Source organism: Archangium violaceum, from assembly GCF_016859125.1.
In the GTDB taxonomy this organism is placed as follows: Bacteria; Myxococcota; Myxococcia; order Myxococcales; family Myxococcaceae; genus Archangium; species Archangium violaceum_A.
Genome location: NZ_CP069338.1, coordinates 12,598,961 through 12,656,631, shown reverse-complemented (window position 1 = coordinate 12,656,631; position 57,671 = coordinate 12,598,961). Strand labels below are relative to the sequence as shown.

The following is a 57,671-nucleotide window of genomic DNA, read 5'->3' as shown; positions in this document are numbered from 1 at the left end:
GGACTTGAGGGCTTTGAAAAGCAGCTCCACTCGCCAACGCAAACGGTAGGCTTCGGCTACCTCGCGCGCCGTCAGCACGCGCCGCTCTACCGTCGTCAGGTACCAGCGCCGCTCGCCCTCCGGGCCTTCCACGGCCACCACGCGCGCTGGGGCCGTGCGCCCGTGCTTCTCCAACAGCACGTCTACGTCAATGAGGCCGCCGTCCTCCTTGAGGACGCCCTGCAGCAGCGCGTCCGTCAGGCGCATGCCGCGCGCCCGGACGCGCTCGCCCTTGCCCACGTGCACCCGCAGCACCTTCGGGTCGTGCTGGGCCTTGAGCCGCACCAGGAAGTGGGCGCCGGCCTCAATGGCGTCGAGGAAGCGGCCGGTGTCCGTGTAGCCCAGGTCCATGAGGGTGAGCGTGCCGGGCGCCAGCGCCTCCGCGGTGTTACCGCGCACGTCTGCTGATGGGCGAGCAAACCGGCTGGCTGATGGCCAGCCGTCAGGAGCAGGCGGGCCGTCAGTGGGCGTGAGGCCCATCGCGGCCGGCTCCGGGACGCCACCCTGGCCGATGATGGCGTCCCAAGGCCGAAATGGCTACGCGGCGAGCTGTGCGCGGTCGAGCACGGCGCGGACGAGTTCGCCGTCGACGAGCTTGCGCTTGAGGCGGGCGGCGTCGCGCAGGCACAGCCAGGCGAGGCGGTCGAGCTCACGATGGGCGCCGTCGCTGGCCTCGTGGAGCAGCGCGACCGCGTCACGGGGGAACAGTTCGCGCTCGCAGCCGGCCAGGCGCAGGCGGTGGCGCAGGTACTCGGCGGAGTCGTCGAGGCCGACGGGGGCAAGGTGTACGCGCGTGTGCAGGCGCGACAGCAGCGGTTTGTGGAGGCTCGTCGACAGGCGGGCCTCGAGCTCGGGGAGGCCGACGAGGACGACGGAGAGAAGGGGCCGGCTGTCCCAGTCGTAGTTGAGAAGGATATGCAGGTGGCCGAGCACGTCGGGGTGGAGCAGGTGCGCCTCGTCGAGGAGGAAGACGGGGTGGACACGGCTGGTGGCCAGCTCGTGCACGTGCGTGGTGACGGCGTGGAAGACGGCGGCCGCGGTGGCCTTCGCCTGCAGCCCGAGCGCCAGGCACAGCTGCCGATAGAAGTCGCGGCGGCCGAGCGTCGCGTTGTGGCAGTACGTCAGGCGCAAGCGCTCCTTGGGGAGGCGGTGGCGCAGGGCGCGCAGGACGCACGTCTTGCCGACGCCGGGCTCACCGGCGACGAGGACGGACTGGCGCGACTCGAGGGCGTCGATGACGTCGGTGACGACGGCCTCTTTCGAGGGAGGGAGCCAGAGTTCGGCGTCGGGAATCTCCTTGGTGAAGGGCAGGTGGGCGAGGCCGAAGGCGGAGAGCAGTTGCTGGGACATGGTGGCGTCACTCCAAGTCGGGGGCGGTGGGGTCGAAGGGGACGGACGGAGCGGGCGGGACGGGGCTGCGTGCGCGGTGGGCGCGGGCATTGGCCTGCACGTCGAGCGGCTGCAAGTCGTAGCAGCGGCCGTCGTGCTCGACGCGCACAGAGGCGGGCAGTCCCTCGACGAGGCAGCTGGCGACATTCACCAGCCGGCCGGCGAGAAAGCCGTGGCGCACCTCGAAGAGGCGGCCGCCAATGCTGACGACGCCGTCGCGGGAGACGCGACGGCGGGCCCGCACGGTGAGGGCCTCGGCCAGTTGCGTCTCGGAGACGAGGCGCGTCTGGCGGGAGCCCCAGACAATGCCGGGCGTGTCGCCCATGAGAGAGGCGTGCGGCTGCGAGTGGTAGTGGCGGGCGAGGAAGGTGTCGAGGCGACGCTGCACCTCGGCCAGGGACAGCGAGCGGTCCAGGTGGTCGAGGCAGCCCTCGCGCAGCGTGCGCCAGAAGCGCTCCATCTTCCCGCGCGCCTGAGGGTCATAGGGCTTGGCGTGGACGAGGGCGATGCCCAGGCGCGGGCACGCGGTGGCGAGCGCCTTGCCGGAGTACGTCGAGCCGTTGTCGAGGTAGAGCGTCTCGGGCACGCCGTGCTGGCGCGCGGCCCGCACCAGCAGGCCGAGCATGTCGTCCTCGCGCTCGGTGGAGCGCGCCTCGAGCGCGACGACGTAGCGGCTCCTGTCGTCAAGCAGTGCGTGGATGCGCAGCGGCTCCCACTTCGTGCCGCCGGTGAGCACCGGGCCATGGCAGACGTCGCCGTGCCACAGCGCGCCGGGGTAGGCGGCCTCCCAGCGCCGACGCTCGAGTCCTTCGTTGGTGCCGCGCAGCGAGACGCGGTCTATCCCGCGCTCGGCGAGCAGCCTGCGCACGGTGGCGGCGCTCACCGCGCCCTCTCGCACGCGGCCCTGGCGCACCAGCGTCGCGAGAATCAGCTCCGCGGACGCGCTCGGGTGCTCTCGCCGCACGTCGCAGACCAGCTGCTTCTCCTTCTCGTCGAGCGCCTTCGCGCGGCCCGCGTCCTTGCGCGGCTGGGGCCGCAGGGCGCCAAGGCCGTGCTTGCGGAAGCGGTAGTACCAACGCTCCAGCGTCGGCACGCTGAAGTGCCGCGTGCGCTCGGCGCCGGGCGGACGGAACTTCTGCCGCGCCAGCTCCTTCAGTGCGCCGCGCAGCTCTCCGCGCGTCAGCTGACGGTGCACCACCGGGCCGATGACCTGGCTGCGGAAGACGGCAATCTCTTCACCATGGTCCTTCGGGACGAGCTCGTCCATGGAGGTCTCCTTCCCGCCGCCGCGTCCATCGCGGGCCTGGCGGGAAGTGCACCCCTCGCATCCGCCTGGGCCGCTGTGAGCGTGCCCAACGCGGTGGGCGTGGCTTCCCCAGCCATTTCGCGGTGATGGCCATCAGCTCACATGGCGGGCTCCGGCGAAGGCTTGATGCTCGAGCGGCGCGCTGCGCCATGCCAGCGGCGCGTGAGCGCAGAGCACCTGCGCCGCGCGGGCCGCGAGCGCCCGGGGCCCATCCGCCACCGCACCAAGCGGGAGTGCGCCGAACAGCCCCCGCGCCCCCAACTGCCGCGCCCACCTGGCCAGCGACCGCCAGCCGCGGGCGGCGGCCCCACGACGCGTCCAGTCACTCGTGCGCCGCCGCACCTCGTCCGCGCCGAGGCCGCACAGGGCCCACAGCGCCAGGGCGAAGGCAATCGCCTCCCCGCTGAAGTGCTTGTGGCGAGACGGACGGCGGCACCACCCGCATCACCGCGCCACAGGGCTGGCAGCGGTAGCGGTGGTAGAGCACCCCGCGGCATTCCGGCGCCCCGTCCGGAGCCGGCGGGCCGCGCTGCTGGCGCTCGACGAGCCCGTGCCCATGGAGGCCCAGCCCACCGCCTTCGTAGGCCCCGCGCCCACACGCCACGCAGCGCTTCGGCCGCGCTTCGTCCACCGAGGGCGGCCAGTTCTTGACGTCGCCCTCGAAACGAACGACTCCTTGGGTGTCCCGGTTCTCTTTTCGCAGGGGTTTCCGGGGCCCGCGCATGAGGGTGTTGCTGCACCCTCTGCGCACCTTTCCCCGCCCTCCTGGCCACCTGCTACATCAGCGGGCGCGGCGCTCCAGTTTCTCGCTGACGATGGGCGAGCGGCGCGAACCCATCATGCAGCCGGCTCGAACTCGGGCCTCAAGCCCTCATCCAGGGTGCTCGTCAACAGCATGGACCGGTGGAGGCCCGAGGTGAAGTGTAGCGAGCGGGAAGAGCGGTTGCTGAAGCTGGCGGGCAAGAGTCGCAAGCTCCTGGTCTTCCTGCGAAGGCATCGCCACGAGCTGTTCGACGAGGCCTTCCAGGAGGAGTTGGAGGGCATGTACCGGCAGACGGGTCAGGGCGAGGCGCCCCAGCCCCCGGCGCTGCTGTGCATGGCCCTGCTGCTGCAAGGCTACCTGCAGGTGTCCGACGCGGAGGCCATCCGGTTGTCAGCGACGGACCGGTGCTGGCGGGTGGTGCTGGGCACGCTGGTGCCCGACGATGACGCGCCCGCCTTCTCTAAGGGCGGCTTGCAGCAGTTCCGCGAGCGGCTCATCCACCACGACCTGGACCGGCGCCTTCTGGAGCGCACGGTGGAGGTGGCCAAGAGGACGAAGGCCTTCGACTGGAAGAAGCTGCCGGCCACGCTGCGCCTGGCGGTGGACAGCCGCCCTTTAGAGGGAGCCGGGCGGGTTGAAGACACCTTCAACCTGCTCGGCCACGCGGGTAAGAAGCTGGCCGAGGGCGCCGCCCGCCTGCTGGGCACGGACGTGGCGGAAGTCTGCCGTCAGGCCAAGGCGCCGCTGCTGCTGGGCCAAAGCGTGAAGGCGGCGCTGGACATCGACTGGAGTGACGCGGAAGAGAAGCAGGACGCCCTCAATCGGCTGGTGCGGCAGGTGGACCGGCTGGCGGCGTGGGTGGCGCGTCACGTGGACGGGGCCGAAGAGGCCCCGCTGCGCCGCTACATTGAGGCGCTCGTGCAGGTGAAGGCGCAGGACTTGGAGCCGGTGGAGGCAGGCGGGGTGCGCCTGCGCCAGGGCGTCGCGCCTGACAGACGCGTCTCCATTGAGGACGAAGAGATGCGGCATGGGCGCAAGAGCAAGAGCAAGCGATTCAATGGCTACAAGCAGCACATCGGCACGCACCTGGATGCCGAACTGGTGCTGGCGTGTACGGTGACGCCCGCCAACCGCCCCGAAGAGGAGGCCACGCCGGAGTTGAAGGGAGACCTGCGGCGGCTGGGCCTGGAGGTGGACGCGCTGTTCATTGACCGGGCGTACGTCAACAGCGAGTTGACCGAGGAGGTGAAGGGGGCCGGTGGAGAGGTGGTGTGCAAGCCCTGGTCCGGGGTCCGGGGTCCGGGGTCCGGGCGCAACGCCAAGCCGGGCCTGTACGGCAAGCAGGACTTCGCCATTGACGTGAAGGCGGGCACCATTACGTGCCCGGCCGGCCAGGTGGAGTCCTTCGAGCCTGGGCAGGTAGTGCAGTTCGACCCGGAGGTGTGTGGCGCGTTGTGCACTGCGCGCCCACTGCACGCAGTCCGCGTCCGGACGCGGCAGGAGCGTCCGCTTGGGAGATGACGAAGGTTTGCAGAAGCGACTCCGGCGACTGCAAGCCACTCGGTCGGGACGTGCGAAGCTGCGCGAGCGGGTGCCCGTCGAGCACCAACTCGCCCACCTCGGCCAGCGTCAGGGACCGAGGGCCCGCTACCGCGGCACGCGGAAGAACACCTTCGACCTTCGCCGGCTCTGCGCGCTCCAGAACCTGGAAACCATCCACCGCCGCATCGACGAAGAGCAGCGCCTCGCGGCATGAGGTTCCACTAACCTGTTCGGCGCTCTAGGCGGCCGTAGGGCCTTGAACCACCTTGGAATTCCGGCGTCCATCATCCAGCTGGCTCAATCGCCCCTCAGCAAACGTGCGCGGCAACACTACTCGCGCAGCTTCTGCTGAGCGCCGTGCCTCCGGCAAGCCGCGGCGACGGCGCCGCAGCGGAGGCCGGCGATGAACCGCGCTGAGCTGCCCGAGACAGTCCTCCAGCGGCGCGCCATCGTCTACGTCCGTCAATCCACCGCCGCGCAGGTCCAGGACAACATGGAGAGCCAGCGCCGCCAGTATGCACTCGCGGACCTGGCTCGTGCCTACGGCTTCCGCGACGTCGTCACCATTGATGACGACCTTGGACGCTCGGCCAGCGGCCTTGCCGCCCGTCCGGGCTTCGAGGCGCTGGTGGCGCAACTGTGCCAGGGCAGCGTCGGAGCTGTCTTCTGCCTGGAGGCCTCCCGGCTGGCTCGCAACGGTCGCGAGTGGCATCACCTCCTTGAGTTGTGTGGCCTCGTGGATGCCCGCGTTGTCGACGGCGATGGCGCGTACGACCCGAGTGTGCCGAATGACCGACTGCTTCTCGGATTGAAAGGGACCATCAGCGAATTCGAGCTGACACTGATGCGCCGACGGCTCGTCGATGGAGCGCAGGCCAAGGCTCGGCGCGGGGAACTCCATATTCCCGTGCCGGTCGGCTACCTGTGGTCCCATGATACGGCTTTGGAGATGGACCCGGACCGTCGCGTGCAGGAAGCCATCCGTACGGTCTTCCGGCTCTTCGAGCGACTGGAGAGTGCGCGGCAGGTGCATCTGCACATGTGCCGCGAGCGCCACCTCTTCCCGCGGCCGAGCGACGGCAAGCGCTTGGGGACGCCACGGTGCTGGACACCACCGGCCTATCGCAACATCATCAGCGTGCTACAGAATCCCTTCTACGCGGGCGTGTATGCATATGGGAAGTCAGCCCAGCGCACTCAGCTCGTCGAGGGGCGCCTGGCGAAGAGCTACGGGCACCCCCGTCCCATGCAGCAGTGGACGGTGCTGCTGCGAGACCACCATGCAGGCTACATCAGCTGGGAAGAATTCGAGCGCAACCAAGAACGCCTGCGGCGAAACGCGCACCGCCGACGGGCTGGCAGCGCGAAGGCGGCAAGAGGCGGAAGGGCCCTGCTCTCGGGCCTGCTGCGCTGCCGCCGCTGTGGACGCATGCTCTTCGTGTCGTACACCGGCCGTCTGCCGCGTCGGGCGCGCTACCTCTGCCACCGAGGCCACCAAGCCCACGGCACTGCGCCCTGCATCTCCTTCGGTGCCTCCCGGCCAGATGACCTCATTGCGGCCGAGGTGCTGCGGGCCGTCTCTCCCGTCGCCGTGGAGGCTGCGATAGCCGCAATGGACCTCGCCCAGCAGCAACAAGCCGAGCGGCGTCGCGCGCTCGAACTCGAGAGGGAGCAGGCGCACTACGAGGTGCGCCTCGCGCAGCGTCGCTACGAGGCCGTCGATCCGGACAACCGACTCGTCGCTGCGGAGCTGGAAGCGCGGTGGAATGCGGCGCTCACACAACTGCGTGCATGCGAGCAGCGCCTCGGTGAGGGGGAGCCCAAACCTGCCGCCGTCCCCGACCGCGAAGTGCTGTTATGCTTGGCGCGCGAACTGCGCGTAGCGTGGGACGCCCCAGGGACGGATGCCGCCGTGAAGCAGCGCCTGGTGCGCACCCTGATTGAGGAAATTGTCATTGATGTCGACGATACCCGCCGTGAACTGGTGCTCGTCATCCACTGGCGGGGTGGGCAACATTCGGAGGTGCGGGCACGCAAGCCCTCCACGGGAGAGCACCGCAGGCGTGCCTCCGCCGACGCGGATGCGCTGATTCGTGCGATGGCTGGCGAGCAGTCTGACGCGGCCATTGCGGAACGCCTCAACCGGGAGGGTCACTCAACGGGCCACGGCCTTGCGTGGACCGAGTGTCGCGTCGCCTCGTACCGGCGGACGGCCCGGATTCCCGCCTACGCCCCCGCCCGTGATGACAGCGCCTGGCTCACGATGCGGGATGCTGCCGCAACCCTCGGCGTACCGGACCAGGTGATTCGCAAGCTCATCCAGTGTGGAGTGCTGCCCGCCAAGCAGGTGATGCCGGATGCACCGTGGCAGATTCGAGTGGAGGATCTGCGAACCCCGCCCGTGCGCGAGGCAGTCCAGAAGCGTCGTACGAGCCCACGTGGCGCGCGCAAGCCTCGCCGCCGCGCGAAGAGGCCGACAACAACTCGAAGAGGTGATGCACAATGAAGCCCCCATTGCAATCCTCCTGAGTTCTCTCTCGGAGCGGTTGTGTGATGCCTGGAGGTACCCATGGACCCGTAGGGTGAGAGTCCCGAAGCGGCAACAGGTCGAGGCCGCATAGCTTGGGTGGCGCTCGCGGGGGAGATGCCCGTGAGCGAAGCCCACCGACGAAGTCCCGCCCTGGGCGGGACGAGCGAGTGCGCGGGCCGTAACGACGCGATGAACGGCCGGTCGAGGCCCCGTAAGCAGAAAGGTTCCGAGCGCCGAGCCACCACAATCATGGCGAAGGCAGCAGGCCCGTTTCGAAGTCGACCAGGGGAAGGGCTGCTCGGCGGGGTAAAGGCCACGGCACGTGCACAAGGCCATGGGTTGAAACAGGGAAGGGCTCCTCGCCCCGCGGAGAAAGCCCGCGGAAGCAAGGTAGCCGGGCGAGCCGAAAGGTGAAGCACGGCGAAGGCGAGAGCCCGACGGATGGGTCCGTAGGAGGCTCGGAAAAATAAATGTTCCATTGTGCGTGAAATTCAAACCACGTTGGGTATGAATACGTAGTTCCATTCCCCATGGAACTTGTTCCTTTTTATTCGGAGCGACTCCATCTCATGGTTGGTTACCTTTATGCCAAGAGGGTTGTCGTCCGTATCGAGTGCTGCCTGAATGTGTAGGCCCTTTTCGGTAGTCGTGCTCCCGATGAGGTTGACGACGATCTCTCGACTCTCCAGGGGACGCCCTCTCCAGTTGTGGGTGATATGGCAGAACATCCGATGCTCTATCTTGTTCCACTTGCTCGTTCCGGGCGGTAGGTGGCTGACGCTGATTCGCAGCCCCATCTCGTCCGCCAGGTGCTGCAACTCCACTTTCCACAACCGAGCACGAGCGCTGTTGCTGCCACCGCTGTCTGCGATGATGAGCAACTCCTTCGCTCGCGCGTAGCGCTCTCGGCCCATCTCCAACCACCAGGTTCGGATGGTGGACGTGGCGAAGGCGGGCGTGTCGTGTGTCACCCCTACGCTCACCCATCCCTCATTGGCGCCCACGTCATAGACGCCGTACGGCAGGACTTTACCCAACTCCTTATCTACGAAGTCGTATACCCGAACCTCGGACGGCTTGGCTTTCGGGTGCCACTCCCTTCCTGCGTTCTTGAAGTCCCCCACCAACTCCTTTTTCTTGGCATCCACCGAGATGACAGGCTCTCCGCGCCGGTGGAAGGCCCGCACCAGCGCGTTGATGTGCTCGAATTGTGCGTTTCGGTCGGGATGCTTGCCGCCCTCACGCGTTTTGCGGTTACTCTGGAGGCTGTAGCCCGTCTGGCGCAGAAGTCTCCCCACGGTGCTGGGATCGATGGCATGGCCTCGATGACTCAACTCAGCGGCCAGTTTCACGGTGCTCTTGCAAGTCCAGCGCAAGGGCGACATCGGATCGCCGCGCGTGGCTGGCTCCACCAACACCTCGAGGTCCGACAGCAACGTTGTGTCTTTCTCTGTCGCTTTCTTCCGGCCTCCACCATGGCGGCGTGCGCGGTGGATGTCGAGAGTCACCCCCTGTTCAAGCTCTTTCAACCCCCGCCGTATTGCCGACCGGGACAGTCCTGTGGCCTTTGCCACCAAACTGATGCCTCCCCTTCCCAAGGACCTGGCCTCCGCAGCCGCCCAGCGCCGACGAACCGCCTCGTTCATTCCCGCACGCAGCGCCTCGAATTTGCGTTGAACAGCCTCTATCGATGGCGTTACGTTCATCTGTCACCCGTCTGCTGAATTCAGACACTCAACACGCCGTGTGGAACATTTATTTTTCCGAGCCTCCTAGGAGAGCTGTTCCAAAAGCTGAACCGAGAGCGGCACGAGCAACTTCGCCGTGAGGCCGCGGCAATGGAGCAGGCACGGCTTCGCACCGAAGCGCGGGTCCAGGAAAGCCGGGCGCCCGTCCAGGCTCCTGCGGTACCGGAGGCGGCAATGCCCAAGGCGCCTCAGAAGGCGGCATGGCTTCGCCGAAAATGGAAGGTACTCCTGCTCGGCGGCGTCAGCATGCTGGTCCTTGTCGTTGCAGGCGCGGGCGCTCTGGCTCGAAAGAGCTTCGAGATGCCTGTAGCGGCACCTCCACCGTCACAGGCGCCGGTCGTCACGGAGGTCCCCAGAGCCCCGGCTCCTCCAGCGAAGAAGACTGCGCCCACGAAACGAAAGGGGACGATGTCGGCGCGAAAGCGACCAGAGAAGACTGCCACTGCCAGCAGCGGCGCCGCGGACGCAGGCTTTGACTGGCCCCCGGCGGATACGGCGGCTCCACAGGCGCTCACGCCGATTGAGACATTCGAATGAGTGCTCTGCTCCCATTTTCGGGCCCATTATGTTCGTCGCTCACCCGCCAATGACACCCGTATTGAAGCAGCCTTGACGCGCACATCAGGCCGCCCATGGCCCAGTCTTAACTCCTTTCATTCAGACGTGAGCGCAATGAACCAGGGCTCCTTGTGGAACGGAGAGAAGTCCTTGTCGGACTTCAAGTGCTTCCGGACATCCGAAGGAGCAAGGTGGATGACTCGCTCAAGGTCCGCCCGCGCGCCCTGGAAATTCGCAAGTGTTGCGTGCGCGCATGCGCGGTTATAATAGCCCTCGAAGTCCTTGGGCGCGAGCGCGATGCACTGGTCAAACCAGGAAATGGCCTCTGAGGCCCGTCCCAGGTGCAAGAGGGCGCATCCCATGGTCTGCACCGCGGGGCGATAGTCCGGCTGCTGCACGAGCGCTCGTTCGAGCCAGGGCACAGCCTTCTTGGGCTGTCCCATTATTTCATACACATAGCCCATGCCCGTGAGTGCCTCGACGGACGTCGGCTCCAGCTCCACCGCACTTTGGAAGCGACCCAGGGCATCAGCGGGCCTTCCTGCACCTAGCAGCGCGCGGCCGTACTCCGTCAAGATGCTGGCGTTGCGGTCGTCAAGCGCAGTGGCTCGCTCAAAGTATTCAAGTGCTTCGTGGACGCGGCCGAGGCCCGCCAGGGCAAGGGCCATATTGCCGTGAGGAAATGCATCATCAGGACGGAGGCGCAATACGTGTGCGAAGCGCTCACGCGCCTCCTGGTATTCCTTGCGTTTCAAATGCAGGACCCCCAGGTTTCCCAAGGCAAAAGCGTAGTCCGGATCGACTTCGAGCGCTCGCCGGTAGGAATCCATGGCCTCGTCGATGCGTCCCAGGCCGTGGAGTGTCAAGCCCAGATGGTATGGCACGCGTGGGTCGCCATAGAGCGCGGGAGCTGCGCGTTGGAGCAATTCCAGAGCTTCCTCGAGCCGTCCCTGCCTTCGAAGTTCCAGTGCTTGATGGTAGGCCTTGTGGGCTTCGTCGTGTGTCATATGCCTGTCGGCCTAGCACACTCGCTCGCGATTCGTCATCCCTGGGAGGTGCGTTCTGCGGGTGCCCCACGTGACATGTCGAGAACGCTGATGAGGCGCTTCGTTGGCGGCTGGCATGTCCGTCATTTCAGACTCCTCGCTCTCTTGGGCTGGACGCGTGTCGCCGAGGCATTGCCGGGCTCTCGCGGGATTGGCGGGCGCCCACGGCCACGCCGGCGGTTTCCAACGCGGCGCCGAGAGGCAGCACGCCTTGCCCCTTCTTCCGCACCCACACCTTCGGCGTTGGGGCGGGGGAGGGCGCCGTTGCCGAAGGCTGCGTAGCCTCGGCCTTCGGCCGGCGCCCGCGCGTGAGGATGACGTCGGGGATGCTGTGGGGTGCCGCGCCTTCCACCCAGGCCGTGTGGAGGCGGCCGGTGGCCACCATGAGGCGCCGCTTCTGGTAGTGGGCCGCGCAGTAGCCCTGGCTGCGGTGAGGCCGCCTGCAGCCGATGACGGCGCAGGCCCGGGCCGTGGGGGCGGGAGCCGCAGCGGCGGGCGGGGCGGCCTCCACAGGGGGCGGGACGGGCTCGGCCGCCACTGCTGGCCCCGTGTCGCGGCCTGTGCGCGCCGGCTGGGCCTGCTTCGGCTCTCGGGCAAGCCGGTTCGCCAGGCGGCTCAGGGCCGCTGCGAGCGAGGCCACGGGGCCCGGGGCCTCCCGGCGAATCGCCGTGCGAAGTGCTGCCTCGATGGACGGCGCCAGAGATGCTTGGCCGGGAATGCCCTGTTGCGTTTTCGGAAATGACTGCGAAACGCGACGACGAAGAAGTCTCTTCATGTGTGAAGCGCTGCCCTTCACGCGCTGTCGGCTGCGCGGTGAGCAGGCCCAGCGCATTGGCGTAACAACCGCCGAGGAGGATTACCACTCCTCAGGCCAGACGCGCAGTCGACGCGGAGGAGCGGGGATTCACACGAAAGACGCGACAGCTCCTCACCGGCCAATGGAAAGGCCTCCTTCTGCTGCGACACGCGTCACATCCCGTGCGACTGGGGCACACCGCGCGAGAATGCCTTTCCACCCACTCCTCGCCGCCGCGGCCTTGCGGATGAGTTCCGCCGCCTCGGCCACCGACGGGCGCTCGTCGGACGGTGCCGCGCAGGCCGCATACTCCTCGGCGAGGGCCAAGCACTCCCGGGTGCTGTGGCCGGCCTCTCCGCCGGCCGGCCGCGCAGTTCGGGCGGCCTGTGTCAGGCGCCGCTCCCCACCCTCGCTTCGGCTCTCGACCTCGTCAACGCTTTGCCAGTCGCGACGGGAGGAGGAATCAAGCAGCGGCCTCTGGCTGTCCCAGGGCCGCGCCGCCGCCGCCTCCTCCGCAGCGACTTGGCGTTGACTTCGCCAGACTTTAGGCGTAGCGAACCTCGTCATCCACCGCTCAACTCCGCCTTGTGGTCGCTGATGACTTCCTCCAGAATCCGTTGCTGTGTCTTGTCACGCGCGCGCAACTCGACACCAGTGCTTGGGAGCCATGACGAAGGCGCGCTGAGTAGGACAATTGCGCCGCAATCCCGATGCTCCAGAGGAATAACAGACGGCGAGGCTCCAAGTTCGGTGAAAGAGAATCCCAAACGAGCAAAGAACTCGTACGCCCTGGCGACAGCCTCAGGTTTCTCTCCAAGGCCGTAGGACTGTGTTTGATTCTGTGGATCGGCCTCAAAGGCAACTCTGGACACAGCTATCGCGCGTAGCCAGTCGGAGAACGTCTGAAAGGGTCGCTTGGGCGTATTCTCGCCGCGAACTAGAGCGTCTTCATGAATGCGGCAGATGGCCGCATCCCACCTGTCGGATGTCGGATGAGCGAGTTCGAGGAATTCGTCTGGGTAGCGATCCTCGGGTAGGTCCTCGCCGATAGCAATCTTGAGGTACCGGCGAGGGTCCGGCCGCTCTCGTTGAGTATCCTCGCGGTCCTCTAGAAGCGCTGAGATTGAGGTCGTGCCGAACGTCAACCGCAGGCTGCCAGTCGACGCACCCATCGTCTCTAGGAACTCACGATATACGCGAGGCAGCGCGTTGAGCCCTCCATGTGGCTTGGCCAGGGCGGCAATCTGGTCGGCCGTGGCCGGCACGAAGCCCTGGGTGCTACCGGGCTTCCATCGTTCCATGAACGCGAGCAAGCCGGGCATCGTCAAAGGAGGGGGGGGCCTCAAGAAGCTTTGACCAGGTCATCCGCACTTCTGCACCTCAAGGTCACACCGGGCCATGAAAAGCGTGTCCTGACACGCCAGGCGGGAAGGCACAGTCTCCTCCGACTTGCGTCGCATGGCAACGAAGGCTCGCCGCCTCTCCTCTATGATGCAGCGGCGCATGGACGCTTCCAGTCGCGTCCCGAAAAGCTGGGGCATACCGCGCAAGAATGCGCTTCCACCCATTCCTCGCCGCCGCGGCCTCGCGGACAAGCTCCACCACCTCGGCCACCGACACACGCTCGTCGGCCGGCGCAGCGCAGGCCGCGTACTCCTTGCCGGTGGGAAGGCATAATGACAACGCCTACCTCGTGACGATGCCCTTCAGTCCCGTTTTCATCTCGAAATCCCGTGCTAGCCGCTCCGCCTCCGCTGCGTCCTCGCAGCCAACCACGAAGGAGAAGGTGGGCTGTGTTGGGTGCCGGTAGAGTGAAATCGCGGCGTCTCCTCGCTCGAAAAGCGCGCAGTGCTCAGCGGGGGGAATTCGCTTGAAGCCTTTCTCCTCGGCCAGCGCAGTCACTGAATCCGAGCGGTAGCCAGCTGCGGCCTTGACATCCTCAGGCGTGGAGAATTTCCGTCGGAAGGGCAGTTGCGACATTCGGACCTCCTTGAAGGCCTCGTAGTAGAGGAATTCCTCCAGACCCACGTACATCGGGTGGCTGCCCTGGGGAGGGTAGTTTTCTTCCAGCAGCCTATTTACGACCAAGCAATCATCGGCTCCATGGGGACTTGCCCGATCAAGGAACCAGTGCCATCCAGTAACTCCATTGTCTCCTGCAAAAAAGATGTACCGGCCACCTTGAAGCCAAGCCAAGGTGTAGGCGCCGAGTGCTCCGTCAATGGAAAGGGAGGCGTCGGCAAGCTCAAGGCCACCCATATTTGCTCCCATTTTCTCCAAGAAGCGACGGTAGAAACCAGGAAGAGGGCCAGCGCGCCTCTCCAGGACTCTTATGTCGTATTCATCCGCAGGAAGAATTTCATCGGAGAATCCAGGGCGGTATTTTTGTACAAAATCGACGAATGCCTGCATCGTGCCCTCCGAACTCGCCACAATGCTTCTCGCGGTTCGTGGCAGGAAGACTGGCCCGGTGTGGCCTCCGCACTGAGCACTGCCCGGGAGCTCAAGACTCCGTCGTGACTCCGAGTGCCTATGCGACGCCCTTTTGAAGGGCAGGTGGGTTGCTCGCACAACGGGTGCTCGATGCTTCCTCGGGGCATGCGCACCGTGAGCCCTCACGACTTCCACCCATTCCTCGCCGCCTCGGAGTCTCGGACGAGCTCCGCCACGTCGTCCACCGACACGCGCTCGTCGGATGGTGCCGCGCAGGGCCGCGTACTCCTCGGCGGGGGGCCAGGCGCTCCCGCGTGCTGACGCCGGCCTTGAGGATGCGACTGCGGGCCTCGCATGCGTACGCGAAGGTTTCGCGCTTCCGGAAGTCGATGTCGGGATGTCTTTCCGTGCGGCGCTTGCACTCAGGCGCATTCAGTCTGGAATTCGATGGCCGAAGAAGTAGCGAACGCCTGGCTGGTACCTGTCGGCGTCTCCCCGTTCTAAAAACTCCTCGACGATAGCCGCCGCAGTGAGGTTTTTCAGCCTGCCGGAATCGTCGAAGAACGCGCGGCAATTCAGTCCGGTGGTCGCCTCAAGGAGCATCCTTCCCATCTCAATCCGGTCCGGATGCGTGCCGGTCTGCACCCGAGACAGGAGGCGCCGGGCAACGTTTCGGATATTCAATCGCTCCCCTTCGACGAGCGCCTCTTGCTCGTAGAGTCTCTCGCTGGAAACCAGTCTCTGAAAGGTCTCCCCTATCAGACTCAGATAATCATCTACCAGGAAGACGGGGGTGGATTCCTCGAAAGGGGGAGGCAACCCGTTGGATTCCCACAGCACTTGCGGCCCACTGAGGATAGGTCCTGGCTCAGTCTCCAGCACCTGCGAGAGATTGTATTCGACGTCATTCTCAACCTCGCGATTCTTCAACCCCCTGTAATGGCGAATCAGATGGGGCACACCCCAAACACCAGCCGAATGCGACAGAATTACACAGAAGTACTGCCGAGTATATGGGCTGTGCCGGTCTGACTCAAGCAGCTTCTCGGAAACGGCTTCGAGCTCACGAATGACGGAGTAAGGGGCCGCAAAAGACAGCAGATGGGCACAGGCATTCCATATCACTGCGTCATTTGTCTCATGCATCAGGCCAACAAGCCTTCGTGAAACATCGAACCTGCCTTGCTGGAGGTTAGCGAGGACGCACGAGAGGACGCGCCAGGGCTCATCACTGGCGAGATGGCGCAGTTCTGCAACATCGGGAGGGGGAGGGGAGGAGAAATGGAATGTGTCCCCCGAAACAAGAAAAGTCTCGCGAAGGTAGGCAGGCCGCATGGCTTCACCCAAAAACCTTGGCTCGTTCATCGTTTTTTGGCGGAAGCATGTTCTGAATTCGAGTCTGAGTGTCTTCGATTTCCAGACACTCACCCTGGAGAACTGCGGTGGGGACAAGGTTCTGCAAGGAGAAGGGGCAGCCCCCGGCGTCAGCCGGAGTCTTGTGGTTTACCTTGTCGTTTTTTGGAATGCTGTGTCCCTTGTTTCTCCACTCGTTGAGTGATCTGTCTCGCACAGCTGACCAGTTTTGAGAGCTCTTTGCGTTGCCCGCCAGTCCTGCATAGGGAACCTTGAAATGAACCCCACACCCCTGGTCCGGAGGGTTGTGCACGTTGGGGCAGTTGGGGTGCTTCTGTCGGAGTTCCTGGAGCGTAACCGTTCACCAACTCAGGCGGTGAGAGCGAGCTGAGGTACGGGGGCGGAGGGGAGGAGAGAAGGCCCGCGCAGGCCGCGGCGGTGTGCGGCGAGGGTATCGGTCAGGAATGAGAGCACGTCACGGCCCTGCAGCTTGAGGGTGGTGGTGGCGGTGAAGATGCGCTCCACGAAACGGCTGCCCTCCTCACTCTGCGTGCCGAAGGACGTCTTCCTGTACATGACGGCGTGCCGGATGCAGCGCTCGCCGAAGTTGTTGGTGGGCTCCAGGCCAGGCACATCGACAAACGTCCAGAGGCACTTCTCCCACTTCAGGATTTCCCGGGCCATGCCGGCCGTCTTCTTCTCCGCCCGCCGCGCTGCCTTGCGCAGCAGTTGGCCGACTCTGCGTTCCACACCGCGCATGCGCTTTTCGAAATCCTCGCGTGCCAGGGTGCCGTCGCGCACGCGGTGGTACCACTTGAAGAAGCGGTTGCGCTCGCGCATGAGCTCTCGGCCTATCTTCCCGCCCCTTCCTCCCCTGTCGATGAAGCCCTGAAAGTCGCGGGTGAGGTGGGCCCAACACAGCTGCCGCAGCCCCGCGTCCACCCACTCGTAGGCGCTCCACCTGTCAGTGGTGAGGAAGCCTGAGCCCGCCTTATTCACGAGAGGTGCAGGAGGATGACCGGAAAAGGAGGGTGACGCGCCTGACCTCCCGAGTGGTAGAGGGGTGTTGTTCAGACATCCACCACCACAAGGCAGGAGGCGCGTCATGGGTGAAATCCTCAACGACTTCGGGCTGGAGTTCAACGGCTCCGTGAAGCTGGAGGCGAGGGCGGAGCGGTTGACGTCGGAGGCAGGTGCGGTGCTGCTGAGGGAGGTGGACGAGCGGTTGGGGCTGACGCGCTGGCTGGGGGAGATGTTGACGGACACGCGAGACGAGAAGCGGATAACCCACTCGCTGAGGGAGTTGGTGCGCACGGACCTTCTGCTGTTGGGGCAAGGGTGGAGAGACCACGACGACGCGGACGCGCTCAGGAGGGACGCGGCGTTGAGGTTGGCGGTGTCGGACAGCAAGAGCAGCGTGCCGCTGAGGGGGAAAGAGGGGGGAGCGGAGGGGTTGGCCTCACAGCCCACCTTGTCGCGGCTGACGGCCATGTTGGCGCGAGAGGAAAACCGGAAGGTGCTGCACGAGGCGCTGGTGTGGCAGACGGGGCGGAGGCTGAGGGCGCAGCAGCCCAAGGGCCAGAAGCTCAAGCAGGTGACGGTGGACGTGGACGGGTTGCCGGTGGAGGTGCATGGGCACCAGGAGGGCAGCGCGTACAACGGGCACTACGGAGTACGCATGTACCACCCGATTGTCGCCAGTCTGGCCGAGACGGGAGACCTGCTGGACGTGAGGTTGCGCGAGGAAACGTGCACAGCGCCAATGGAGCGCTGGAATTCATCGACGAGTTGCTGGGGCGAGTGGAGAAGGAGGTGTGTGAGGTGGCGGCGGTGCGCTTCGACGCGGGCTTTCCCGAGGAGAAGCTGCTGGCGAAGCTGGAGGAGCGAGGCACGCCCTACGTGGCGCGCGTGCGCAACACCAGCGTGTTGCAGCGGGAGGCGGCGCTGCCGCGCTTCATGAATTCGGGAGTGCCGCAGGGGAGCCGGGCACCCACCTGTACGAATGGGAGTACCAGGCGCAGGGCTGGAGCCGTGCGCGGCGCGTGGTGTTGGTAGTGCTGGAGAGGAAGGACGAGCTCTTCCCGCACGCCTTCTGGCTGGTGACGAGCTGGAGCAAGGAGCAGATGCCGGCACAGGCGCTGCTGGAGCACTACCGCCAACGCGGCACGGCGGAGGGCCACTTCGGAGAGCTCATGGACGTGCTGGCCCCGGCGCTCTCCTCGGCCAGACGGCCCAAGTCCAAGTACCGGGGGCAGCCGCCCGTCCAGCGCGCGGTGTCCATCGACGCCTTCGCCAACAACGAGGTACGCCTGTTGCTCAATGCCCTGGCCTACAACCTGGTGCACGCCGCGCGCGTGCTGATGGAGCAGGCCACGGGCGAGGGCTGGGGCTGCTCCGTGTGCGCGAGCGGGTGCTCAAAGTAGCCGCGCGGGTGCTGTTACACGCCAGAAGAGTGGTGCTGGTCATTGGCCGGGAGTCGGCCAGCCTCTGGCAGAAGCTGTGGACGAAGCTGGGCTCGCTGAGCACAGCGCAAATCACGTAGCTGCCTGGAGTCAATTGCAGCTCACGTGTCGCACTCTCCCCACTCCCCTCTCCATCTCCTCCTGCTTGCTACCCGCTGCCCCGGGGCGGGCTTCCTCTGCCTTGTGCCCGATAACTCAACCCAACGCGCTCGACCTCAGCCTTCATGCATGTCTTGAGCCAGTCGTCGCGAATATGGTGGGCTGAGAAGTCCGCGCCGAGCAACTGGCGGGCCACCTTGCCGCCGCGGCTTGTGGCGATGTGGAACACCACCACCAGCGCCGTGGCCACCACCCACAGCCAGGCGCGAGCGGCCCGGCCACCCTCTCGTCCCTGCGTGAATCCCGTCTCGTCGGCGTTGACCGCCTCCGAGGCGCGTACGGAGGCAAGGGCTTCGGCCGTCGCTGGCGCGAGCGCCTGCGAGATTTCACCCTCCAGGTTGCTGACGCTGCCCACCGACAACTCCACACCCAGCATGTCCGACAAGGCGTCCTTCACCAGTCGTTTGGACAGGCGGTACTTACCCACCAGCAACGAGGCGAGCGCCGCGAGCCGGTCGCCGAAGACGCTGCGCGCATGCGCGGGCACCTCCCCTCGAGTCACTACCCCGCAGTCAGGGCACTGCAGTGCATGGCAGCGGTACTCGGTGACAATGGCCGACAGGGGCGGCACCTCCACCACCTGATGCCGCCGGGGCGCGCTGTCCTGCCCCCGCAGCCGTCGCTTGCAACCCCTGCACTCCTGGGGCACCAACTCCACGACGTGCTGCACCTGCTCGGGCGGCAGCAGCGCGCGCTCATGCTTCTTGTGTCCAGGCTGGCCCCCGGGACGCCGGCCCGTGGGCCTCTTGCGCTGGCGCCGGGTGCCGGGTGCATCCGAGGAGGGTGACTTGGAGGAGTTGCTCGAGTTGAGCCCCAGCCGCTCCTTGAGCTGTCGATTCTCCTCGCGCAGCTTCGCATTCTCCTCGCGCAGCTTCGCATTCTCCTCCTCCAGCTGCGCGATACGCTCCAGCGCTGCTTCCAGCCTCTTCTCCAGCTGCGCTATCTGCACGTCTCGGGCATCCACCTGCACCATGCCCTGGCTACACCACGCCAGACGTCCTCTTGTCCAGCACCACGTCTCCGGTCACCTCGTGCCCGGCTCCTCTTCAACCAGGCCAAGGCGGTGAACGGTTACCCTGGAGCTTCTTGAAGTCGCGCTCGCACTCGTCTCCCATGCGGATGATGTTGTCCTTGATGGGCAGGCCGGACTTCGGGTCGGGCATGTTCGCCCAGCGAGGCATCGGAAGCTTGCCCTCCGCAGCCTGCTGGAGGATGCCTTGCATCTCCGCACGTCGATTCATCCGGTATTGCGCGATACGCCCGTAGAACTCCATCTCCGGAATGGTCTCGAAGGGTTGCCCCGTCACCGGATCCTTCTGATTCTCGTGCAGGGGCCCATTGCAACACGGGCAGGCGTTGAAGGTGACCTGGCCCGGACTGCTCGTGGCGCTCTGCGCGAGGTTGGGGGTGGGGACGGCGTTGTTCGCGTTGCTGCCGTGGTTGGAAGTCGTAAGGTCAATATGCCTCGGGACATTCTTGCCCTCGACATGGACATCCATCGACCAGGAGATGAAGTGCGTCTTCCCCGTAATCTGATGGGAGATGATGCCCGCTCCGAAGTTGCGGGTAGCGGCCTCGTTCCCCAGAGGAGACGTCGCGTAATACGACTGGTCCCTCAACATGACGGGCTTGCCGTTGATGGTGACGCGCTTGCTGCCCTGCTTCATGTCCCGGGAGAAGGAGGTGTTCGGGTAGGGCACCGGTACCGGCCCCGCGGGTGGTGGGGGAGGACTCATGCACACGTCCGGGAAGGCCGCCACCACCTTCCCGTCCCCGTCGGCGCAGGCCACCTCGTTGCCATTGGCATAGACCTTCATCAGGGCATCCCTCGTGGAGTGTACGTGTCAGGACCGCGCAAGAGTACCGCTGCTCTCCCCCCGGCCGAGTCGGACGTGGAGATGAGGACTCGGGGGCCGGGCGCATACCCGTGGCGCATGGCCACCGAGGCCCACGCCAGGGCCACCAGGCCCGAGGCCGCCCCTGTCTCCCCCAGGGACTCCGCCGGAAGCCACAGCGGCGTGGACTCCCTGCGCTTGTGCAGCAGCCGAGAGAGGGCCAGGGAGAGCTCCTTGAAGCCATAGCCCTCGCCGGAGGCGTCAGCGACGCGGAAGTCCACCTCAGCGACGTCCACCCCGCCCTCAGCCAGGGCTTCCCGGTAGGCCTGCGCAAGGCCCAGCCCGCGCAGCGGCTCGTCCGACTGCAGCGTGGCCCGCTCCTGGCCGAAGCCGAGGCCCGCCAGTCGCAGGGGGCATGCGTCGTCGCGACGCGGCCTGCGCGTCACCAGGAGGCAGGCGGCGGCCTCGCCGGGAATGACTCCGTCCGAGTTGTCCGGGCGCAGCAGCCTCCCCTGCCGCAGCAGTCCGTCGAGACTCGAGGCGTTGATGAAGCTATCCACCGCGGCCACCAGGCAGCCGGGAAGCCGCGGGTGCCGGGCCAGCAGGAGCCGGGCTTCGGCGAGCGCCCGGAGTCCTGCCGTATTCCCCTGGGCCAGACTTCGAGACAAGGTGCCCTCCAGGCGAAGCCCATGGGCCTGCCCAAGGTGCTCGAGTGCCCGGGGGAATACCTCCGGGACGCCGCCTGGACGCTTCGGGGTGGACGTGCCCACCAGCAAGGGCAGGTGGGCGAGCTCGGCTCCCTCGAGGCCCCGCACGGCGCTTGCCACTGCCATGCCCAGCAGCCCCAGGACGCGCTCCTCACGCCGCAACTCAGGGGCGAGCGTCGACAACTCCGAGAGGACCATGGGCGCCCCGTCGTCGTCGTGGTAGCGGCTCCGCTTGAAGCGATTCATCCGCGCACGCAGGGCGGCACCGGCCGACTCGGCGCTCAGTCCCAGCGGGCAGGCCATGCCCGCGGCGGCGACGCACAGGGGCGTGGCGCTCATGACGCCCCTCCCGTCCGCCGCGGGCGCTGCCTCCAGGAGACCAGCGCGCCCAGCCCTCGGAAGTAGGGCTTGCCGCGCAGGTACCGCACCGGCCCTTCCTTTGCGCTCGGGCGTGGCACGCCCACCTGCACCTCGCGTAGGTGAGAGAGCTTCTTGCCCAGCGGCACGGTGGCCCGCCACGTCACCACCACCTCGCGCGCGTCCGCGTCGAGCAGCACCGTGTCTATTCTTGCCTCGGCGCTGACGTCGGACTCGCGGAAGCGGAAGGCCACAGGCACCTGGAGGCGCGGCAGCGTCACCGTCCAGGGGCCGGACTCGGTGAGGCCCAGGCAGCGGAACACGTCGCCGCCGCGCAGGGCCGGCAGTTGCTGGTCCTCGGGCGCGCACTGGAAGTAGCGCGGGCTGAAGTCCCGGGGAAGGAAGGGGTAGTCTTCCGCCAGCCAGCGCTCGTCGTAGGTGCCGGCGTGGGCGAGGCGAGGCTGCCAGCCACGGCCCACCGGGCCGAAGCCCACCGGCACTGTCTTTCCATCCCACCTGTCCAGGAAGTGCCGGGGGTGCTCCAGGTTGGGCAGTGGCGTCCCCACCGCATCCGCGGCGCGAGGGTTCTGCCGGAAGCCCCGGCCCACCGGGTTGCGCAGCTCCGCACCGTGGTGCTTCGGCTCCGGGTGGGAGGTATCCACTCCGCCGAAGGCGAGCTCGTAGCGCAGGGGCATGCGGACAAAGAGCTTGGGAGGCGTGGGCTTCACGCCCATCAGCCCCTTGTCCCAATGGCGGTCTCCCATAACGCGGAGGTCCTTGTGCCGGCCCGGCATCTCCACGCGCACCAACATCGCCTCCGTCGCGCGCCCGTGGGGTGCGACGGCGTGGCCCTGCACGAGGACGTCCACCAGGGGCTTCGTCAATGCGAAGTCATTCTCCCGGAGGAGGCTCGTCGTTTCGGGGGCCCCATGGTGCTCGTCCGTGTAGGCCACCGGACGTTGCACGTCCGCCAGTTGGGGTTCGCCGGAGCCGTTCATGCGGAAGGTGCCCTTGACGGCGACGACGCAGTGCTCTCGGGCCCCGGCGTCCGTCGCCACGGTGAGGCCCGCGGACATGCCCGTCGTGTTCTCGCTGATTTGCATGGCGTCTCCTCGCGTCAGCGCAGCGTGCGCTCCAGGGGCAGAAGGCTCAGGTGTGCGCAGCCCGCCCGGGCCTGGGCCAGCGCCGCCCATTGGCGCAGGGTGAAGGCCCGGGTGGGAATGCGGTACCGGCCCTTGCTGCGAATGGCCCACTCGCGTGCCAGCACGTGCCGGCGCCGCATGGGGCCGTGCGTGAGGGCCTCCAGCAGTGCGGGCCCCTCAAGGGGCTGGCCGTTCAGGTAGCGCCGCTCCGCATGGAAGCGAGGGCGGGCCTCCTTCCACCAGTACCTCACCGCACCAATGCACGGCCAGGGCAGGTCATCCTCGGGTTTGGGCACCAGGTCGGCATCCAGGTCCTCCTGCTGCTCGGGTGGCAGCGGCGCTCCTTCGGGTTGCTCCCCGGGAGGGAGGGCATAGGGGCCCTCCAACTGGAGGCCCGTCATGGCCGAGAAGGCTTCCCCGGCCAGCCGTGCCGCCAGGGGGTCCTCCAGAAGCGCGAGACAGGCCTCCATGGCCCCGAGGCGCCCACTGAAGCCCAGGGCCCAGAGGGCATGCGGGCGCATCTCCTGAGTCCCCAACATGTCCACCAGCAGGGCCGTGTCGGCGTCGGTGCCGAAAAGGGCGAGCAGCACCATGGCCTGGGGCGAGTGGGCATTGCACGCGCGCACCGCCTGTTACCGCGCAGCGTAGATGGGGGAGATCGGCCCGGAATCGGACCGACTGGATGATGGAAAGGGGGCCCGGGTCGTGGTGCGCCCCATCACCCAACAGGTTCGGGTCAGCGCCTGACGGCCGAAGTAGGAGGAGCCGAGGAGGGCGGAGCTGAAACGGCATGAAGCCGTCCCCGACGGCCCGGCGAGGGAGGGGGAAGAGAAACAGGGGCAGGTACAGGCCAAGGCCCCAGGCTCCGCCAGAGGCGATGGAGAAGCAGACAGCAGGCCGTCAGCAGCTGGTGCGTAGTCGGGTGGGAGTGGACAGGTGGGCAAAGGCCCTGCCGAGCGTGGAAGCGGCACGGCCGGGGCAATGCCCGAGGTGTGGAGCGGCCAGCCGGCCGGTGGGGGCGGCATGGTGTTGCAGGGGCATGGCACGCGCAGCCGTCAGGTGCGAGGCCCTGCCCAACCCGGGCAGCAGGCGCAGGTGCGGGTGGTGCAGGTGCGGCGCTACCGCTGCCTGGCGTGCGGTGGCACGTGCACGGTGGTGCCTTGGGAAGTGACGTGGCGGCGGCTGTACTCGGTGGCGGCCATGGCGTGGGCCCTGGCGCTATGGGGGCTGCTGGGGATGGGGCTGGAAGCCGTGCGCCGCCTGGTCAACCCCTGGAATCACACAGGCGCCAGTGAAGCCGGGCGCTGGCGCACGCCGCTGCGCTGGCTGCAGGCCGTGCACCAGGGGCAGCTGCTCGCACAGGTGCACGCCATGCGCCCCTGGCCGCCGCACTGGCGCCCGCGTCAGGCTGCCGCCCACGTCGCCAGCGTCGTGGCCGGCTACGCCCCGCCCGCCGCTCCCTCCCCACCGCTGAGTGTGCTGGCGTTCATGGGCGCCGCGCGCGCTCAGTGAGGGACAGGCCCCAGGCCCAGGGCTCGACAGCTTCACCCACCCGACAAGTCCCCTTCCCGGTCCGCTCCCGGCCGGGCACGCTGGAGGTATGCCCTGCCCCCAGGCCCTGTCGGCCCTGGGGCCGACAGGGCCTCACCGGAGGCAGCACATGCGCTCGACCCTCACGGCATGGAGTCTGACTCGTGCTCCGCGGTCTGCGGCCGCTGCCCGCCCCCTGGCTGGCGGGAGCGCCTGACGGCACCGGCCGGTGCCACGGCCTGAACGATACGCCGAGGCCGTCGGCCCCAAGCCGGTGCGAGCCCAACGCCAGAAGCAGCGCACCAGATGGACTCGCCCTGGCCACAGCCCCTCATCAGCCGTGTCCTCCCCGCGCGCATGCAACATGATGGCTCCATCACCGAGCCTGCTCCATGTCCGCTCATCCTCGTTGATGTCCATCAAGCAGCCTGCTCCGGACCCGCTCATCTTCGTCGATGCCCATCAACCAGCCGGTCCAAATCTCCATCAACAAGCGTGCGCGGTAACACTCGACATGACGCTGGAGAGCTTCCTCAAGGGCCACGTGCTGGCCTTCCAGGCGCTGGGGGGCGTGCCGCGCGCGCTGCTGTACGACAACTTGAAGTCCGTGGTGCTCGAGCGCGCCGGCGACGCCATCCGCTTCCACCCGCGCCTGCTGGAATTGGCCGGCCACTACCACTTCGCCCCCAAGCCCTGTGCCCCCTACCGCGGCAATGAGAAGGGCAAGGTGGAGCGCACCATCCGCTACCTGCGCGACTCCTTCTTCGCCGCGCGCACCTTCAGCGGCGTGGATGACCTCAACGCTCAAGCGGCGCGGTGGACGGCCGAGGTGGCCCACGCGCGCCAATTGCCCGGCGATGTCACCGGGCGCACCGTCGCCACGGCCCTCGAGGAGGAGCGCCCGCGGCTGCTGCCCATGCCCGCCCACCCGTTTCCCACGGACGTGGTGCGCCCCGTCGCCTCCGGCAAGACGCCCTACGTGCGCTTCGACTCCAACGACTACTCCATTCCACACACCCTGGTGAAGAAGCCCCTCACCCTCGTGGCCTCCGAGACACGCGTGCGCGTGCTGGACGGCACCGAGGAGGTGGCCTCCCATCCGCGCTGCTTCGAGAAGGGCCGCACCCTGGAGCAGCCCGGCCACCTCGCCGCCCTCGCCGACGCCAAGGCCCGCGCGCACGAGCTGCGCGGCCGGGACTTGCTGCGCGCCTCCTGCCAGCAGGCGGAGGGCTTCCTCGCCGCCCTCGCTCAGCGCGACGTCTCGCTCTCACACCACACGGCGCAGTTGCTGAAGTTGCTGGAGCTCCACGGCGCACGTGCCCTGGATGAGGCCCTCGCCGAGGCCCTGCGCAAGGGGGCGGTGAGCGCCCACGCCGTGGCCCACCTGCTGGAGCAGCGCGCTCGCCGCCAGCGTCAGCCTCCACCCCTCACCGTGGTGCTGCCGGATGACCCGCGCATCGCCGCCTCCCGTACCCGCCCCCACTCCCTCGCCGACTACGACCGCCTCCTCGACAAGGACTCCTCCGATGACCACTCCACTCGCTGACCGCCTGGCCTCCCTCGGGCTGCACGCCACCTCTCAGGGCCTCTCGGACCTCATCGCCCGCGCCACCAAGGCCAGATGGGGCGCTACCGAGCTGCTGGAGCACCTGGCCGACGAGGAGCAGAAGGAACGCGGCCGCAGAAGTCTCGAGCGGCGCCTGTCTCGCAGCCGCCTTGGCCGCTTCAAGCCCATGGCGGACTACGACTGGGGATGGCCCAGGAAGATTGACCGCGAGGCCGTCGAGTCCGCCCTGCGTCTGGACTTCCTGGAGGGCGCGCGCAACGTCGTCATCGTCGCGCCGCAGGGACTGGGCAAGACCATGATAGCGCAGAACATTGCCCACCAGGCCGTCCTCAAGGGGCACTCCGCTCTCTTCGTCACCGCCTCCCAGTTGCTGCTCGACCTGGGTGCCCAGGACACCAGCCGCGCACTGGACCGCCGCCTGCGCCACTACACCAGCCGCACCAGCCTGCTCGTCATCGACGAGATGGGCTACCTCGCCTACGACGCGCGCAACGCGGACCTCCTCTTTCAAGTCGTGGCGCGCAGGTATGAACAACGCTCATTGGTGATGACCACGAATCTGGCGTTTTCGGACTGGCCGACCATCTTCCCCAACGCCGCGTGCGCCACCGCGCTGATTGACCGCGTCATCCACCACGCGGACGTCCTCGCTATCGAAGGCGAAAGCTACCGCCGCCGCGAGGCCGAGGAGGCCGCGACGACCAGGAAGGCGAAGTCCAAGCGCTGAGCCTCACCTCGGACCGGGAGGCCGGACCCCCGGCACACCTCCGGCTTCCCGGTCCAAATTTCCGCGCTTCCTCGTGAACGCCAACACTCAGGACAGCAGAAGAGGCGGAGCGTTTGACTCGGCGCCGTCCCATGCGAGTGCCGTCCGGTACCGCGGTGGATGTGGCCACCTCGGGCGACATGGCCGTGCTCGCGGTGGAGACGGGCATGCTGGAGGTGGACGCCTTCGAGAAACTCCTGGTGCTCGCGGGCCTGGGCGACTCGGACGTGCTGCCCCCGCGCGTCAACCCCTTCACCCCCGAAGAGGCCGGGCGACTCATGGCCCTGCTGGTGCAGACGCCGGTGACGCTGGGCAACTTCCCGCCGCGCATGGCGGTGGGCCACCTGCTGCGCGGGGTGCTGGAGGGGGGCGAGGTGTCCCGGGCAGAGTTGCTGCGCCGGGTGGAGCGCTTCCAAGGCGTGGCCGTGCTTCGGCCGGACGGCTACCTGGCCTGGGTGCGCAATGGACGCACTCAGCAGCGAGTCGCCGAGATGGAGTGGCGGGAGGGCGCATTCCGGGCCCACGGCTTCGAGTTGGGCCGCTTCTACGGAAGCCGAGGCGGCGTGTTCCGACTTCTCGACGCTCAGTTCCGGGAGCTGAACGAGGGCGCGTATGCAGAGGTGTACGACGATGCGGACGTCGTCAGTCGCACCTTGGACGGCGCCGAAGAGGCCTTTGTCGAGCTGTACCATGCCCTGGGCCGCTTCTTCACGTACCCGACGGACAGCATCCTCGCGTTGCGACACCTGCCCGCGGGCGTGGCCGCCCTCATTGCCTCCTCGCCGGAGTACTGGGAGCGCTTCCGGTACATGACGGCCGGCGAGCAGATGAAGGCGGTGGCCAGGCTGAGCACTTCCTTGCTGATTGCCGGGGGCTCCGCCAACGGCGTCACGCGCACCCTGACGAGTGCCATGGGCGGCGCCGAAGCCATGGTGCCCGTGCTCTCGCTCTCCGCCCAGGGCGCCCTGGCGATTCAGCGTGTCGCCGTGCCAGTGGGAAAGGTCGCCACGGCGGTAGGCTATGGAGTGGGCGGGGTATATGTCCTGTCCAGTGGGGCTAGTGATGGGGCGCGTGTCTCTTCTCAGGGGCAGATGCGTCCGTCGGCAGAAGAATTGCTGCAGCAAGCGGTTCGGCGGCCACCCGAAAAGGTAAGTGGATTCAGAATATTCGGGAACAAGGGGCTTGTTGGCACTACATTCCAGCGAAACATCTTGTTGATTGAGGCAGAGGTTAAAGGTGCTGCGCCATTGAGGGAGCTGATAGCGGCGTTCGAGGCCGAGGCACGCGCAGCCGGCGCCACCCGGCTGAGCATTACCGGGCATGCTGTTGTCAATCAGGGCTTCTTGAAGCCCGCCATAGCCCAGCGATTTGGCTTCAGCCTCAGACGTATCGGAGACGATGCAATTGAGCTGGTGAAGGACCTGACGCCATGAAAAACTTGAGCGCCGATTCGAAGCTCCAACGGCTACTTCGAGTCTTCCAACGTGCGGGCGGCCAAGGCGCGTATACACGCCCGTTCGTCGAACTCCCCACAGACGTCCAAATACGGCTGATGGAACTCGCCATGGTGCGAAGCGACGAGCTTCCGATCATTGCCTACTTTCGCGCTCCAACGGAATGGGTACTTGTAACGACCGAGCGGGTGATAATCCGCCAGGCAGGAGGAGGTTGCACCATTCCATGGAGCGAGCTCAAGGACGCGACAACGGATATATCTCATGTCAATGGTGCGCTAGAGATGGGGGCGGGCGGGAAATTGGATTTGAGTCGCCTGAAGCTTATCCGACACGAGGGCGAGGCAATTGAGGTTGAGTTGGAGGCGGGGCGGTCGTTCTTTGGCTTCTGGAACGTTCTCAAATCGATTTCCTCCGCGACTGTGCTCGCTTCCGATAATTGAGCTCAATCGGCTCCGGCTCGGTTCCACGAGCCACGAGGGTCTGCAGCCAAACCTGATTCATTGCGAGGGTTGCGGCGTGAGGAGTGAGAGTGGGGCCGCACACTTGCACTGCGGCCGTCCAGTCCCGCTCGCGATGGGACGTTCTAAACCACCGTTCACGATTCTCGAACGGGGCGAGCGCTTCTTGCAGCGCTACTCCCTCGGAAGCTCACCCGACATGGCCTCGGAGGTGTTCGGGAATCGCGAACTCTGGTTTAGCGCCTGGCTCTGCTCACGCCGACTGGCCGGGCACCTCAGGTACCCGACGGACAGCATACTCGCGTTGCGGCACCTGCCCGCAGGCGTGGCCGCCCTCATTTCGTCTTCCCCCGAGTACTGGGAGCGCTTCAGGTACATGACGGCCGGCGAGCAGACGAAGGCGGTGGCCAGACTGAGCACCTCCCTGTTGATTGCCGGGGGGACCGCGAATGGCGTCACGCGCACCCTGACGAGTGCCATGGGCGGCCCCGAAGCCATGATGCCCGTCCTCTCCCTCTCCGCCCAGGGCGCCCTGGCGATTCAGCGTGTCGTCGTGCCAGTGGGGAAGGTCGCCACGGCGGTAGGCTATGGAGTGGGCGGGGTCTATGTATTGTCCACCGCTGCGGGAGGAGGTGGACAGGGGACAATCGGGGGACCTGTCGCAGGGGGCGGTGCAAATGGGGGAAGTAGTGGGAGTCTACAGGTCATCCCAGGGGGCAACTATTCTCCGAGCGAGCTGAATTCGGCACAGGCACTGGCAGACGCAGGACGTAATGTCGTTCTGCGGCCACCAGTGGGGACACGGGCTTCCGGCGGCACTTCGGACCTCTTGGTCGACGGCATCCGATATGATGTGTATACGCCTACAACCACAAACGCGAACCGCATCATCTCGGCAATTGCCAAGAAAAACTCCCAGGTGGAGGGCATCGTGCTCAATTTGAGCCAGACTCCGGTGACGAGAGCTCAACTCGGCAATGTGCTGGAGCGAGTGCAAGGCGCCGGGGCAAAGAACATTCGGGATGTGATAATTTTAGGAGGGAACTAGTAGTGCCCAGCTTGAACTGTAGATGCGGACAGCAGATTTCGTACGGCCAGATTCCCTGTCCCGATGAGTGGCTATTTGTGTCGGATACGGACTTTGATCAATTTTCGGGCCAAGTTGACTCCGAAACTGTCTACTCCGCCATGAACAGCTTTCTGAAGTGCCCAAAGTGCCGCCGACTATGGGTGTTCTGGAACGGCTTTTCTGCTCCTCCAGAGGAGTATGTTCCGGCGCAACACACAACTACCGCGATGCCAAAGGCATAATGGCGCTTCAAGGCTGAGAGAGCCGAACGCGTGGGCGGATGTCCTCCGTCCACGCGTTCTTGAGATTTCTCTCTGGGGATACCCCCGCCCCAGGGTCTCAACAGTCCGGCGCGGTGCACGGCCCTCCAATGGCCGAGCCGCTCCGGTATGTCCCGCCACTGCGCTCGGCCCCGCCTCAGGCGCGAGCCCGGCACAGCACGCGGAGCGCGGCCCAGCGGCTGGCAATCCTTTCGGCCAAGCCGAGCCAGTACATCATCGCAGGCACATGCCAGGGGTGGGGGGCATCGAGCAGGGCAGCGCGTGTGGCCTCCGTGCGCTCCTCGGTGAAGCGCTCGACGGCCTCACAGAGCTGCAGCCAGCAGTCCCCTCCTCTCGAGAGCGCGGCCCTCCCGCCCTCCACGACGCGCAACGCGAGCTCCTCCAGAGAACGGCCGAGCGTCAGCAGCCGCGCCGAGTCGGAGTCGAGCAGGCGTGCGCCGCCGAGGGTACGCACGAGCGCATCGGCGTGCTCTGAGTTGAGGCGCTCCGGCGAGAGGAGCAGGAGGGCCAGGCGCGCGCTGTCGTGGGACGAAAACCGACTGGAGTGGCACCCACGGCTCTGCGATGAACGCTCCTCGGAGCCGAGCTGGCCTTGCAGGAGGGGGATGTCGTCCACGGAGCCGACGAGGCCGAGCGCCGTCACCGCGCTGCTCCGGTCGTACTCATCCCCTATTTCCAGTGCCTGGATGACGAGCGCGCGCGCCTGCCTTGCCCCGAGTACCCCGAGAGCATCGACGGCGACAAGACGAGCTCGGGCAAGCGCCCTCTCGGTGGGTTTTCGAGCGAGTTGGGCCGCGAGAAACTCCTGAATCTCTGGCACCGCGCTCGGCTCACCGAGCATGGAGAGGGCCTGGAGCGCCACGACTATCTCCTCCTCGGAGCGGCGTTCTTCGTGCTTGCGGTGGGTGAGGAGCCAGAGGAGCTCGCCCACCGCTTCCCTCGCCTGAAGACTTCCGAGGGTAAGCGCTGCCATTTTCCCGCATCCTGGGTGATGGACGGCGTCTCGGAGGAAGGGGACAACGGAGGCATGGGCCAGGCGGGACAGCGCGAAGGCCGCCGTCAGCTGGAGCCACTCGTCCGAGGCGCGCAGGCGCTCGGCAATCGGCTCGCGCGCCTCGGCCGCACCAAGGGCTGCCAGCTCCTGGATTGCCGACGCATGCCGCCACGTCTCCCGCTCCTCGCGCAGCGTGGCGAGGAGCCGTTCCACGGCCCGCCGGGTGCCCTCGGGACTGGGAAGCTCTACCCGCGCCAGCCGTGGGAAGCGGCGGAGAAGGCGTTTGAGCTCGGCGAGCGCCCGAGGACTCGGCTGCACGGAGGAGGCCGGCGGTTCGGCCAGTACAAAGCAGGAGAGCGCACCCGCGGGCAACTGATTCACCGCCCGGAGGAGCTGGCCCATCCGGAACTCTCGGGGCCCCACATGCGAGGCGCGCAGGCAGGAGAGGCCGCCGTCCGAGTCGCGCGTGAAGCGCAGTCCACAGTCGAGCCCCTTCTCCACTTCCTCGGGGAGGCTCGGGCCGTAGGAGAAATCGCATCGCCACTGCAGTTCGAACCAGGCGAAGGGGGAGGCTTCGATGGCTGAATGGATGGCCACCCACTTCGGCGCCTTCTCCGCCTGCACCGTCAGCACGAGCCGCTCCACCCGCTCCCCCACGCGGGACTCAAGCAGCGGCTGCAGCAGCGAAGGCTGAAAGTCCTTCGGGCCGAGCATGAGATGCAGCGTCCGGAGCTTCGGCAGCCGCGCGAGCGCCTCGAGCACCAGAGGCCACTCCCCCGCCTCGAGCTCCGGAAGCAGGAGGCCTACCGTCTCATAGGGACGGGGTTGCTGGCGCACAAGCTCACTCAGCCCCCGGGGAGTCACTCCCTCCAGCCAGCGCAGGGACTTCATCACCGGGTGGCCCACGAGTTCGACGAGCGCCTCGCGGCGCGCCCAGTCCTCGGGAGAGCACTTCAACCTCCGCACTGTCGCCCACAGGGGGTGGCCGACGAGGTGCGCGGGCAACTCGCCGTCCAGCGAGAGCCTCACGACGCTCGGAAAGCCCCGTTCGGAGTGCTCCACGCCGAACTCCGGCGCAAGCTCCCCCAGCCAGCGGTTCCATACGTCCACCTCGGGGCTCCACCGGGCCGCATCGAGGAGCCTCGCCTCACGCTCGAGCGCTTCCGCGGTGGCCTCGCCCTGGGTACGCAGGCACTGCAGGCGGATGAGCTCGCCGTAGGAATGTTCGCCGTGCGCCTGGAGCCATGCGGCAAAGGCGAGGCGCACCTCGTCGTCCTCCGGGGCCTGGGCAATTCGCTCCAGGAAGTCCTGGCGGCCCCGGGCCTTCTCCGCGGCGGCCTCGCGTGCGAAGCGCATCCTCTGGAACTCTGGCTCGAGAAGGGCCTCCATCTGCGTGCAGAGCGCCTCCTCGGTGGCCGTGAGAGGCTTGGGTCCCTGACTCGCCCCGAGCGCATCCGCGGTCTCGGCGAAGCGGCGCCGGAGAAAGCCGCCCACCGGAGGAGCCGAGCCGCCGCAGTCACGGGCGTCATTGTCACACCTTACCGTCAGACTGCGCACGCGTCGGGAAAAGGCCCGCAGAGGCTCCACCGCACGCACGTCGCCAAGGTGGAGGAAGGCCTCCGCTACCGCATTCCAGAACTCCTCCACGCCGTCCTCATCGAGCGGGCAGAGAAACGGCGGCTTCTCGAGGAGGCGCATCAGGGCCGTCGTCAACCGTGGGTCGCGCCGGCGCTGCAGGACCCAGAGACGCCCGGCCGATGAGGGCGCCCGCTTGCAGACGAAGGTGGAGAGCAGTCGTGGCATATCGCGCGGCTCGTTCGCCCGCGCGAGCGCAATCCAGTCCTTCTGCGAGAGGCGAGGCTGCCGGGCTTTTCTCCTGCGTTTGACTCGAGTGATGCGCGCATCGATGAGGTCCAACAGGTCCGCCAGCCGCGGCGAGCGCGTGCGCTCCCATTCCCGCAAAAGGGGCGGGATGGCTTTGGCGGGCCGGCCCGCCGCGAGCGCCTCCAACGCCATATCTAGCGGCGGAGCCCCTTCCGCCGACCCCTGGGAATGGACGGGGTCACCGGCCGCCCTGCGCTCCTCAACTGGAGGAGGAAGGGGTGCGCGGGGCGGGGGCTGGCCCATGGCCAGCGCGGCCTCCAACTCGGCGCACAGGGCATCCACCTTGGAGGCAAGGGGCGCAGGTACGCGCTGGGCCGTCAGCGCGCTCACTGTCTCGCGCAGTTTCGCCCCCATCCACTCCCCGAACGTGGGAGGCAGGAGTGCCGGAACTTGGGCGGAGAGCGCCTCGAGCGCATCGAGAATGCGGAGGTCCCCGAGCGCGACGAGCGTCTCGAGGGCGAACTGCCAGGCCTCCCTGTCCCACGTGCTCGCCGTCATCTGCGGCGGGTGTCTGAGCAACCGCACCATCGCAGTGGCGAAGCGCGGGTCCTCACAGTCCTTGTGGAGCCACAGGCCCCCTTTCGTCTGGCTGTTGCCGTAGCCCCCCAGCCCGTCTCGCATAACTCGGCTGCCCCGGTTCAAGCGGGAGAGCTCCGAGGGCCGGTCGCCTACAACTCGCTCCGCCCACGCCGCGCGATACCCCACGCGCCTGCCGGCGCATTCACTCAGTCGGTCAATGAGGTCCGCCAGACGTGCGGAGCGCGTCTTTCGCCAGAGCAGCAGCAGGGGGAGAATGGCGTCCTCTGCGCCCCCGTGGGCAAACGCCGCCTGTACAAGCGAGACGAGGGAGGGCTCGGGCACTGCGGGCGGCTGGGGGGCGATGAGTTCCGGCCAGCGGGGGTGCGCCTTGAGGGGCTGGAGCTGTGGCTGGGCGAGGTGGCGCTGGATGTCTACGCGCTTGCTGGCAGCCAACAGGAGTTGCAGAAGGGCCGCATCGGTTTCCCCCAGCTCCATGAAGACGCCGGCCGCATTGAGGTGAATGGGCGGGTTGGCGTTCGCGTATGGCAGACATGCCGCCAGATAGCGGCGCGAGCGCCTCGCTTCCACAGGCAAGCCGGTGTTATCCTTTTGCGCCACCCACAGCGCATTGCAATAGGCGAAGGACGGGAGGTCGGGGAACTCGACGAGGCAATCGAAGATGCGCACCGCCTCGGAGTAGCGGTGCCTGCGGACGAGCAGGGTGGCGGCTTCCGCCAGCCCCGTCCTGAGCTCTTCGCTGTCCTGGCACGTGGCGAGGGCCTGCTCGAGGCGTGCGGCACTCTGCAAGATGAATGGGCCCTGCTCCATGTGCACCTCTCGAAGCCGTGTCCTTCGAAGAGAGCACATCTGGCCGTCCGTGACACCCGTCCCAAGGGCGAGGCGACAAGGACACTCGTCATGCCGGCGGTGTCCCGAGCATGCTGGAGTACACGCCCGAAGTCGTTACAGACGTAGATGCGGCCCTCGCCTCAGCCGCCATCCGGGATGCCGCACGAGCCCGTCCTCGGGGCGCACGCCTGGCCCGTGGGGCAGGTGCCACAGGAATAGGTGGAGGAGCAGCCGTCGGACCAGGTGCCGCACTCCCGAGGCGCGCAGACCTCGCTCTGGGGCTTCGGCGTGCAGATGCCACAGACGTTGGGAACGCCCGCGCCGCCACACGCCTGCGGAGCAGTGCAGCTGCCGCAGTTGAGCGTGCCGCCGCAGCCGTCGGGCACAAAACCGCAGTTCTTGCCCAGCTGGGCGCACGTCGTGGGCGTGCAGCAGCTTCCCGCGCCCAGGCAGACCTGCCCGGAGCCGCAGGTGCCGCAGTTGAGCGTGCCCCCGCAGCCGTCGGACACCGTGCCACAGGTGCGGCCCAGCTCACCGCATGTCTTGGGCAGGCAGCAGCCTCCCGCGGCGGTGCAGACCCGCCCCGAGCCGCAGGCGCCACAGTCCAGCGTGTTGCCACAGCTGTCGGACGCCGGACCGCAGGTGCGCCCCTGGGCCGCACAGGAGCTGGGCGTGCAGCACATGTTGTCCGTCTTGCAGAGCTGTCCGGCTGGGCAGGGACCGCAGTCGATGCGCCCGAGCGTGGTCTTCGGCACGAGACCACACTCCTTGCCGACCCGCGTGCAGATGTCGGCCGACACCCTGCGCGTCACGAGCCGGTCCCACAGCTCTGCCTGCGTCGGGAACACGGTCCGGGGCGTGCTGGCCGGCGGCGTCCGGATGTTGATGCCGGAATGTGCGGTGGCGGACAGGGCCTCCTCCTGCCGCGCCTTCAGCCCGGCCCCCACCAGCTGGTCCGGCGTCTCGCCCGGCATCGTCATCCACAGCGCCACTTCCGTGTCCGGGGGCGGGGAGTCCATCAGCAGCACCGCCTGCCCCTGTTCGAACGGGGTGATCAGCATCTGGCCGACCGTGTCGCCCAGTACGAACAGGGGCGGGGTCATCGCCCCCGGGATGAACCGGCCCGGACTCAGCCCGTCCAGGTGGATGAGCAGGCCGTCCTGGACCGTCACCTCCACGCCGTTGCGCCAGACGGTGAAGCCCAGGTTTATGTGGATGGGCTCGATGGAGGCGACGGTGCCCAGCCCGGAGTTCTGCGAACGCACCGGAGCAGGCGCCGGCGCGCGCGCATTGGAAGTCCGGTCGGTACAGGAGACCGTCAGAACCAGCATGAGGAACATCAGCAGCGAGCGCATCATCAGAATTCAATCTCCAGGTCGTCCAGGGCAACGCTTCCCTGGGAGGTCTCGCCACCATCCGCCAGGCGGATGCGGACCTTCGTGATGTTTCCAAGGTCGACATTTGTGGCCGGTTCGCGTTCAAAGATGAGGCAGGGGACTGGACCACCGTCTGCGAAGCGCCGGTAGAGCTCGTGCCCTCCAAGTATCTACACGACCAGCGCATCCCTTCGTACCTTCGGGCCGTGCCGCGTGCCGTGACCGAACTCATGAATGGGCGAGGCTGCCTGTGGTTTACGCCGGCGGTTGCGCTTCAATCAGAGGCGACGACCGAGGACGCGCTCGTGAATGAGATCGTAGCGCGGAGCGAGCCGATGTGGTGATTCCGATTCGGCATCGACGCGCGCGATTGCGTTTGATGCGCGTGGCGGGCTCTCGTAACCCGTGATCCAAAGAACGGGGGCAGCTCAAGAGCTATCGATAAATCACCCGGCGGAGCCGCCAAGTGCCCGGATTTATTGGTTTGGCAGGTGGGCTCCAGCCAATTTATCGATAGCTCTTCAGTCCTGTTCTCGCGTGCGGTACGTGGACGACCCTCCGAAGAAGGCTGACGCGTGCACGAGTACGATTTGATCGCGGACTGGTATGCAGCCCAACGCACAGGCCATATGGGCGTCCCGGAAGTGACCGCGCTCGCGGCCACACTTCCAGCCGGCGCCTTGGTGCTCGACGTCGGCTGCGGCACGGGGCTGCCGCTGACGCGGGTGCTGCTTGAGCACGGCTGCCACGTGATGGGCGTGGACAGCTCCCGCAAGCTGCTGGCGCGATTTCAAGCGAACTTTCCCCACGTGCCGGTGATATGTGCGCCCATCCAGTCGTGTGAGCTTCAGGCGCGGACGTTCGACGCCGCGATCGCGTGGGGGGTCCTGTTCCACCTCCGCCACGAAGAGCAGGAACAGGCGATCGCCAATATCGCGAGGGCATTGAAACCTGGGGCCGCGTTCCTCTTCACCTCGGGCGACGCCCACGGCTCCATCGACGGCGAGCCGATGAACGGCGTGCCGTTCCGTTATCACTCGTACAGCGTCGACGGGTATCGCGACCTGCTGCGCGCGCACGGGCTCACGCTGGAAGCGACGCACACGGACCCAGGCGAGAACGTCTACTTCCTGTCACGCAAGACTGAATAAGGCGGCTTCTCGCCATCCGCTACACACTGGCTCGAGGCGCACGCCCTCCTCGTGCCGGCTCTCGGAGGTGCGGCTTCACCTGCGCCGCCTTCCAGAAAGTGAGGGTGCTGTCCCTTCGGGTCAATCCGCGAGGAAGCGCGCGGGCACGACCGTCTTCCACACGTCCCTCGCCGTCGAACCGTACTGGATTCTCCGACGGCCGAGGAGTGGGAGCTGCAAGAGCGCTCACGCAGACGGCCCGGCAGGCCCTGGGGCACCGCTACAGACCACGAATACTCGGAAAAGATGTGTCGGCTTCGCGCTCTGGCGTTTAACAGTGGGTCCAGCAGGCGTTTAACAGCCAGAGAGAAGTCGGGTTTTTAGGCCAGAAAGGACTGGAACTCTGGAAGCGCGGGTCAGGAGAGAGCGGCTCTCTCCGCAAGAGCCGCGCGAGCGTTTAACAGTTTCTGTTAAACGCTCTTGGTCTCTCTCGCCCCAAAACCGGCCTCAGAGGGCCCAGTGGGCCCTTCTGGAGGGGAGAGAAACGGACCGGAGCACTCTGGAGGGGAGAGCGCCGAGAACGCCCGCGCCAGCAGCCACAGGCGAAATCCCTTGGAATTCAGGGACTTAAGCACAAAAGCCCCGCGATTTTCATCGCGAGGCCCGTGTTAAACAAAAAGGCCCCACCGGTTGGTGAGGCCTTCATTCAGCTCAAATTCTGTCTGCCTTGTGCTCCCAGCACACTGCTCGTAAGGCCTTGAAATCACGACGTTCTCGCTGTTAACCAGCGGGTCGGCCTTGCCGAGCGACCCGGCTGCTCAAGCCCGCGTTCCAGCGGGTCAGGCCAAGCAAGCGAGCGTCCTTGCCGGCCCGGGGGCTGGCACCCAACGCGGACTGACGTTATTCTCCTGTTCGTACGAGCGTATAACGAGGCCCCCATGATCAAGAAGCTCTCCGCAGTCGGCAACAGCCTCGGGCTCATCATCGAGCGCCCGATCCTCGAGCTGCTCGGCATCACCAAGGACACGGCGCTCGAGGTCAAGACCGACGGAGAGGCGCTCATCATCCGGCCCGCCAAGCTCAGCAAGAAGGAGCGGATCCGTGAGTCGACGAAGCGGATGATGGCCGTCCACGACGAGACCCTGCGGAAGCTGGCCAAGTGAGTTCGGACGAGCCGGAGTTCCTCGACGTCGAAGACGTCATCGAGATCCACGCGACCCAGCTCGAGGTCTACGGAGGCGCTGCGGGCTTGCGTGATCGCGGGCTCCTGGAGTCCGCCGTGGCTCAGCCCCAGGCGTCTTTGGGTGGCGAGTTCGCCCATGGTGGGCTCTTCGAGATGGCTGCGGCATACCTCTTCCACATCGTCAGCAACCACCCGTTCGTGGACGGGAACAAGCGGACCGGGGTGCTCGCAGCCGTGGTCTTCCTCGACGTGAACGGCATCAGCATCGACCATCCTTCCGAGGCCCTCTACGAGCTGACCATGGGCGTGGCCGAGGGGCGCATCGAGAAGGCCGCGGTTGCCGTCGAACTCGAACGCATCGCGAAATCGAAAGGGACGTGATCACCCCGGACTCGAAGGCCGCAAGTCCGCCGCGATATCTTCACGGCCTTGGACGCCAAGACCGACGACCGCCCGCTCATCCGCTGCGCCGTGTACACGCGCCAGTCGGTGGTGCGTCCTGGCGACGATCCCGCGCTCGCCTCCTGCGCCGTGCAGCGCACCCTTTGCACCCAGTTCATCCGCTCGATGGCTTGGCGCGGCTGGTATCCCATCGGCGAGCGCTTTGATGACGAGGGCTTCAGTGGGGCCTCCGTCGAGCGTCCCGCCCTCGAGAGGCTGGTCGCACGCATCCAGGACGGCGACATCCAGCGCGTCATCGTCTACCGGCTTGACCGGCTCTCCCGGAGGCTCACCGACTGGGCGCTGCTGTTGCGGCTCTTCGAGCGGCTCAACGTCGGGCTCACGGTCGTGCACGGGGCCATCGACGCCGAGGCGGGCTCGCTCGCGCGACTGCAGCTCAACCTGCTCGCGACGTTCGCCGAGCTGGAGCGCGACATGATCGGCGAGCGTCTCGCCGACGCTCGTGCGGCGCGCAGGGCCCGCGGTGAGCGTGCCGCAGGTCGTGTGCCCCTCGGCTACGCAGCGGACGCGCGCACGAAGCAGCTCGTCATCGTCGAGAGCGAGGCTGCGACGGTGCGCTGGTTCTTCACGGAGGCCGCGAACGGCTGCTCGACGACGGACCTCGTCAAGAATGCGAACGCACTCCGGCTGGCGGCGAAGAGCGGCAAGCGCGGCGAGTGGTCGACGCGGGCCGTGCTCCGGTTGCTGCGGAACCCCGTGTACGCCGGGCGACGGCCCGATGGCGCGGCGGCCGTGCACACGGCGCTCGTGCCGAACGAACTCTTCGAGCGTGTTCAGGCCACCATCGCCGCCCGAAGGACCCGCACGCCCGCGAAGCGCACAAAGGCTTCCGAGCGTGACGATCCGTTCCTTCTGCGCGGGCTGCTCGTCTGCGAGCGATGCGGCAAGACAATGACCACGTCCATGAGCACGTCGCTGACCAGAGCCACCGCCACGAAGGCACCGCGCTACTACCGCTGCTGCACGGCGGACTGCGACGGCGGACAGGTCGCCGCAGCGCGGGTCGAGGCGATGGCGCTCGAGGCGCTGCGCCGCCCGCAGTGGAACTGGACCTCCGTGAAGAAGGATCAACTGCGACAACTCGCCTCGACATGGGACGTGCTGTGGCCGGCAAATCGACGGCGCGCGCTCGCGGAGGTGTTCGAAGCCATGACCTGGCGAGCGAGGACGAGGCGCCTGCTCGTGAAGCTGCGCGCAGAGATGCCGCAGGGCGAGAAGCAGACGGCCTCGTAAGGGGGGCTCCATCGAAGAAGGCAGCCCCCGAGCTTCGCGTGCGCTCCTCCCCAGCAACGAGAGCAGAGAGCGCCTGCCGTCGCCGCCGTCATGGGGCTGGCCAGTTAAACAGCAGCCGACCCGTCCAGCCTGGGGGAGGGCGAGCCGTTAAACGCTCTCCATTCTTCTCCGCCGCCGGTCAACGCTCAGAGAGCCAAGAGCGTCCAGAGCGCGATTTCTGTCCGCCGGAACGATTCTGCGTCGTTCTCTCTGCGAGCGCTGTCCAGGCGCACTGTGCGCTCACCAAGTGCGCAAACGCTCGGAACTCTTTGGGAAAAATGCAGCGGCCCCGAGGATTGCTCCTCAGGGCCACTGTTGAAACCGGGGGCCTGCGTGCTCGCGTGCTGGCCCAGGTAGCTCCCCATTCGGAGCGACTTGCGAACACGTTCGCGGCCTCCGGCCCGAGAACGCAACCGGAATCACCAAGTGATTTCAGGTACTTCTGCGGCTGGCCCGCTGAACAGGGGCATGACCGCCCGTTTGCGAACTAGTCTTTTCGAGGCTTCAGAAGACCTGTGAGGGAAGGGGCCACACTTGCCCACATCGCTGGACTGTTCCAGGAAACAAATCCGAGCCCGCTGACCTTGGTGGTCGATCATCGAAGCAGGAGGGGTCATGGAGCAGGGCATCGAGCAGGCGATTCGTCACCACTTGGCCGAGGCGATTCGCCGCCGCAGCGCGATCATCTGGACACCAGGATCGAACGTGGTCGCCGCCGTCATGGAGGCGCTGGTCCAGGCCACGCGTGGCGCTTCGCTGAATCTCTCCAGGACAGGAGGCGTGGTTCGTCAGGCCGTGGACCTGCTCTTCTCCGAGACGACGGTCACTGAGGCCGAGTTGATCGAGGCTCTCCGTGACTTTCGCGAGGAACTCGACGCGAACCCGATTCTTCCCTTCAAGAGCCGTAGCCATCTCTGCTTGTTGTTCCTGGTCATGGTGCTCCAGCGTGCGGGGGAGTCCCAGCAGCTCTCACCGAGTGCTCAGGTCTCGCTCCTGCTGGAAGCACAGGAACTGGAGGAATCCTTCTCTCTCCAGGGCGAACTGAACTACCGGATTCGCCTGATCGTGCTGGACCAACTCAAGGCTGCATTCGAGCCGGTGTCCGATCAGGTCCGGCACATGGACCTGGTCGTGCGGTTGAACGGGGCCCGCTGCGAAGCCTTTCTCGTGGCCCAGCCCTCGTCGGGCTTCGCACTGGAGGATCTCCAATCGCTCGTCGAAGACACCCGAGCGCGCATCCAGGAGACCCATGACGGCGAGGAGGATGGTCTCTGCCCGAAGGGGCAGCCGGTCCGGCCCGAGCGGAAGGTGCGCCGCATGTTCCGCGCGGGAGAACTGCTGGTCATCGAGCCCTACCACTCCTTGCCCCGGTTGCTCGCCGAGGCCCTGAATGCCCTCGGCCGGGCATTCGTGGAGAGCCCCCTGGAGACGCATACTCGCAACTTCGAGCAGGCCTTCCAGGCCTTCCACCAGGCGCACGAGATCTTCGTGAAGACTGGCGAGATGGAGGCCGCGGTCCACTCCGCCGTCTGTGCCGTCGAATGCCTCGAACGGCTCGCGCAGTTGGACTCCGATGTGGAGCAGCCCTTCAAGTATCAGATGAAGGCGTACGATCTCGGCCGTGCGCTCTGCCGGTGGGTTCGGGAACTGCCACTCCCAGAGCCTGTCTCCATGCGATGGGCTGCACTGCTCGAAGCGGCATTCGTCCGGTCCACCTGCTGGGGGGGCCTGATGCGAATGGAGCACCTCGCCATGCGGGCCGGGCCAGAGACAGAGCGGGAGGAACAGCAGGAGCGCATCATCGAGGAGGCGCTCCTGGCCATCCGTGCCCATGCCTTCCTGGTATGCCGGAATGCCAGTGAACATCCTTGGGAAGCGTTGACCCACGCGTGTGCAGTGGCCGCGCAGGCGGCGGACTTTCTGGAAGAAGTGATTCGCAAGGTGCTGCAGGGCGAGTCCCCGCGGGAGAAAGACCAGCGCATCCGGGACAGGGTGAGAGACGTGCTCCGGCCGCTTCTCGGAGAAGACTTCGTGCAGAGGCTGCTGGAAGCGCTCTCGCTTGCCTCCCGCAGCCTCTGGACTGCGTCCTCGAAGCGAGGGCCGGCGGGACCGCTCGCATGTCCGGTCCGCCTCTACGAGGCAGTGGCCGCCCTTTGGATGATCCTCGTCAAGGCGCAGCTGCCTCTCACGGGCATCCAGTTGAAGCTCCTGAACGAGTGTCTCAGCGAGCCGGCCATGCCCTTCCTACCCGTGAAGAGCCTGCTGGAACTGGCCGGGTGCGAGTTCGGGATGCTGGGGTGGGCGTTGCACGAAGGGGAAGCACTCGAAGAGGTGCTCACCTACGTCGAGAAGCGGTTGTCCTTCCTCAACGAGCAACTCGCGTGGCCGCTGCTCTCCGCTTCGGAGCGAACGCTGCTCTCCGATTGGATGGCGCGCCTGATCCACTCCGTCCGTCTCGCTTCGGACGACTTGGCGTCCGTCGCGCCAGAGCGCGTGCTGGCGCTGCTCGACCTGACGGGGGCCTCTGCTTTTCGCATGGAGAGTCTCTTCTATGGCCAGGGGGAGGCGAAGCAGTGGATGGATTTCACGTCCAACAACGTGGATTCCATGTCCAACGCCGTCCGGAGGACTGCTTCCGCCGTATCGGTGACGGACCTCTCGAGCATCTTCTCCAACCTGTACAGCGCGCGAGCGGACCTCGATGGTTGGGGGCGCCTAAAGATGATTCACGAGGCGGGCCGGGAGAGCTGGACCGTCCAGGCGATGTTCTCCGAGCTGTTGAAGGAGCAGTTCTCCCGCGTGACGATTCTCCCACCCGATGCCTCTCCCAGCGAGATGGAATACATGGAGCGCATCACGGGGGTACCTCGGGAGCGCTGGGAGCGACGGGAGGATGGGGTGCTCGTGGTGCGGCAGTCCCCGAGCGGGCTCGAGGAGATCGGCGAATACGTGGGCCGGGCTCGCCAACGGCTGCTCGAGTGCCATGACTACCTGGCATCGCGGGGACTCCTCCCGGACGGAGTGCATCCTCCCCGAGCAACGCCCGAAGGCGTGAGCGCCTTCCTCTCGACGCACCCCTGCGTGGCCATCCTGGTGCCCGGAATGTTCCCAGAGATCGTCACGCCGATGAGTGTCTTCCTCCATCACGATGGCCGCCTCCAACGCCACGTCATCGGATCCCTCGACGACATCTCGGAGCGTGCGCCAGGGGCCGCTGCGTTGTCGGAACTCTACTCGGCCCTGGCCAAGGATCTGGAGGAGAGGAGCCCGCAGAGCTGGCAGGAACTGGAGCAGGTCTTCGAGAGGATGTGCTCTGGCTATGCATCCTGGGCGCGGCAGCTCGCGGAAGTCCTGGATCGCCATGGCATCACCGACGTGCTCATTCTTCACCGTGGCCACCAGCAGGTCTTCCTCTCTTGGGAGGATCTGCGCATCGCGCCGGAGGGACCGCGTCTGGGGGAGCGCTACCGCATGGGGCACCTCCACACCCTGGCCCCGCTCCCAGGGCCTTTCGCATCCGAGCCCCAGGCTCGCCAGGGAGTCGTCCAACTGCATGGGGATGGGCTCTCGGGTGGGCAGATGGCTGTGGCGCGAGCCGTGCAGGAGTCACTGGCCAGCCATGGCTGTGCGCGCCCGCCGCTCTCAGGCAGAGAGGCGACGGATGCCCAGCGCCTGTACCGTGAGCTGAGGACCGCTCGACGCGTCCGGCTGTTCCTGCACGGCCACCATGATCGGCTCAACCCGGAGGCAGACCGCATCACACTGGTGGATGCGGAGCAGCGCGAGGATTGGATCAATCTCCGCGGGCGGGAGCTGCGACGCCTGCCGCTGAGCGGGGTCGACTGCGTCGAGCTGTGGGCCTGTCAGGGGGCCTCGCATGGCCGCGCGCTGGCCGATCACGGGCCTGCCGAGGAGCCAGAGGACGTGTCCGCGGCCTTCCTGCTGGCTGGAGCTAGGCGCGTGGTCGCCTCGCGCTGGCACGTACCCACCCTCCCCGGCGCCCTGCTGATGGAGCGCTTTGCGTTGCTGGTGGAGACGGGACTTGGCGAGGCCGAGGCGCTGCAGAAGGCGCGCGACGAGTGCCGCACGTTGTTCCGGCAAGGCGGGCGGGTGGAACGGGCCGTCGTCGGCCAGGTGGGCAGCACCTTGAAGGAATGGGGGAGCCGCGCCCACGTGGTGCACGACCACCAACTCCACCAACTCCTGGAGGAGGCGATGGAGCGGTGTCTCCGCGACATCCGGGCGGAATGGTATGGGAACCAGAGTGGACAGGGGCCTCGCGCATGGCCCTCCCTGGAGGGGGCGACGGGGCGGCTCGTGAGCTTCTCGGCGCCTCGCCCTGAGCGCCTCGCGGCGAGCTTGCGGCAGTTCTCCGAGGCCCAGGCCGAACAGCTCGTCGCCGATTACCTTCGGTTCTACCGGAGCCCCATGTGCTGGGCGGGCTGGCGGCTCATGCTCCGGACGCTGGAGGACTGGCGCGGATGAACTCCGGGCTGCCTGTCTTGAAAGATCTGTCGCCCGAAGGACGCTCAGCGTTCCTGGAGGCATGGGAGCCAGTCCTCCTGGCGTATTGGAGCGAGGCCTTCACGGAGGCGCTCGTGAACGACGAGGACTGGCTGAGGGCCTCGGAGGCACGGGCGGCGGGCCGGGACGACTTCCAGGCAGGCCAGTGGATCGCCCAGGGAATCATCGACTCGCTCCGGACCCGACCGCGCCTCGACCGTGCCCCTGCATGGACGAACCTGCCAGGCTGGTACACGTGGTGGGTGGGGAAGCGTGCGGCAAGCGCCCAGCGGCGTGCCTCCACCTTCATGACACTGGACGAGGAAGGGCCCGAAGCGGGCGCAGGCTCCACCGAAGATGCGATGGAGGAGCAGCTGGACCAGAAGCGTCGGATGAAGGCCCTGCTGGAACTCATTGACGCATGGGCAGACGTCCTCCGGCGCATCTCGATCAGCACGGGGCTGCCGGACATCGAGGCGGACTGGTTGTGGGCCACCTGCATCGCGCGGCGACGTCTGGCTCAGTGGCTCCGCGCGATGGGCATGGGGGATGTGCGCTTCCAGGAGGTGGACAAGAGCCTTCTCACGGCGAGGACCTCGGTCCCCGGTCATTCTCCCCCTGAGCGCACGGCGCGAAGCCGCAAGGGAACCGCAGCGGCGTTCCGGTTCAACCTCGAGGCGTTGCTCCCCAGACATCCGGAGCTCTCATCAGTGCACCAGGTCTTCCTGGGGCCTGTCCGGGATCTCCATGAGGCGCCCCCCTGTCCCGTGTTGCCGATCACGGCCGAGGTGCTCCTAGGCTTCCGGGAGGCCCTTTGCCAGAGCGCCGAGCGAGCCCGTTCGGATGGGGGAGACGACCCGCTGGAAGGGTTGTGGGCAGGCGTCTTCCGGGCGGCATTGAAGAAGGCGGTAGCGCGGCTGCTCCCGCCTGCGCACCGTGAGCAGATCGAGCTGGACTGGCAGGATCTGGTGGGAACACAGGCCCGTGAGGAGCAGGAGTGAACATGAACTGGATCCCGCCGGACATCGATACCCTCAGGGCCTACGTTCACGGTGAGCTGTCTCCAGAGGAGAGTGCGGCCGTGCGTCGCTGGATGGTGGCGTATGCGGATGAGGAAGTGCTCCGCGTCTACGAGGCGCTTCTGTCCGAGCGCCAACGTCAGGAGGAACGGCTGGCCCGTTGGGTGGCCCGTCCACTCAGGGCCCGGCTCGATTGGCACTGGTCGAAGCTTCGCCACAAGCTTACGGCGCATGGGATGCGGATCAGTCAATCGCTGAGCGAGAGGCCGGCTGCGCTCACTCCGCTGGGAGGGCGTGCTTCCGCTTCCGAGGTCGAGCTTACCCTCCTCGTCGACCCCACGAAGACAATCGATGTGAGGGTGCGCCTGGGAGAGTCCAGCCATGTGGCGGTCTACGTCCTGGATGCTCACGGGACGCTCCACCCGATGCTCACCGAGACACGGCGCTTCGAGGCCGGCGAGGAATTGCATCTTGCTGGGCTCGACCTCGATCCGGGGGAACCCGAAGTGGATCTGTTCGTTCTCTTCGACAGGACGCGCCCGCTTCCGTCCCATCCAGGGGTGGCCAGTCTGGACTGGCTTGCGAGCTTGCTCCAAGAGGTGGGCGAAGATGCGCACCGCTCGGCGATGAGGCGCACCCTGCGCGTCTCCCCCCCCGGTCCCAGGAAACAAACCTGAGGAGCGCTCCCTTGGACAGCGTCGGAACTGTCCGGCCTGATTCCAAGGGAGCGCCTCATGTTGACTCGATCTCCGGTGCAGGTGGGGCTGTTTCGGATGACCCTCCACGCCCTCCACCGTTCCGCCGAGCGAGGCATCAGCCTCCAGGTCATCCAGATCGTCCTTCACTATGGGCAGCCGACCTGGAGGAAAGGAGGGGCCCTCTATGCGATTGGCCGTGACGCACCGCGGCCCGTCTCGGTGCCCGGGGGACTGTGGCGGGATGCCATGAGGGTCATCGTCGTGGTCCGTTCAGGACTCATCCCAACGGTATTCCGAGCCCGGAGGAGGAAGTCATCGCCGGGTCGGAGGAGCGGGCTGGCAGGTGCAGTGGGGCCATCTGGGCTCTAGTGGAGTGTCCACGAAGTTTTTGGACATAGTCAGGAACGGTGACGGTCCATCCATCGGTGCATCTTGGTCCGAGTCCAGGACCAGGTGAACGGGTGAGCATAGAGGCGGTTGTACTCGGGCCAGCTGGCATTGAGATCTCTTCCGCGTGCTCGCCCACTGGCCCTGGGATCGCTACTTGGAGCTCGCCCCGCGCTACTGGGCCACCACCCGGGCCCGCCTCGACAGCCAGCAACTCTCCGCGGAACTCGGGCCTCTCACGATCCCGCCACCTCTCGTCTCGATGCCGGAAGAGCAGACCGCGACGAACGGATCGTCCTGAGAGCACTGGCGGTGAGGGCCTCTCGTCCATCGCCCCCATCGCCCCACTCTGCGCGGCTCACCAAGCTCATGCCAGACGGGGTCCGTGCAGCGGATACCTTCACCTCAACGCTCAGAGGATCCGGATCCCCTGGCTCAGAGAGTGCCTCCTCCTCTACGCCCTCGACTCCCTCCCTCGGGCGGAACCTCCAGGTGAACCCTCCGAGGGCTCGTAGCGCGTTTGGTGCTATTAGAATAGGCGACGTTGCCCGCCTAGTGCGGGGACTTCCGCGACAGAGAACTCGCGTTCAAAGATGGCCTTGAAGTCATTCAGCGCTGGGTCGCAGTTGAACACCTGAACGACGGCCGGGCGCCCCTTGGGCAATCCCTTCACCCGCGTGAGGGCAACGAATGCGAGGCGCCTGGAGCGCGCTGTGGGGAGGATGCACAACAGCACACCGCACGCCTCCCAGCCCTTGAAGCTGTGTATCGTGCAGCCCTTCACGCCGTCGGCGCCGCCCCAGAACCGGTGCTTGCGACGACGTCGCTCCTCACCGTCCTCATCCGTGAACACATGGGTGACATGAATGCCGGACGCGGCGATCCGCTCGGCAGCTTCGAGACCGTGAGCATGCTCTTCACAAAGGAAGGCGATGTCGGGGGTACGAAGTTCGCCCTCGCGAACGAGTTCGATGACACCCTCTGCGAGCAGCACGCCGAGACGGTGCGGATTGTCTACGTTGATCCATCGCCGCGTCGTGGGCTCGGCCGCTTCTTTTCGCATCGGATGATCGTCAGGAACAGCAGGAGGGTCGAATGCGCCATCGCTGAGGTAACGGTCACCGAACGCCGAAATGATGGGCGTCAAGTCTGGCGGTAGTCGATACGAGCCCTTTAGATCCGTCCAGTCGCCGTTGAATCCGCAGCCTTTCATGGTGTCTTCGGCTGTCCAGGCGCTTCGGTCATACAGGTCCTGCGTCGTGTCGGCGACGAGTAGCATCTCGCCATCCGGCTTCCGGACGTAGTTCCGCAGGAAGTTCCACCATCTCGCTTTGAAGTCCTGCCCCTCGTCTACGAGTATGGCGTCATAGCGCTCGCCGACGCCAGCAACGTACGTAGCGATGGCGTCGTCAATCAAGTGTTCGCAGCGGTCGGCGTCGGCCTCATCGGCGCTCTGATCGCCATCGAGTGGCTGTAGAACTCTTGCTCCGGATCCCTCGTCACGAACTCGAGCGCAGAACCCGTGAAAGTGAGTGAACGTGATGTTGCGGATCTTGCTACCAAGCTCCGCTCCGTGCCGGGCAGCCAGGTCGTGCAGATAGTGTGGCAGCGTGATGTTGAACGAGAGCACGAGTACCCGCTGTCCGTCAGCCGCGAGGAGCGCAGCGCGAGCGGCGAGGCCCAACGACTTTCCGCTCCCTGCGGGACCTCTCGCTCGTCGGATCCTCGCGCGGTTCGGATTCCGAGCGAGGTTCCGCGCCGCATCGCTCAATTCGAGGGGTCTACGCTGATCGGCGACCACCTCGGGCTCCGACAAGTGATACGCGAGCCGGTGCAAGCGAGCCGGGTCAGGATGCCGATCCTGTGGGCGACGGCTACCCGTCAGTGACTCCAGAAGCCTGTCGTCAAGGCACTCTCGCCCCCACACCCGGATCCACTTCTCGGAATCCTTGGAAACATGCGGGAGCGCCAGCAGTCGTTGCGCATCCGTTGTTGAGTGGTTCGGCAGAACCACGATCGCCCGCACGATGGGCCAGTCCTCGGTGCTCGCCTCGGGCGGCGAGAAGAAGTGCTCGATGATGGTCTTGCGGTATCGATGTGCCTGCCAGCAGGGGCGCTCGTTCGTCCGCTGCCATTCGTTCACTTCCCGAACCTCGATGGCCCCGTCCTGCCGTTGCCTGTACAGGCCCTCGGCCCAATGCTTCACCTCGATGACGCACACCCCGAACCGCTCGTGGACGACCACGAAGTCAGGCTGATCCATCATCAAGCGCGGCTGGGCGTAGATGCGCCATCCGTCGTCGAGCGTCAGGAGGGCGTCGAGCACCCTGCGTTCGCCACCGTTCAAGGGGGGACGCAGATTCTCGATCTCTGCGATCGGTGGGCTGACTATCGCCATGTGTCCCCCTTGCGTCTCATCGGATCGTCGCCCCGTCCACCGCCGTCTTGGTCCCGCCGCCGTGCTGCGTGAAGCGCGGCCGGATCGAGACCGGGGCGCAAGGCCCCGGAGATCGGCTCATGCTGCCACACGGCGAGGCTCCCAGGTTAGGGTGCCGAGAGCGTCCAGTACCATCTCGTCCCAGCGTCCCGCCACTCTACGTACCGGGGCAGGCCCCGCCCCTGCTGGCTCGCCTCCTCCAGGAAGGTCGCCAGGTTCTCCCTCACCGCCTCGTACAGCACTGTCTGTTCCGGCCGCCTGCGCCGGTACTCCCGCCCGTGCCCGTCCACTCACCCCTCCCCAGCCGCGCCTCACCAGGGCACACGCTACCGTGTGGCTCCCACCAGGCCAGCAAAGGGGGCTGGGCGCGCAGTGTGAGCACTTCACCGCAGGTGTGAGGGAGGCAACTCGGGGGCTATCGGCACCTTCAACGCGAAGATGGAGAAGGGGGCCCCAGCGGCCGACGCAGCGTCGGGTCGTCGTGCGCGCTTGGGCGTCGAGTAGCCACTTTCTTCCAAGAGCGGCCATTCGGCACCGCGGCTGGGGCCCACGATTCACCCTTGGAGCACTGGAGGCGGGGATGCCGCAGCACCGGCCCTCCTTCTGCTTCAGCGCGCGCGGGAGCCACCCCTGCACTCTGGGGCGAGGTTCGAGGCTCCCCGCGTAGGTAGGGTGGCTCAGCGCACTCGAGCCGCCGGAGGTCCATCCTATGCTTGGCCTGGGTGGCGGCGGTGGCGGCGTGTCCAACGTTCACGCAGATACCAGCGGCGTGGGCGCCGTCGAGCGACACTCCTGGCTGCTCGCCCGACGCCAGCTCGGCCGCAGCGACGAGCTTGTGAGGCGCGGCGTTGAACTGGCGGCAGAAAGCCCCAGGAGGTGGCTTGGGAGGAGCCACTCCGCACGGCTCAGTGTGGGGCTCGCCGACATCTCCCTTGACGTGCTCTGGGCCAGCCGGTCGTGCGCAACAGGAGAGGCGGAACGGCACGCCCTGCCCAGAAAAGGTGAAGCCCTCGACCGAGAACGGGCGAGGGCTTCTGGGGGGGACAGCCGGTGGGGACGAGGAGGTTACGTCCCTACGCCTGCGCGGCTTCGGAGGCGAAGAGGGCCGCGGTGTCCTTGGCGCCGAGGTGCGTGAGGTAATGGGCGAGCGCATGGCGAATGAACTCGGTGCGGCTCTTGATGCCCCGCGAGCGCCAAGCCTCGTCGAGCTGCTCGACGGCGCGACCCTCCAGCCGCAGCGGCAGCACCTTCATGTCGCTGGGCTCCCCGTCGCTGCGTCGGGGGGCACGGGGGCCGACTGGAACGCGGCCCTTCTCGGCCTCGCGGATCTTCCAGATGAGGTAGCCCCTATCGTTGCTGCCCGTTGGGCGGCCGACGACCTCGAGGTACTTGGCCCGGAGCTGCTCGACGGTCATCGCCGCGAAGCGCCCGCGGGGAGGCTTGGCGGCCGGCGGCCCCTCATTGCTCGCGGGCTCGACCGAGGCGCCCGCCGTAGGAGCGACCTCGGGGGCCGTGCTGGTGGCTGCGCTGACGCTCTCCGCCGCCTCGTTCTGATGGGGCTCGCTATTGGCGGGCGCTGGGTGAGCGTCCTGGGGCGCCTCGTCCACAGTGGGCGCGCTGGTCTCGGGCGCCGGGGCTTCGTCCCGCTCCACCTTCTTTGGGGGCTTGGTGCCGCCCTTGGTGCCCTTGGAGGGCTTGCGCGGCGCCTGCTCCTTCTCCTTGGCCTGGGGGCGCTCGCGGGCGGCAAGCGTCTCCTCGATGCGGCGGATGAGCCAGGTGCGGTTGGGGCTGCGGGTCGTCTCGCCGACCACCTCGCGGTAGTGGGCCTGCAACTCGGGCAGGCGCATTTTCTGGAGGCGCTGGTGGAGGTTACGTGGGGTGGACATGGTGGCTTCTCCTGTCGGGCTGCGGGTACACGCGTGCCCTCACGCGCCATGGCCCGGGCAGTCGCGTGGGGTGGGCCCCGAGGTGGGGCGTGTCGTTGTTGAAAGGGCGGGCGAGGGCTGCGCGAGGAGCGAGGGGATGGCCTCGTCAGCTCACGCAGTCATCGTCTCCCGCGCGCTCAGTGGCTGCGCGCGAGGGACATACAGGCTCTGGTGCGCGCCCATAGCAAGTCATTCTGAGCGGGGCCTTCGCTCTCTGCGAGAAGCGCCGCGCTCCGGCCGCCGCGGGCACTCCGAGGGGGGAGGTAGCCACCTGGACCACCTGGTAGGCAGCGAGGGAATCAAGGTGCCGAGCCAGGAACTGAGCAGAGCGTGGGGCTGGCTCCTGGAGCGGTAGAGGGGTGAGGCTGGGGCCTTCTGCTGGCTCAGCTCTTCTACTGGCCCTGGGGCGGCGGGCGCTCGCGCTGCTCCTCGGGAGATGCCAGCTTCAGGCCCGAGGGGAACCATTGCTCGAGGGTCGTCCCCTCCAGTGTCTTCGCGACGAGGTGCTCCACGGGGTGACTCTGGAGGGAAGGAATGACTCGCCCCATGCGGACCAGTCGCGCGTGTACATGGTCTACGAGCAGCCGGTGCAGGTGGCCGAAGCTGCCGGGTGCTGGGTGCTCAAGCTCCTCATCGGGCGTGCGGACGAGGAACTCGCTTGAGCTGCAGGAAGGGCACGGGGGGACCAGCACAATGCGCCCATCCACGTGCCCCTCACGTTGAACACCGATCACCAGGCTCTCAAGCGCGATGAGGTTGAGGCTGCTGCACTTGGCGCAGCGCTGGAGCACGTCGGTCTCGTTTACCTCTTGGAGCGGCATGGGGTCTCACGCGATGGCCGTGTACGTGCCATACCAGTAGGTGGTTCCAAGGGCAGGGACGTCCTGAAAGCTGTAGAAGCCGAACCCATCTCTGTCCGGAACGAACACGTTCGGGTTACCAGCGAAGCCTCCGCCTGTGGTGACTGGAGAGAGTGTGATGGAGGATGGAGAGGAGGGGAACCGGCTGCGGAACGTGACCGAGCCACCCCCAGCGATGGTGTGCGCGCTCGTGTCGCTGTTGGAGAACTCGAGGCCAGCGCGACCGATCTCTTGCATACTGCCCGTTAGCTCGAACGCGGAGTTCGTGGCGTTGCTCATCGGCAGCCGCCATCTCCGGGGCCATGCCGTGAACGTCGCCGCGAAGGTGTTCTCGTGAAGCAGTTCGAACTCGTTTCGGGAGAGCCGGAGGGCCCCCGCGAAGAAGCTGGTGCTGTCGCGAGCCCACGCGCTGCCGTTCCAGGCGGCGTTCAGCGTGAACCAGAAGGAGTCTGAGTCAGAGTAGACACGCAGCCGCGCCCCAAGGCCGCCTACGCCGAGCGCGTCCCAGAGGAGCGCTCTTGTGCCACCGAAGTTGGGTTGTCGGATCGTGCGATGTTGGCCACTGTTCCCCTCGTTCCCGCGGAAGTGGTCTCCCTCGAATGCGTCGCTTACCTCCGCGAGAGCTTCCTCAACGTTTGTGGCGTTGAGGTTGTTTCCTGCATCCGTGACGGAGATGGACGATGCAGGGTGCGCTCCGGAGGCTTGGGTGAGGTGGGTGTTGAGGAACCCCAGCAGCGCGGCGAGCTGGTCACGCACAGTGCCAGAGGTCAGGGAGTTCGGCGTGCCTGTGACCGCATCACCGCCGACACGAGATGCACCCGAAACGCCTGAAGTCGTCGCCGCGAGATCGGTGACGATTTCCTGCAGCTGCGACTGGACGTTCGTCGCGCCGACGTAGTTGTGCGCGGTGGCAGAGATGGCGCTCGCGTGATGGGCGCCGGAGGATGCGCCGACGTGGGTGTTGAGGAAGCCAAGGAGCTGGGAGAGTTGTAGGTCGACGGTGCCCGGTGAGAGAGCATGCGGCGTACCCGGGGCTGCATCTGCACCAACGAGGGAGGCTCCGGGAGCGCCGGCTGTCGTGTTGGTCAGACCATCGATGAGCTCGTCGAGAGCGGCTTGCACGTCCCCCGCGCCGATGAACCCGTGCGGGGTGTAGTCCACGGCACTCGCCGAATGCCGCCGTGTCGAGCCGGTGAAGTGGTCGTGTAGCTCGGCGTCGACCTCGTCGAATGCGGCCTGCACCGTGTTGCCGAGAGGGCTCAGAATCGTCCAGGTCCCTGTCTGGACGGCCACTGCGGTACCCTGGGCGAAGATGAAGGCTTGGCGGCGGGTGAGGTCGATATCTGCGCTGAGGACCTGCGTCTGACCCGGGCGGCGGCGCACGTCGCAGACGAGTAGTTCGTCGGCTTGGAGCGCGTGCTTGGGGGCAAGGCCGGCGGGACCCTCTGGCGCCTGGCGCACCACCAGCTCGAAGGACTCGTCACGGCGGAAGAAGACCTGCTGAGAGTTGCCATCCGTTCGTGGATCCGAGAGCTGGCGCTTGAAGCGCAGGAAGATGCCGAGCCAGCGCTCGTTACCTGCGGTGGCCACATCGGTGGGGATGCCGACGAGGTCGATGGCGCAGTTCACGTTCTGGCCGGTGCCGAAGAAGATGCGCTGGCCGAGGTTGTCGTAGGCCCGTGCTGGCGCGGTGAGGTCGAGGGTGAGGTCCGCCACCGGGGAGTGGGGAGCGGGGATGGCTCCGGAGATGATGCCGTAGATGCCAAGGTCCGCAGCAAGGTTGCGGTCGGCCCTCTCGAGCAGGGAGAAGGCCAAATCGAGTTCAGCCTCGGTGACGCGCTGTCGGAAGTAGAAGTCGACCCGGTCTGCCATTGAGAGGCCCTGAGAGAACGTTGCTCTTCTGTGGGGCAAAGCCGGTTGTGCGTGGCTCAAGGGGACGTGGATGCCGCGAGCCAAAGGAACTGGTGCGCATAGACTGGCTGATCCGCAGTCGGGGGAAGGGGCACTGCCTCATCAAGGACCCGGTCGAGCTGGTGCTCCGCGCCAAGTTCACGAGCTCGCCGCAGGTACAACTCCACCAACGGATCCGTGCCTGTTCCGACATGGGTGACCAGGAGCCCGACTGCAGAGAAGGGCTTCGCAGGTCGGCGACCCATTCGCGCGTCGATGAAGTCGTGCTCCAGCCGCTTCTTGCCGGGTTCCCGGTAGGCCTTCTCGACATTGCCGCGCCCCCAGAACGTGCCGATCATCTTGAGTTCAAGCGGGATGCACACCTCCCCGGCTGTTGCTGCAACCAGCCTCCCGGAGACATAGGTCCCAGTCGCGAGAGCGACGTCTGCGCGGTCGATCGCCTCAAGCCAGACGTATGTGTCCTTTCCGCACTGGTGAGCCTGCCCCGGTTTTGTGGACACACCTCATAAGTCGGCTACACAGGAGGTAGTGTTCATGGAGCGAAGGAAGAGGCGGAGTTTCACCCCGGAGTTCAGGGCCGAGGCGGTCCGACTGGTGCGCGAGGGCAGCAAGAGCCTGCCCCAGGTGGCCAAGGACTTGGACCTGACCGAGTCAGCCCTGCGCAACTGGGTGCGCGAGGCCGACGGAGGCGATGGCAAGGAGTCGGCAGGTGCACTCTCCACGGCCGAGCGGGAGGAGTTGGTGCGGCTGCGCAAGGAGGTGCGTCATCTGGAGATGGAGCGCGACTTCCTAAAAAAAGCGGCGGCCTTCTTCGCGAAGGAGACCTCGAGGTGAAGTTCGAGTTCATCGACGCGGAGAAGGCCCACTTCCCTGTGGACTTCATGTGCGAGCAGCTGGGTGTGTCGCGCTCGGGCTACTACGCCTGGAAGGAGCGCCCGGAGTCCGCGCGGGACAAGGCGGACCGGGCCCTGGCCGAGGAGGTGACGCGGATACATCGCGACAGCCGCGGCACGTACGGCAGTCCTCGCGTCCACGCGGAGCTGCGTGCCCGGGGGCAGCGCGTGAGTCGAAAGCGTGTGGCCCGGCTCATGAACGAGCACGACATCGCTGCTCGCAAGAGACGGCGCTTCGTGCGCACGACGGACTCCCGCCACAACCAGCCCGTTGCCCCCAACATCCTCGAGCGCAACTTCTCCCCGGCCAGCCCAATAGCACCTGGGCCACGGACATTACCTACGTGGGGACGGGGCAGGGCTGGCTCTACCTGGCCGTCGTCATGGACCTCTTCTCTCGCAAGGTGGTGGGCTGGTCCATGAGCGAGAACATCGACCGGCACCTGGTGCTCAACGCCCTGGACATGGCCCTCGAGGGACGCCAGCCACCGCAGGGGTTGTTGCACCACTCGGACCGGGGCAGCCAGTACGCCAGCACCGACTACCAGCAGGCACTGGCTGCTCGGGGCATCCAATGCAGCATGTCGCGCAAGGGCAACTGCTGGGACAACGCCGTGGTGGAGAGCTTCTTCAGCAGCTTGAAGCAGGAGCTCGTCTACACCACCGCCTTCGCCACGCACGAGCAGGCCCGGCTGGCCCTCTTCGAATACATCGAGGTCTTCTACAACCGCCAGCGGCGGCACTCCTCGCTGGGCTACGTCAGTCCAGTGGATTTTGAGCTTGCGCCCTTACCGCAGAAGTTGGCATCTTAACCCTACTGTCCACGTAACCGGGGCAAGCCCACTGGTCGGCCACATCCCATAGGTGTGTAGCAACCTCACACTTCCACCATTCCTCGCACTGACGCTCGTGTTGAACGAGGCGGGCGAGGGTTCGACTACGGGATACCTCTGGTCCCCACATCCCGCGCATTGCTGCGCAGAGGATCTCGACGTACGGATGCATGGCCCAGCGATTGTACACCGCGTGTGTATCCCTCAGTGCAGGTCCGTCGTCTCCCCAAGATCGCTGAGGCCCAGCTCCCAGTGGTCCGGGAGGATGGGCGGGAGCGGCTCGACGAGGTCCACGAAATGGGTGTGGGCGGGCTTGAGGTACTCGACGATGGCGCGGAGTTGCTTGCGTTCGGTGGGCGTGAGGATGCGGCCCACCTCGATATTGAAGGCGTAGCGGGCGAAGCGGTCGGAGGGCCCGAGTACCCAGTCAATGCCAAGTTCGGATTCGCCGAGCGTGAGGGTGTCGGAGGCGAACGGCGCGATGGCCTGAAGCTCGATGCCAAGGAAGAAGCGGACGGCATTGCGGATGCCCTTCGCTGTGCCCTTCTGGTGGTACATCTCCACGAGCAAAGACGCGAGCCGACGCTTGGCCAGCAGGTCCAACTCGAACGAGAACGGATTGCCGAGGTCCTGGAGGATGAGGTCCACGAAGGGCTCTGGTGCCCGTTCAAGGTCGAAGATGTCCGGCCAGCGGTCGATGTCCGCCAGTAGCAGGTCCGCCACCTCCTGCAGACAGGCGATGAAGCGGAAGAGATCTCCGGTCAGGTCATCGCGGCGGTTGTGCTTGGGGAGCATCTGCCACAGGTCGAAGCGTCGTGAGGGTGGACGCGCCGGCCGGAAGCCCGAGAAGAGTGCGCGGTCATAGGGGCCGAGAACAGCGTTGCCGTAGCGGTCCGTTACTCCCACAGCACGTACCTCGTAGAGCACGTCCGGCGTCATCTCCATATCGAGCCCGAGCGTCAGGACTTCGCCCTCCATGCTCGTGCTCGTGACCGCAACGGAGACGGCTGGGGTACCGCGGGGCACAAGGAGCAGGTTGGCACCGGTGGGTAGGAGGACAGGCTCGTCGAAGGAGAGGCGCACAGCCCGCGGCCCGGTGGCCAGGGCTCCGACGAGGCGAGGGGCTGTCCGGTCCTCGATGTGGAACGAGTACGTTTCGTCAATGGCGTGGGCTTCGCTGCTGGTGCGAGAGACGACACGCACCGACACGTCGGCCTCGCTCGCGAACGGCAAGAGTGGGTGTAGGACAACGCGGAGCGTGTCCGCCGTCTGCGTGGCGCCCGCCAGTGCTCCGGCAAAAGGGGGCTTCACCTCCTCAGCTGCACCGCCCTCGAAGGCGAGCACACCGTCCACCCACACACGCGTCGCGGAGCGGTCGATGCCATCAGGCCCAGGATCCACCAACTCGAGCCCCACCGCTGTGTCGAGCGGGACATCTAACTCCTCAGGTGCGGGGTCGCGGTTGATGAGGAGCGGACGGCTTGTCGCGACGACGAGGGCGACATTGTCAATGTAGAGGGCGGGAAGCTCGACAGCAGCCACAGTTTCTCCTCAAGGGGCGATCAGCTCCAGGCGCACGCCCACGGTATGCACGCCGGAGAGCTTGGAGACGTTGGCCGCGAGGTCCGTGAGGGGCCGCACCCGCCCCAGCCGACCTTTGGCGCGAGCGTACTTCACCCCATTGATGGTGAGGGAGGCCTCCCAAGTAAGCCCTGCGGGCAGACTGGCGGGCACCCGGAACCGGAGCTGGGCTCGCAGAAGTGCCACGCCCGTGAGGTCCGTCGCCTGCGTCAGCTCAGCGAAGTCCCCAGGGGCTACCTCGAAGAGGCGGCCTGGCTCATCTTCACCCAGGACGAAGAGGTAATCCCCGGAGGCAGGAGCGGCGTTCGCGGGGCGGATGCGCCCCTGGCCTCGGCCCAGTCTGATTGTGAAGGCGGTGAGCGTCATGGCTGCCTCACAGCTGGCGGTACAGCTCGAGGTGGTCGAAGAAGGCCCGCCGGGTGACGTCCTTCACCGAAAAGCCGAAGCCACCCCGGCCTGAGGTGAGCGGCTGGCTGCCAGAGTTGATGCCGAGGTGGTCGTCGATGAACTCCCCCATGCCGGGTACTGGCTGCCAGTTGGGCGGCGTCCCGAGCGGATGCGCGGCTAAGTCGTTCTGAAAGGCGTGGAGCACCACGTCCCCGTTGGTGTTGACGATGACGTCGAGCCTCAGGTGCAACCAGGTACCCTGGGTAAAGCTGGCGCTCGACTTGAGGAGAGCGCCGGGGCCGTCCGCATCGGGCAGCCCCACGGCGACCGAGCCTTTGCGGAGGACGATGCGGTGCGGGTCGTCGTCAGAGAGGCCGAGCAGGTACGCGCTGTCGTTGACGGAGTTGCCCTGGCAGCAGAGGAAGAGGAAGGGGGAGAAGCCTGTGGGGCCGCCACCCGGACCCCGCTGGAGGCACCCACGGATGGAGCCGCCCTTGGCCATGGGAGCGAAGTCGGGGAGGTTGGCAAAGAGGCCCATGGCCCCGCTCACTGCCGCGAGGGAGTTGAAGGCGAAGAGGAAGCTTCCTCCGCCTGGAGGGCGGGAAATGCCGGCCGTCACGCCGCGGTCCACCGTGGCAATGTCCAGCCCGTTGTTGAGGTAGGTCCAGTCGGCTTCGGCCATGAGGGCTCCTTCACAGGGTGGAGGCGACAGTCCAGGTGTTCTCGAAGTCCTCGACAGGCTGGGCGTTAGCGTCGAAGAGTGCGGCGCTCGCTGGCACCGCCGACCAGCTCCACGCGAATGCCTGATTCGAGCGCCACTGTTCCTCGAAGTCCTCGTGAGGCTCGCCATTGAAGAGCCCCGTAGAGGAGGCCACTTCGCCCCAACTGCGCGCGTACGGCACGTTGGCCCAGCCGGACTCGCAGTCCTCGGTGGTGCCGCCGTTGAAGGGGAAGGGGAGTACCTGGGCTGGTGGCAGCTCGGCGAGGAAGACGGCGTTGGCCCAGCCCTCATTGAAGTCCTCGTGGCCCTCGGAGGAGCTATCGAAGAAGGCTCTTGAGAGAGGAACGTCGTCCAGCGAGGCCCGTAGTGAGTGCCAACGCTCGAAGTCCTCCCAGGCTTCTTCGGGGGCTGGGCCGAAGCCGGCGAGGACTTCCCGGCTCGTCACGGCGGTGAGCGTCCAATGCCGAGCCTCACCTGGAAGCGGGCCCTCCTCCTCGAAGCTGGGGTTGAGCAGCCCCATCAAAGCAACTCCCCCGTGTCGCCGTTTCGCAGGG

At 66.6% G+C, this 57,671-nt stretch carries 40 protein-coding genes and 6 pseudogenes (2 of these 46 running past the window's edge); 21 read left to right on the top strand and 25 right to left on the bottom strand.

Annotated features, from left to right (window positions below):
* From JQX13_RS53485 to JQX13_RS53475, 3 genes are all read right to left on the bottom strand, one after another.
* Positions 1-438, bottom strand: partial view of a transposase gene (locus JQX13_RS53485; protein WP_203407023.1) — the 5' portion only. It extends 345 nt beyond the left edge of the window; 438 of the gene's 783 nt are visible here — the first part of the coding sequence; it begins with the start codon at positions 436-438; the stop codon falls past the left edge of the window.
* A gap of 138 nt (positions 439-576) precedes the next feature.
* Positions 577-1,389: an ExeA family protein gene (locus tag JQX13_RS53480; RefSeq protein ID WP_203407022.1), complete on the bottom strand. Its 813-nt coding sequence runs from the start codon at positions 1,387-1,389 to the stop codon at positions 577-579.
* Between the two features lie 7 nt (positions 1,390-1,396).
* Complete coding sequence (locus tag JQX13_RS53475; RefSeq protein WP_203407021.1) at positions 1,397-2,695, bottom strand: DDE-type integrase/transposase/recombinase; 1,299 nt, start codon at positions 2,693-2,695, stop codon at positions 1,397-1,399.
* 934 nt (positions 2,696-3,629) lie between these two features.
* Between JQX13_RS53475 and JQX13_RS53470 the strand changes: the two are divergent.
* Both JQX13_RS53470 and JQX13_RS53465 read left to right on the top strand, forming a co-directional pair.
* Positions 3,630-5,253 (top strand): annotated as a pseudogene (locus JQX13_RS53470) (IS1182 family transposase).
* A 189-nt stretch (positions 5,254-5,442) separates the two neighbouring features.
* A complete protein-coding gene (locus JQX13_RS53465) occupies positions 5,443-7,545 on the top strand; it encodes a recombinase family protein (protein ID WP_203407020.1) in 2,103 nt (700 codons plus the stop codon).
* Between the two features lie 515 nt (positions 7,546-8,060).
* On the opposite strand, the gene JQX13_RS53460 is transcribed toward JQX13_RS53465, so the two are convergent.
* The 6 genes and pseudogenes from JQX13_RS53460 to JQX13_RS53435 form a co-directional block, all read right to left on the bottom strand.
* Complete coding sequence (locus JQX13_RS53460) at positions 8,061-9,275, bottom strand: ISAzo13 family transposase (protein ID WP_203407019.1); 1,215 nt, start codon at positions 9,273-9,275, stop codon at positions 8,061-8,063.
* Positions 9,276-9,970: 695 nt separating this feature from the next.
* Positions 9,971-10,882 carry a tetratricopeptide repeat protein gene (locus tag JQX13_RS53455; RefSeq protein ID WP_203407018.1) on the bottom strand — a complete coding sequence of 304 codons (912 nt, stop codon included), beginning with the start codon at positions 10,880-10,882 and terminating at the stop codon, positions 9,971-9,973.
* 1,398 nt (positions 10,883-12,280) lie between these two features.
* A complete protein-coding gene (locus JQX13_RS53450) occupies positions 12,281-13,030 on the bottom strand; it encodes an SMI1/KNR4 family protein (RefSeq protein ID WP_239014426.1) in 750 nt (249 codons plus the stop codon).
* A gap of 373 nt (positions 13,031-13,403) precedes the next feature.
* Positions 13,404-14,129, bottom strand: a complete 726-nt coding sequence (locus tag JQX13_RS55220; RefSeq protein ID WP_239014425.1) for a hypothetical protein — start codon at positions 14,127-14,129, stop codon at positions 13,404-13,406.
* A gap of 453 nt (positions 14,130-14,582) precedes the next feature.
* Positions 14,583-15,578 carry a hypothetical protein gene (locus tag JQX13_RS53440; protein ID WP_203407017.1) on the bottom strand — a complete coding sequence of 332 codons (996 nt, stop codon included), beginning with the start codon at positions 15,576-15,578 and terminating at the stop codon, positions 14,583-14,585.
* Positions 15,579-15,872: 294 nt separating this feature from the next.
* Positions 15,873-16,487, bottom strand: a pseudogene (locus tag JQX13_RS53435) (IS66 family transposase); the annotation flags it as partial.
* Positions 16,488-16,608: 121 nt separating this feature from the next.
* Here JQX13_RS53435 and JQX13_RS55215 point away from each other — a divergent pair.
* From JQX13_RS55215 to JQX13_RS55815, 4 genes and pseudogenes are all read left to right on the top strand, one after another.
* A pseudogene (locus JQX13_RS55215) lies at positions 16,609-17,193 on the top strand (transposase); the annotation flags it as partial.
* Positions 17,194-17,252: 59 nt separating this feature from the next.
* Complete coding sequence (locus tag JQX13_RS56780; RefSeq protein ID WP_203407016.1) at positions 17,253-17,558, top strand: transposase; 306 nt, start codon at positions 17,253-17,255, stop codon at positions 17,556-17,558.
* Positions 17,546-17,926, top strand: a complete 381-nt coding sequence (locus JQX13_RS53425; RefSeq protein WP_239014423.1) for a hypothetical protein — start codon at positions 17,546-17,548, stop codon at positions 17,924-17,926. The genes JQX13_RS56780 and JQX13_RS53425 overlap by 13 nt, the downstream gene beginning before the upstream one ends.
* Positions 17,914-18,045 carry a hypothetical protein gene (locus JQX13_RS55815; RefSeq protein ID WP_275424884.1) on the top strand — a complete coding sequence of 44 codons (132 nt, stop codon included), beginning with the start codon at positions 17,914-17,916 and terminating at the stop codon, positions 18,043-18,045. The genes JQX13_RS53425 and JQX13_RS55815 overlap by 13 nt, the downstream gene beginning before the upstream one ends.
* Positions 18,046-18,203: 158 nt before the next feature.
* On the opposite strand, the pseudogene JQX13_RS53420 reads toward JQX13_RS55815, so the two are convergent.
* The 5 genes and pseudogenes from JQX13_RS53420 to JQX13_RS53400 all read right to left on the bottom strand — a co-directional run.
* Positions 18,204-19,097, bottom strand: a pseudogene (locus JQX13_RS53420) (IS66 family transposase); the annotation flags it as partial.
* Between the two features lie 73 nt (positions 19,098-19,170).
* A complete protein-coding gene (locus tag JQX13_RS53415) occupies positions 19,171-19,941 on the bottom strand; it encodes a PAAR-like domain-containing protein (RefSeq protein WP_203407015.1) in 771 nt (256 codons plus the stop codon).
* A complete protein-coding gene (locus JQX13_RS53410) occupies positions 19,941-21,005 on the bottom strand; it encodes a hypothetical protein (RefSeq protein WP_203407014.1) in 1,065 nt (354 codons plus the stop codon). Before JQX13_RS53410 ends, JQX13_RS53415 begins: the two co-directional genes overlap by 1 nt.
* Positions 21,002-22,126: a DUF2169 family type VI secretion system accessory protein gene (locus tag JQX13_RS53405; RefSeq protein WP_203407013.1), complete on the bottom strand. Its 1,125-nt coding sequence runs from the start codon at positions 22,124-22,126 to the stop codon at positions 21,002-21,004. The genes JQX13_RS53410 and JQX13_RS53405 overlap by 4 nt, the downstream gene beginning before the upstream one ends.
* Positions 22,127-22,140: 14 nt before the next feature.
* Positions 22,141-22,791: a hypothetical protein gene (locus tag JQX13_RS53400; protein WP_203407012.1), complete on the bottom strand. Its 651-nt coding sequence runs from the start codon at positions 22,789-22,791 to the stop codon at positions 22,141-22,143.
* 310 nt (positions 22,792-23,101) lie between these two features.
* On the opposite strand from JQX13_RS53400, the gene JQX13_RS53395 reads away from it, so the two are divergent.
* The 6 genes and pseudogenes from JQX13_RS53395 (at position 23,102) to JQX13_RS56775 (ending at position 28,991) form a co-directional block, all read left to right on the top strand.
* A complete protein-coding gene (locus JQX13_RS53395; RefSeq protein ID WP_203407011.1) occupies positions 23,102-23,677 on the top strand; it encodes a hypothetical protein in 576 nt (191 codons plus the stop codon).
* 382 nt (positions 23,678-24,059) lie between these two features.
* Positions 24,060-25,241 (top strand): Mu transposase domain-containing protein, encoded by a 1,182-nt coding sequence (locus tag JQX13_RS53390; protein WP_203407010.1) that lies wholly within the window; start codon positions 24,060-24,062, stop codon positions 25,239-25,241.
* Entirely contained in the window at positions 25,222-25,989 is a 768-nt protein-coding gene (gene istB, locus JQX13_RS53385) for an IS21-like element helper ATPase IstB (RefSeq protein ID WP_203407009.1), read from the top strand. The genes JQX13_RS53390 and istB overlap by 20 nt, the downstream gene beginning before the upstream one ends.
* 98 nt (positions 25,990-26,087) lie before the next feature.
* Positions 26,088-27,122 (top strand): annotated as a pseudogene (locus JQX13_RS53380) (hypothetical protein); the annotation flags it as partial.
* Between the two features lie 335 nt (positions 27,123-27,457).
* Positions 27,458-27,925 (top strand): hypothetical protein, encoded by a 468-nt coding sequence (locus tag JQX13_RS53375; RefSeq protein ID WP_203407008.1) that lies wholly within the window; start codon positions 27,458-27,460, stop codon positions 27,923-27,925.
* Between the two features lie 133 nt (positions 27,926-28,058).
* Positions 28,059-28,991: a hypothetical protein gene (locus JQX13_RS56775; protein WP_430384142.1), complete on the top strand. Its 933-nt coding sequence runs from the start codon at positions 28,059-28,061 to the stop codon at positions 28,989-28,991.
* A gap of 438 nt (positions 28,992-29,429) precedes the next feature.
* On the opposite strand, the gene JQX13_RS53365 is transcribed toward JQX13_RS56775, so the two are convergent.
* Both JQX13_RS53365 and JQX13_RS53360 read right to left on the bottom strand, forming a co-directional pair.
* Complete coding sequence (locus tag JQX13_RS53365; RefSeq protein WP_203407006.1) at positions 29,430-33,518, bottom strand: TIGR02996 domain-containing protein; 4,089 nt, start codon at positions 33,516-33,518, stop codon at positions 29,430-29,432.
* A gap of 161 nt (positions 33,519-33,679) precedes the next feature.
* Positions 33,680-34,897: a hypothetical protein gene (locus JQX13_RS53360; RefSeq protein ID WP_203407005.1), complete on the bottom strand. Its 1,218-nt coding sequence runs from the start codon at positions 34,895-34,897 to the stop codon at positions 33,680-33,682.
* A gap of 593 nt (positions 34,898-35,490) precedes the next feature.
* On the opposite strand from JQX13_RS53360, the gene JQX13_RS53355 reads away from it, so the two are divergent.
* The 7 genes from JQX13_RS53355 to JQX13_RS53325 all read left to right on the top strand — a co-directional run bounded on the left by JQX13_RS53355 (position 35,491) and on the right by JQX13_RS53325 (position 45,161).
* Positions 35,491-36,066: a class I SAM-dependent DNA methyltransferase gene (locus JQX13_RS53355; RefSeq protein ID WP_203407004.1), complete on the top strand. Its 576-nt coding sequence runs from the start codon at positions 35,491-35,493 to the stop codon at positions 36,064-36,066.
* Between the two features lie 917 nt (positions 36,067-36,983).
* Entirely contained in the window at positions 36,984-37,208 is a 225-nt protein-coding gene (locus JQX13_RS53350; RefSeq protein ID WP_203407003.1) for an AbrB/MazE/SpoVT family DNA-binding domain-containing protein, read from the top strand.
* Entirely contained in the window at positions 37,205-37,609 is a 405-nt protein-coding gene (locus JQX13_RS53345; protein WP_203407002.1) for a type II toxin-antitoxin system death-on-curing family toxin, read from the top strand. Before JQX13_RS53350 ends, JQX13_RS53345 begins: the two co-directional genes overlap by 4 nt.
* Positions 37,610-37,657: 48 nt before the next feature.
* Positions 37,658-38,923 (top strand): recombinase family protein, encoded by a 1,266-nt coding sequence (locus tag JQX13_RS53340; protein ID WP_203407001.1) that lies wholly within the window; start codon positions 37,658-37,660, stop codon positions 38,921-38,923.
* 654 nt (positions 38,924-39,577) lie between these two features.
* A complete protein-coding gene (locus JQX13_RS53335; RefSeq protein ID WP_203407000.1) occupies positions 39,578-43,447 on the top strand; it encodes a CHAT domain-containing protein in 3,870 nt (1,289 codons plus the stop codon).
* Complete coding sequence (locus JQX13_RS53330) at positions 43,444-44,466, top strand: hypothetical protein (RefSeq protein WP_203406999.1); 1,023 nt, start codon at positions 43,444-43,446, stop codon at positions 44,464-44,466. The genes JQX13_RS53335 and JQX13_RS53330 overlap by 4 nt, the downstream gene beginning before the upstream one ends.
* Positions 44,467-44,468: 2 nt before the next feature.
* Positions 44,469-45,161: a hypothetical protein gene (locus JQX13_RS53325; protein ID WP_203406998.1), complete on the top strand. Its 693-nt coding sequence runs from the start codon at positions 44,469-44,471 to the stop codon at positions 45,159-45,161.
* 937 nt (positions 45,162-46,098) lie between these two features.
* On the opposite strand, the gene JQX13_RS53320 is transcribed toward JQX13_RS53325, so the two are convergent.
* Positions 46,099-47,967, bottom strand: a complete 1,869-nt coding sequence (locus JQX13_RS53320) for an NERD domain-containing protein (protein ID WP_203406997.1) — start codon at positions 47,965-47,967, stop codon at positions 46,099-46,101.
* A gap of 1,112 nt (positions 47,968-49,079) precedes the next feature.
* On the bottom strand, positions 49,080-49,892 hold the full coding sequence (locus JQX13_RS53315) for a ribbon-helix-helix domain-containing protein (RefSeq protein ID WP_203406996.1): 813 nt from the start codon (positions 49,890-49,892) through the stop codon (positions 49,080-49,082).
* Between the two features lie 554 nt (positions 49,893-50,446).
* Here JQX13_RS53315 and JQX13_RS55210 point away from each other — a divergent pair.
* Positions 50,447-50,593: a hypothetical protein gene (locus tag JQX13_RS55210; protein ID WP_239014422.1), complete on the top strand. Its 147-nt coding sequence runs from the start codon at positions 50,447-50,449 to the stop codon at positions 50,591-50,593.
* A gap of 165 nt (positions 50,594-50,758) precedes the next feature.
* On the opposite strand, the gene JQX13_RS53305 is transcribed toward JQX13_RS55210, so the two are convergent.
* Together JQX13_RS53305 and JQX13_RS53300 are read right to left on the bottom strand one after the other, a co-directional pair.
* Complete coding sequence (locus JQX13_RS53305; protein ID WP_203406994.1) at positions 50,759-52,663, bottom strand: hypothetical protein; 1,905 nt, start codon at positions 52,661-52,663, stop codon at positions 50,759-50,761.
* A gap of 56 nt (positions 52,664-52,719) precedes the next feature.
* On the bottom strand, positions 52,720-53,202 hold the full coding sequence (locus tag JQX13_RS53300) for a hypothetical protein (protein ID WP_203406993.1): 483 nt from the start codon (positions 53,200-53,202) through the stop codon (positions 52,720-52,722).
* Positions 53,203-53,236: 34 nt separating this feature from the next.
* Here JQX13_RS53300 and JQX13_RS53295 point away from each other — a divergent pair.
* Positions 53,237-54,407 (top strand): annotated as a pseudogene (locus JQX13_RS53295) (IS3 family transposase).
* A gap of 225 nt (positions 54,408-54,632) precedes the next feature.
* On the opposite strand, the gene JQX13_RS53290 reads toward JQX13_RS53295, so the two are convergent.
* The 5 genes in view from JQX13_RS53290 to JQX13_RS53270 are tightly spaced (at most 10 nt apart) and all read right to left on the bottom strand, a layout consistent with a single transcriptional unit that may run on beyond the window.
* Positions 54,633-55,970 carry a phage tail protein gene (locus JQX13_RS53290; protein ID WP_203406992.1) on the bottom strand — a complete coding sequence of 446 codons (1,338 nt, stop codon included), beginning with the start codon at positions 55,968-55,970 and terminating at the stop codon, positions 54,633-54,635.
* 9 nt (positions 55,971-55,979) lie between these two features.
* On the bottom strand, positions 55,980-56,375 hold the full coding sequence (locus tag JQX13_RS53285; RefSeq protein ID WP_203406991.1) for a hypothetical protein: 396 nt from the start codon (positions 56,373-56,375) through the stop codon (positions 55,980-55,982).
* Positions 56,376-56,382: 7 nt separating this feature from the next.
* Entirely contained in the window at positions 56,383-57,078 is a 696-nt protein-coding gene (locus JQX13_RS53280; protein ID WP_203406990.1) for a hypothetical protein, read from the bottom strand.
* Between the two features lie 10 nt (positions 57,079-57,088).
* Positions 57,089-57,637: a hypothetical protein gene (locus JQX13_RS53275; RefSeq protein WP_203406989.1), complete on the bottom strand. Its 549-nt coding sequence runs from the start codon at positions 57,635-57,637 to the stop codon at positions 57,089-57,091.
* Positions 57,637-57,671: the final stretch of a baseplate J/gp47 family protein gene (locus JQX13_RS53270; protein ID WP_203412628.1), read on the bottom strand. 1,471 nt of this gene lie beyond the right edge of the window; 35 of the gene's 1,506 nt are visible here — the last part of the coding sequence; its start codon lies off the right edge, out of view; its stop codon occupies positions 57,637-57,639. Before JQX13_RS53270 ends, JQX13_RS53275 begins: the two co-directional genes overlap by 1 nt.

What these genes read in the sequence shown, in the direction of transcription:
- JQX13_RS53455 (WP_203407018.1), bottom strand. Translation starts at nt 10,882, where the DNA reads ATGACACACGACGAAGCCCACAAGGCCTACCATCAAGCACTGGAACTT.
- JQX13_RS56775 (WP_430384142.1), top strand. Translation starts at nt 28,059, where the DNA reads ATGGGACGTTCTAAACCACCGTTCACGATTCTCGAACGGGGCGAGCGC.
- JQX13_RS53325 (WP_203406998.1), top strand. Translation starts at nt 44,469, where the DNA reads ATGAACTGGATCCCGCCGGACATCGATACCCTCAGGGCCTACGTTCAC.
- JQX13_RS53305 (WP_203406994.1), bottom strand. Translation starts at nt 52,663, where the DNA reads ATGGCAGACCGGGTCGACTTCTACTTCCGACAGCGCGTCACCGAGGCT.
- JQX13_RS53475 (WP_203407021.1), bottom strand. Translation starts at nt 2,695, where the DNA reads ATGGACGAGCTCGTCCCGAAGGACCATGGTGAAGAGATTGCCGTCTTC.
- JQX13_RS53330 (WP_203406999.1), top strand. Translation starts at nt 43,444, where the DNA reads ATGAACTCCGGGCTGCCTGTCTTGAAAGATCTGTCGCCCGAAGGACGC.
- JQX13_RS53285 (WP_203406991.1), bottom strand. Translation starts at nt 56,375, where the DNA reads ATGACGCTCACCGCCTTCACAATCAGACTGGGCCGAGGCCAGGGGCGC.
- JQX13_RS53275 (WP_203406989.1), bottom strand. Translation starts at nt 57,637, where the DNA reads ATGGGGCTGCTCAACCCCAGCTTCGAGGAGGAGGGCCCGCTTCCAGGT.
- JQX13_RS53280 (WP_203406990.1), bottom strand. Translation starts at nt 57,078, where the DNA reads ATGGCCGAAGCCGACTGGACCTACCTCAACAACGGGCTGGACATTGCC.
- JQX13_RS53405 (WP_203407013.1), bottom strand. Translation starts at nt 22,126, where the DNA reads ATGCAAATCAGCGAGAACACGACGGGCATGTCCGCGGGCCTCACCGTG.
- JQX13_RS53360 (WP_203407005.1), bottom strand. Translation starts at nt 34,897, where the DNA reads ATGATGCGCTCGCTGCTGATGTTCCTCATGCTGGTTCTGACGGTCTCC.
- JQX13_RS53335 (WP_203407000.1), top strand. Translation starts at nt 39,578, where the DNA reads ATGGAGCAGGGCATCGAGCAGGCGATTCGTCACCACTTGGCCGAGGCG.
- JQX13_RS53465 (WP_203407020.1), top strand. Translation starts at nt 5,443, where the DNA reads ATGAACCGCGCTGAGCTGCCCGAGACAGTCCTCCAGCGGCGCGCCATC.
- JQX13_RS55220 (WP_239014425.1), bottom strand. Translation starts at nt 14,129, where the DNA reads ATGCAGGCATTCGTCGATTTTGTACAAAAATACCGCCCTGGATTCTCC.
- JQX13_RS53320 (WP_203406997.1), bottom strand. Translation starts at nt 47,967, where the DNA reads ATGGCGATAGTCAGCCCACCGATCGCAGAGATCGAGAATCTGCGTCCC.
- JQX13_RS53350 (WP_203407003.1), top strand. Translation starts at nt 36,984, where the DNA reads ATGATCAAGAAGCTCTCCGCAGTCGGCAACAGCCTCGGGCTCATCATC.
- istB (WP_203407009.1), top strand. Translation starts at nt 25,222, where the DNA reads ATGACCACTCCACTCGCTGACCGCCTGGCCTCCCTCGGGCTGCACGCC.
- JQX13_RS53390 (WP_203407010.1), top strand. Translation starts at nt 24,060, where the DNA reads ATGATGGCTCCATCACCGAGCCTGCTCCATGTCCGCTCATCCTCGTTG.
- JQX13_RS53480 (WP_203407022.1), bottom strand. Translation starts at nt 1,389, where the DNA reads ATGTCCCAGCAACTGCTCTCCGCCTTCGGCCTCGCCCACCTGCCCTTC.
- JQX13_RS53415 (WP_203407015.1), bottom strand. Translation starts at nt 19,941, where the DNA reads ATGAAGGTCTATGCCAATGGCAACGAGGTGGCCTGCGCCGACGGGGAC.
- JQX13_RS53365 (WP_203407006.1), bottom strand. Translation starts at nt 33,518, where the DNA reads ATGGAGCAGGGCCCATTCATCTTGCAGAGTGCCGCACGCCTCGAGCAG.
- JQX13_RS53410 (WP_203407014.1), bottom strand. Translation starts at nt 21,005, where the DNA reads ATGAGCGCCACGCCCCTGTGCGTCGCCGCCGCGGGCATGGCCTGCCCG.
- JQX13_RS53375 (WP_203407008.1), top strand. Translation starts at nt 27,458, where the DNA reads ATGAAAAACTTGAGCGCCGATTCGAAGCTCCAACGGCTACTTCGAGTC.
- JQX13_RS53315 (WP_203406996.1), bottom strand. Translation starts at nt 49,892, where the DNA reads ATGTCCACCCCACGTAACCTCCACCAGCGCCTCCAGAAAATGCGCCTG.
- JQX13_RS53460 (WP_203407019.1), bottom strand. Translation starts at nt 9,275, where the DNA reads ATGAACGTAACGCCATCGATAGAGGCTGTTCAACGCAAATTCGAGGCG.